The following is a 56,569-nucleotide window of genomic DNA, read 5'->3' as shown; positions in this document are numbered from 1 at the left end:
ACGCGGGCAGCTGCACCCGCTGACCGCAGCGCGTGTCCTCGCACTGGCCAAGGCGTCGGCGATCCTGGGTGCCGTGGCCGTCGGCGTATGGGTGGGGATGCTGGTGTTCCTGTGGAGTCAGCACGGCGTGAATGCTGCCGAGCATGACAGACCCGGTGCGATCGTCGGCGCCTTCGGCGGGCTCGTGCTCGTCGTCGCGGCGCTGTGGCTCGAGTACTGCTGCCGGGCACCCGACGACCCGACCGACCAGCCGACGCAGCCGCGGGCAGACGGTCATCCCGGGCCCGCGTGACCCCCTCTGTGATGGGATTTTATGAGGCCAATCGTGACTCTCCGCACCAGCCTGGCGGTCGCGCGGGCCGTCAGAGGGTAAGTTCACGATCATGACGACCTCGACTGGCCGTGCCGCCGACACACGCCGCTCCGGTCGCGTCGGGCAGTGGTTGGTGGGTCTCCTGATCGTGCTGGCCGTGGTGGCCAGCGTGTTGATGCTCTTCGCCGATCAGATCTCGGTGCTCGGATCGCTGGCGGTGATCGCGGCGCTGTGGGCCGCTGTGATCGCGGCGATCCTTGTCACTCGCTACCGCAGACAGGCCGAAAGCGCCGAGAGCAAGAGCCGCGATCTGCGACTGGTGTACGAGTTGCAACTCGAGCGCGAGATCGCCGCGCGCAGGCAGTACGAGCTCGACGTCGAATCGACGATCCGCAAGGAGATCAGCGACGAGGCCGGTGTCGAGCTGGCAGAACTCAAGGCGCAGGTACTCGCTCTGCGGTCGAGCCTGGAGATGCTGCTGGGCGAGTCGCTACCCGACCAGCGAGCGGCGCTTCCCAGCGAGAAGCTGCGCGAGCTGGCCTCGGGTCTCGGCGGTCTCGGAGCGCAGCCGGGTCACTCCGATCCCCAGGCCGGCGGCTACGGCAGCGGGGCGGGCTACCCGGGCGGCTACGGCCAGACCGACTACACCGCTCACGACGACGGCGCTGTTGCCGCCCGCGATTTCGAGCAGACCGCCCCGGGCGCCGAGCATCGACGACGCGACTCCCGCCCGTTCGACGCTCCGCGACGCTTCGGGTCTGATGTCGATCCCAACGAGATGACGGAAGTGCTTCCGGTCATTCCGGGTGACGCCCCCATCTCCGGCCGCATCGCCACCGAGGTTCCGCTCGACGACATCCGCGCCGACGAAGTCGCCGTCGAAGCCGTCGAGGACGTAGCCGTCGAGGACGTCCGCGCCGAAGAAGTCGAGGCACGGGCCGTCGACGAGACGCTTGTGGCGCAACCCGTTCAAGAGTTCGGGGTTGAAGAGGTGGTCGTCGACGTCGTCGACGAACAGCCGCGCGCGCCCTACACGTCGGGATTCGACGAGACGCCTCCGCCCGCAGAACCGACCTCGGCGTCGCCGTTCTCCGGCGGATTCTATGTCCCCACTGCGGAGACGGCCCCTGCTGCCGAGACCGTCGAGGCGCCGGAGCACGACACCCAGGCGGCCGACGCGGCAACCTCACCCGCACCGGAGTCCGGAGACACCGACACCCCCGATGCCACCGACACCACGGCGGGGCGTCACGAGACCGGCGACGACGGTGCGCGTGCCGGCTACAGCGGTGGCCGACGACGCCGTGAGGAAGACGACGACCACGACGCCGCGCACACAGCGGGGCTGCCGGTCGCGGAGCTGCTCAATCAGCTTCGCCAGACTTCCGGCGGTAGCGGCGGCGGACGTCGCCGTCGCGAAGACTGACTTCTCACAGCCCGGCACCCTTCTGACCGGTCCTCTCGGGTGACCCGTCTCACAGGCATTGGCCCGACGATGCGTCGAGCGCCTAGCATTGCGGTGCACGTCCGGTACCCACGCTGCAGTTGGGACTGGAACGATCTGGGAGGACACCGGTGACCTCACCGAACGGCGATCCCGCCGTGTCGAGTAAGCCACCCCGCGACGCGGGGCGAGCAGGCCATTCCGGATCTTTCTCCGCCGAATTCGCAGGCGTGAGCAATCTGCCGACACCCGCGCGCCTGACCATCGGCATCATTTCGGCGGGACGTGTCGGAACCGCACTCGGCGAGGCACTCGAACGCGCAGGCCACGTGGTCGGAGCGGTTGTGGCGCGGTCGCCGCACTCTCGACGCCGCGCCGCGCAGCGCCTTCCCGAATCGCAGATCCTCGACCTTCCCGACGTCGTCGCACGCTCGGAGCTCCTGATCATCGCGGTACCCGACGACCGCATCTCCGACGTCGTCGCCGAGATCGTGGACAGCGGGCGGCTGCGTCCTCGGACGCTCGTCGTACACACAGCGGGCGCGCACGGCGTCGACATCCTGGCGCCCCTCACCGCGCTCGGGGCGCTTCCGCTCGCCATTCATCCCGCGATGACGTTCGTCGGAACCGACGACGACACCGCCCGGCTGCCGCAGGCGTGCTTTGGCGTCACCGCTGCCGACGAGGTGGGTCTCGCGATAGCGTCGGCCCTTGTGCTCGAGATGGGCGGTGAGCCCGTCCGGATCGCCGAGGCCGACCGCACGCTCTATCACGCCGCACTCGCGCACGGTGCTAATCATCTCGTCGCACTCGTCAGCGATGCGGTCGTGGCGATGAACGCGGCCATCGAGGGCGGCGCGGGGGAGTCCGGTCGGGACGCGGCGACCGTCGACGGATCCTCGGAACGGTTGGCCGAACGCATCCTCGCGCCGCTTCTCACCGCGGCCCTCCACAATGTGCTCGATCTCGGCCCCGCCGCGTTGACAGGGCCCGTCGCCCGAGGCGACGCGCAGGCCGTCGCAGACCACCTCGACGCTCTCCGCGCACTACCCGGCGGCCATCGACCGGATGCGATCGCCGAGGCGTATCGCATCCTTGCGCGTCGGGCAGCCGCGTACACCGACGCACCCGCACCGCTCCTCGACGTATTGGAGCAGTGAGTGAACCCGAACAGATGCCGACAGATGTTGTGATGCACGGCCTTTCGAGCTGTGTAGGAGGAGAACGATGACCGCGCCGCTGAGTCCAGACGCCTACGCCCGAGGTGAACTGACGGTGCATCGCGACCCCGCCACACTGCACCGGGTCAGTCAGGCGCTGCGTCGCGCGGGTAAGCGCGTGGCGTTGGTACCGACGATGGGTGCGCTGCACGCGGGTCACCTGCAGTTGATCGACGCCGCCAAGAGCGTCGGCAACGTGGTGGTCATCGTCTCGATCTTCGTCAACCCACTGCAGTTCGGCGAGAACGAAGATCTCGACGCCTACCCGCGGACGTTCGACGACGACATCGAGCTGTTGCGTTCCGCCGGTGTGGAATTGGTGTTTGCACCGACCGTCGACGACATGTACCCCCTGGGGCCGCGGACCACGATCGTGCCGGGGCCGGCAGGCGACATCCTCGACGGTGCCGTGCGCCCGGGACACTTCGCGGGAATGCTGACCGTGGTGTGCAAACTCCTCAACATCGCGGCTCCGCACGCCGCGTTCTTCGGGGAGAAGGACTACCAGCAGTTGGTCTTGATCGCACAGATGGTGGCCGACCTGAACCTCGACGTCGATATCGTCGGGGTGCCGACGGTGCGCGAGGCCGACGGTTTGGCGTTGTCGTCGCGTAATCGCTACCTGACACCGGAGCAGCGTGAAATCGCCACCACGCTGTCTGCTGCGCTCACCGCCGGCGCGCACGCCGCCCCCGGCGGCAAGGACGCGATTCTCGCTGCCGCACAGGCGGTTCTGGCGACGTCGCCGGACATCGAACTCGACTACCTCGCGCTGCGCGACCGCGCCCTCGGCGAAGCGCCCGACAAGGGCGACGGACGGCTGCTGGTCGCCGCCCGCCTCGGCGCGGCGCGCCTGATCGACAACGTCGGCGTGTCGATCGGCATCGAACCCGAGGACATCGGGAACCCCGATGCGTACTGACCCGCACCGCCCCGCGCTGATCGAGCGCCGCTCCTCGCCGGTCGAGCTTGTCGAGATCACTCCCGCGCCGATCGAGCGCCACCACTCGCTGATCGAGCGCGGCTCCCCGCTGATCGAGCTTGTCGAGATCACCCAACCAGCGGCGGAGGGTGGTCTCGACTCGGGTGCTCGCTTCGCTCGCGCCCGCTCGACCAGCGGGCCAAGGATGCGCCGCCCCTCGCCGATCGTGCGCCGCTCCTCGCTGATCGTGCGCCGCTCTCCGCTGATCGAGCTGGTCGAGATCACTCCCGCGCCGATCGTGCGCCAACCCCCGCTGATCGAGCACCGCCCTCCGCTGATCGAGCTTGTCGAGATCACTCCCGCGCCGATCGTGCGCCAACCCCCGCTGATCGAGCTTGTCGAGATCACGCCCCCACAGACTCTGCAGCCCGCCCGCAATGCACGCCAACACAGAGGAATGACAGCATGTTTCGCACCATGATGACGTCGAAGATCCATCGGGCGACCGTCACTCAGGCCGATCTGCACTACGTCGGGTCGGTGACCATCGACGCCGACCTGCTCGACGCCGCGGACCTACTCGAAGGTGAACAGGTCACCATCGTCGACATCACCAACGGCGCCCGTCTCGAGACCTACGCGATCGCGGGCGACCGCGGTACCGGCGTCATCGGGATCAACGGCGCGGCAGCGCATCTCGTTCATCCCGGCGATCTGGTGATCATCATCGCCTACGGCATCCTCGACGAAGCGGAGGTGCGTGCATACAGCCCGCACGTGGTTTTCGTCGACGAGGCCAACCGCGTCGTCGAGAACGGTACAGATCCCGCGCACGCGTCAGAGGGTTCGGGACTCCTCGACCCGCGCCACCCTGAAACTGGCTCGGCGCGAACCGACTTCGCCGATTCGACGGTGTAGGTCGTCGATGCTGCTCGTTGTCGAGGTCGGGAACACGAACATCCATCTCGGGGTGTTCGCGGGGTCGGGTGAACACGCCACTCTCGTGCGGGACTGGCGGATTCACACCGACCCGCACCTGACCGCCGACGAACTCGCGATGGCGATCCGCGGGCTACTCGGCGACGACATCGAGCAGATCACCGGCGTGGCAGCGTTGTCGACGGTGCCGGCGTTGCTGCGAGAACTGCGCGTCATGGTCTCGCGCTACTGCGACGGCGTCCATCACGTTCTCCTCGAACCGGGTGTCCGCACCGGGGTCCCGCTGCTCGTCGACAATCCCAAAGAGGTCGGCACCGATCGTGTCGCCAATTGTCTTGCCGCGCAGCATATCTACGGCGGACCGTGCATCGTCGTCGCATTCGGCACGGCGACAGTTGTCGACGCGGTGTCGGCGAAGGGCGAGTTCCTCGGCGGCGCCATCGCGCCGGGAGTGAACCTCGGCGTCGAGGCGCTCGCCGAGCACACGGTGACCGTGCGCCGCGTCGAACTCATGCCCCCGCGCAGCGTGTTGGGCAAGAACACTGTCGAAGCGCTGCAGTCAGGCATCCTGTACGGATTCGCCGGGCAGGTCGACGGGCTCGTCGACAGGGTGCGCGACACCGTCGCCGGCTTCGACGGCCGGGATCTGACGGTTGTGGCCACCGGGTCGCTGGCGCCGCTGATCTACCCGGAGAGCCGCACGCTCACCACCCACCACTCGTATCTGACCCTCGAGGGGCTACGCCTGGTGTCCGAGCGGGCCAAACAGCAGGGCCGTGGGCGCGGGACCCGCTGACCTGGCACGCCCAGCGCGGCGTCGAACGTCTTTTTGCGCACCGCGAGCACGAAACTCCCGCAGACCTGGCCCGTAGCCGTGCACTGTGGCAAACTTGTCGCCGTGATCAAGAGCTGTCAGGAGTGTTGTCAGGGCTGAGTCCGCTTCATGCGGCCGCCCTTCGTCGATGCCCCCGCTCGTTTCGATCACCACCGAGGTATCTCTCATGACTGCCCCGTCGCTCATCAATGCATCGCTGGTCAACGCACCGGTCCAGGTCCACGCCTTCGCGCAGGCACCCGTCACACAGGCCGTCCCCGACGTTCCGCTCTCGCTTCAGCCCACGGCCTACCGTGACGCCATCGCCGCCGGAGCAGTGCCGGTCGACATCCGCAGTCACCGCAAGCGCCGACTCAACGGTGCGCTGCTCGGGGCGCTGGCCGTCGACGCCGCTGAGGTGCTCGACCTGCTGACTCCCGGCTCACCGACCTCGCTGCGCACCGCAACCGCCGATCGGCGCTGGGTCCTCGTGAGCGACGACGGCCACGAGGCGGAGTGGCTCGCCTGGCACCTGCAGGCACGCGGCGTCAGTGGCACTGTCTTCGTCGTCGGCGGATTCCGCGGCCTGCGCCGCGACGGCATCAACGGCCAGATCAGCGCGGGCGAACTGGCAGTCTTCTCCGCGCACTGACATCCACCAGCACGGCGATTTTCCCCGATCCCACCCCGGCCGATAGTCTTCGAGGTGTGAGCGAACCCCTGACCTCCGCGAATAAGGCTGCAACGACAACGGCTGGCGACAACGACGACCAGACGCCCGAGCAACTGCGTATCCGTCGGGAGAAGCGCGACCGCATCCTCGACGAGGGACGCGAGGCCTACCCGGTGTCGATCGGCCGCACGCACAGCCTCGCCGAGATCCGCGAGGCACACCCCGACCTCGAGGCGGGCACCGAGACTGGCACGATCGTCGGCGTCGCCGGGCGCGTGATCTTCCTGCGCAACAAGGGCAAGCTGTGCTTTGCCACGCTGCAGGAGGGCGACGGTACCCAGCTCCAGGCCATGATCAGCTTCAACGGGGTCGGCGAGGAGTCGCTCGCGCGATGGAAGTCCGACGTCGACCTCGGCGACATCGTCTACGTCCACGGTGAGGTCATCAGCTCGCGTACCGGCGAACTGTCGGTGATGGCCGATGAGTGGGCGATGGCGTCGAAGTCGTTGCGTCCGTTGCCGGTTGCGCACAAGGAGATGAACGAGGAGACGCGCGTCCGTCAGCGCTACGTCGACCTCATCATGCGTCCGGAAGCGCGTGAGACTGCGCGGACCCGTATCTCGGTGATCGCCGAGCTGCGCAAGGCACTCGTCACCCGAGGATTCCTCGAGGTCGAGACCCCGATGCTGCAGACGCTGCACGGCGGCGCGGCGGCACGGCCGTTCGTGACGCACTCCAACGCCTTCGACATCGACCTTTACCTGCGTATCGCGCCGGAACTGTTCCTCAAGCGCGCGGTGGTCGGCGGAATCGAGCGCGTCTTCGAGATCAACCGCAACTTCCGCAACGAGGGCGCCGACTCCACCCATTCGCCCGAATTCGCGATGCTCGAGACCTACCAGGCCTACGGCACCTACGACGACGCCGCGACGATGACCCGCGAGATCATCCAGGAGGTGGCACTCGGCGCGATCGGCACGCTCATGCCGGAAATGCCGGACGGCACCACCTACGACCTCTCCGGCGAGTGGACCTCGTTGGAGATGTACCCGTCGCTCTCGGAGGCGCTCGGCCAGGAGATCGTTCCCGACGGCGGCCCGGAACATCCCGGGACCAGCGTCGACGAGCTGCTCGCCATCGCCGCCCGCGTCGGCCTCGAGGTGCCCAAGGACAAGGGTTACGGTCACGGGAAGCTCGTCGAGGAACTGTGGGAGCACATGGTCGGTGAGAAGCTCTCGCAGCCCGTCTTCGTGCGCGATTTCCCCGTCGAGACGTCGCCGCTGGTTCGCGCACACCGCAGCGTGCCGGGCGTCGTCGAGAAGTGGGACCTCTACGTCCGCGGCTTCGAGCTGGCCACCGGCTACTCCGAACTCGTCGATCCGGTCATCCAGCGTGAGCGCTTTGTCGACCAGGCACGCCTCGCTGCTGCCGGCGACGACGAAGCCATGCGACTCGACGAAGAGTTCCTCGCCGCCATGGAGTACGGCATGCCCCCGACGGCGGGCACCGGCATGGGCATCGATCGCCTGCTGATGGCGCTCACCGGCCTGGGCATCCGCGAAACGATCCTGTTCCCACTGGTCAAGCCGCTGCGCGACTGAGGCTTGGTCGAGGCGCGGGCCTCAGCCGCGATCAGCGCCCAGCCCGCTCGCTGCGACGACCGATTCGACGCCGCCCGACGCCTCAACGCGCCGCCAGCGCTCATCGGGCAGTTCGAGCGTCGCACTCTGCCTGCGCGCGACCGAGGCGTCGGCGTCGGAGGCGTCGAGTCCGCGGTGCTCGATGCGTGAAATGCGCTCGGCCTCAGGTAGTTCCAGCCAGATGCCGGTGAAGTCGACGCCCGCGCACTCGGTGACGTCGGCTATTGCGGTCGACTGACTGCTTCGACCGAACACGGCGTCGGCGATGACGCTCATTCCGCCGCGCACGTCTGCTTCGGCGAGGCGGAACAGCTCGGTGTACACCGCGGCGCGAGCCGTGTCGGTGTAGGCCGATCGCGGTAGCTTGTCCGCGATGCCCACTCCCGCAAGACGTTTGCGCAACACGTCCGTGCGCAGGATGCGAGCGCCAGGCGCTGGATCGAGGCTGCCTCCGACCGCCCGCGCTATCGTCGACTTCCCGGTACCGGAACCGCCGCCGATCGCGACGAGCCGCGGCCGCGCAGACTCGGTGAAACCCAGTGCAAGCGCGAGGTATTCGTGCGCGCGGTCGACGTCGTGCTCGGCTGCCGCGACGTGTGCACGCACCGTGGCGCGTACCGCGAGCAGTACCGGCAGTAAGCAGAATCCATTCTCGTCGTCGATAGAACCATCGAACGTCGCATGATCGAAGTAGGTGTTGACGACGACGTTGGCTTCGTGACGCAGTCCGCGTGCCCACAGGTCCATCACGAGGAACGCGAGATCGTAGAGGACGTCGGTCGTGGCGAGCTCCGCGTCGAACTCCAAGCAGTCGAACGGAATCGGCTCGCCGTCGACGATCGCGACGTTCCCGAGATGCAGATCGCCGTGACAGTGGCGAACGCGCCCGCCGCGTGCCCGATCGTCGAGAAGGTCGCGATGCTCGGTGATGAGGGTGGTGATCCTGTCGGTCAGTTCTTGTGCCACAACGGGTTCGATGATGTCCGGGAACGCCGCCATGCTCGCGAGGTTTCCGTCGACGACGTCCTGCAATCGTTGCGCCCCACGGGCATCCGCACTGATCTCGGATCCCCGATGCAGTTCGACGACGCGCATCGCGAGGCGCTGCAGCAGGTCGTCGTCGAGGCCGCCCGGATGTGCGTGGGTGACCATCAGCGCATCGTCGTCGAAGCGTGTCATCTCCAAGACGTGGTCGACGACCTCGCCCGCGCCTTCGAACGAGAGCGAACCGTCCGCGGTGCGTCGGATCGCGTGTACCGCGATGTAGAGACCGGGAGCGAAGCGTCGATTGAGCCGGAGTTCGGCGTCGAGAGCTGCTCGACGCCGCTCCGGCGTGCTGAAGTCGAAGTAGCGCAACCGAACCGGCCGTTTGAGCTTCCACGCACGATCACCGTTGAGCACGATCACCGCGCCGTGCGTGACGATGCTTCTGGTCGACGAGTCCGGATCGAGGGCACCGACCTGTGCCAGCATGTCCTCGGCTTGCGTCGCGTCTGTCATGAGTCCGTACCGGATTCGGCGACGGTGCGACGGTATTCGCCCGGCGGTAGGCCGAGGGTCTGGCGGAAGTCGGCCGAGAAGTGCGCCTGATCGGTGTATGCGAGGTCGGCGGCGACGTCGGCGAGGGTGATCGTCGGGTCGTCGCGCAGTCGTTCCGCGGCCTCCTGCAATCGGTATCGACGGATGACCGCCAACGGGGAGAGGCCGATGTGGCGGTCGGCGATGCGCTGCAGTGTGCGTACAGACATCGACATCTCGCGTGCGAGGTCGTCGACGCGGACGATGCTGCGAGCCGCTGCGATGAGGTCCTGCATCTCGTTCGCGAGCAGCGCCGAGTCCTGGGGTGGCGTCAAGTGTTCACGCAGCCACGACGCGAAGCGTGATGCGGCGTCGGAGACATCGGGTTCCTTGACAGTCATTGCCACAGAGATCGATTCGAACAGATCGGGCGCACGGAACGGTTGCGCGGTATCGCGCAGTGGTCGTGGCGAGACGTCGAGCGCGGCAGCGCCCGCCGGTCGCAGCAATGCCCCGACGGCCCAGCCGGAGCCGGTCAGATCGCGGTGCGTGCGCTGAGTCGACGGCCCGACGATCAGCACACCATCAGCTTCGACGACGAGGTTGCATGCGGGAAACGGCAGAATGTTCTGCCGCGACGTCCGGCCGGGCGCGAGGTTCCACTGGGGTATCCAGAACCACGCGACCATCGACGAGAGGTCGTCGGGCGCGACGACGCGATCGAAGGTGGGCAGGCGAGCGGGGTAGAGCACCCCGCGGGTGTCTGGAGCGTCGGTGGCCGGGGCGCCCATGTCTGGTGTATCAGTGTCTGTTACACGGGAGTCTGGGGCGCCGGAGGGGTCGGCTCCGCTGACGGGCATGAGTCAATGATAGTCGTCGCGAATCTACAAGCCGCGCAGCGCGCACGATCCCTACCGTGAAACGTATGACAACACAGCAGAACACCACCACCGAACCGACGACGGGCGTCACCGGCGAACACACCACCGACGGCATCCCGCACGGCCTGACGAGTCTCACGCCGTTCATCGCCGTGTCGAATGCCAAGCAGGCAATCGAGTTCTACACCAGTGTCTTCGGGGCACGATTGGTCGATGCCACGGAGTTCGACGGCGTGGTCGTGCACGCCGACATCGACTTCGGCACCGGCCACCTGCAACTCGGCGAGCCCAACGAGGAGTACGGCCTGATCGCCGCGCCCGATGGGCCTGCGGCATGCTACTCGTTGGGCTTTTACTGCCCCAGCGCCGACGAGGTGGTGGCCAAGGCCGAAGCCGCCGGCGCGACGGTCCGTGAGCCCCTCACGACCTTCGTCTCGGGCGACCGGTTCGCGTCGATCCTCGATCCGTTCGGGGTGCGCTGGTCGGTGATGACTCGCGTCGAGGATCTCTCCGAAGAGCAGAGCGCCCAACGTGTCGCCGAATGGGCTGCGTCGCAGTCCGATTCGTGAGCGAGCTGGAGTTCAGCGCAGTTCGCGTTTGAGTATCTTGCCCGACGCGTTGCGGGGAAACGCGTCGACGAACACCACGGATCGGGGAACCTTGAAGTTCGCGAGATGTGTTCGCGCATAGGAGAGTACATCGTTCTCGGTGAGGTGGGCAGCGTCGTGGATCGTCACGTAGGCGCGGCCGACCTCGCCGAGTCGGTCGTCGGGAACTCCGATCACAGCGGTTTCGGTGACTCCGTCGAGGCGTGCGAGCGTCTGTTCGACCTCGGCGGGGTACACGTTGAACCCTCCGCAGATGAACATGTCCTTGAGCCGGTCGGTGATCCGGAGGTTCCCGCGCTCGTCGATCACGCCGACGTCGCCGGTGTGTAACCACCCGTCGGCGTCGATGGTCGCTTCGGTCGCCGCGGGATCGTCGAGGTAGCCGCGCATGACCATCGCGCCACGGGTGAGCACCTCACCCTGGTCCGACAGCGCGATCTCCATGCCGTCGAAGGCTCTGCCGCACGTTGTCGCGACCGTGACGTCGTCGTCATCGGGGGTGCACGTGGTGATGAAGCCGCTGGATTCGGTTTGGCCGTAGGCGGTGATCACCGTGTCGACGCCGAGGTCGCGTTGGATACGCTCGATCAGCACCACCGGCACGATGGCCGCGCCGGTCACCACCAGGCGAAGCGACGACAGGTCGTGGTCTGCGCGCGCGGGGTCGTCGAGGATGGTCTGGAAGATGGTCGGCGCTCCCGGAAAGACTGTCGCACGCTCTGATTCGACGACTCGCATGGCTTCGGTGGGGGAGTAGACCGCGAGCGGAATCATCGTCGTCCCGTAGAGAATCGACGGCAGAATGCCCGCCTTGTATCCGAACGTGTGGAAGTACGGGTTCACCATCAGGTAGCGGTCTGATGGACTCAGGAGTCCGTTGGCTCCCCACGCCCGCGCGCCCGCGATGGTCTGCTGGTGCTCGGCCAGAACGCCTTTCGACTTCCCGGTGGTCCCCGAGGTGAACAGAATGTCGGAGATGTCCTCTGGCGCAACAGCATCTGCTCGACGATCCGCTTCGGCACGCGTCTCGTCGGTGGCACGCGCGACGAAGTCCGACCAGTCGACGCTGCCGTCAGGCGCAGGTGCCGACCCGTCGAGCGGCACTCGCACCACGAGGTCGGGCAGCGAGCTGCCATGCGCGCCAAGCAGTTCGGCCGCATGGTCGACGCCGAGAAACTCACCCGACACCACGACCGCCGTCACCTGAGCTCTTTCGATCACATCGATGGCCTCGGTCGCCGTGTAGCGGGTGTTGAGCGGGACCAGCACCCCGCCCGCGTACTGCACGCCCAGTGCGGCGATTGGCCAGTGATGGCTGTTCGGCGACCAGATGGCCACCCTGTCGCCGGCCTCGAAGCCCGACGCGACAAGCGCTGCGGCGAACTCGCGGACACGCTCGAGCAGCTCCGCGTATGTCAGCTCGACGCCTGCACCCCCTTTGCTCCACTGACGGTCGACGATCGCCTGCTGCGCCGGCCAGGTCTGCGCCGCGCGGATCAGCGCCGCGGGCGTCGACTGGGCGCTTCCTCCCGTCGACTGGGCGTCGCCGTTGGTCATTATCGACTCCATGGCCTCAACCTAACAAATGCTTGGTAGGTTATGCTAGCGATCATGACGTCGATCAACCTTGCCGATCGTGCCGTCGACCTGGGCGAATGGGCGCGAAGCACGCCCGCCGCGACCGAAGAGTTCACGCGAGCGGTGCGCGAGTGGCTGGCGCACAACCTCGTCGACGACTTCGCCGCGCTGAAGGGTCGGGGTGGTCCCGGAAGCGAGCATGAGTTCTTCTCCGAGCGTCTGGCGTGGGATCGCCATCTCGCGGCGTCCGGCTGGACATGCCTCGGCTGGCCCACGCGGTATGGGGGCCGTGGCGCGACACTCCAGCAGCGAATCATCTTCCATCAGGAGTATGCGCGCGCGAACGCTCCCGCGAGGGTGAATCACCTCGGTGAGGAGCTGCTCGGCCCGACGCTGATCGAGTTCGGCACCGAAGAGCAGAAGCAGCGCTTTCTTCCCGGCATCGTCGACGTCACCGAGCTGTGGGCCCAGGGCTACTCCGAGCCAGGGGCGGGCTCCGATCTCGCGGGCGTCTCCACGACGGCCCGACTTTCCGACGACGGCACCCGCTGGCATGTCAACGGACAGAAGATCTGGACGTCGCTTGCGCACGTCGCGCAGTGGGTGTTCGTGCTGGCCCGTACGGAAGCGGGCTCCTCGCGCCATAAGGGACTCGGCTTCCTGTTGGTCCCGATCGATCAGCCCGGCGTCACGGTACGGCCGATCCAACAGCTGACGGGAACGTCGGAGTTCAACGAGGTCTTCTTCGACGACGCGACCACCGACGCCGACCTCATCGTCGGCGAGTCCGGCGACGGTTGGCGGGTCGCGATGGGGCTACTGCAGTTCGAGCGCGGCGTCTCGACGCTGGGACAGCAGGTGGGCTTCGCGCGTGAACTCGACGCGATCACCGAGATGGCAAGAGCCAACGGATCTCTCGAGAATCCGGAGATCGCCGCACGCCTCGTTCGTGCCCGCATCGGACTGAGCGCGATGCGTGCCAATGCGCAACGGACACTCGACGACGACGCGACACTAACCGGGGGCACGTGGGGTGCGGCCGCCGCTGCAGGGACGGCCTCGGTGGCAAAGCTGTTGTGGGCCAACTGGCATCGGGATCTCGGCGAGCTCGCGATGGCGGTGGCCGGTCCTGCGTCGTTGATCGGCCCCAGCGCGACGGTCGAGGGTCACCTCAATGACATTCACGATCCGGAGAACGTCGAGCTCGACGAATGGCAACGCCTGTTCCTCTTCACCCGCGCCGACACGATCTACGGCGGCTCGAACGAGGTGCAGCGCAACATCATTGCCGAGCGAGTACTCGCCTTGCCCCGCGAGGCACGAGCATGAAGAGAGCACCGCGAGGCACGAGCATGAATTGGGCACAGCGAGGCACGAGCATGAATTGGGCACAGCGAGGCACGAGCATGACTTGGGCACAGCGAGGCATGGCCGCGGAACCGAGGCGAGAGGTGTGGACACGATGACACAGACGACGTCGAGTGAGGTCGATGGTGTGAGGTCACCGTTGGCCACACCTCCGGAGGAGACGCCGGGACACGGATTGTTGTTGGGACGCAAAGTCGTTGTGACCGCAGCGGCGGGCACGGGCATCGGGTTCGCGACGGCGCGTCGGGCGCTGCTCGAGGGCGCCGACGTCGTGCTCAGCGACTGGCATGAGCGACGACTGGGCGAGGCCGCCGACCAACTGGCTGCCGAGTTCGACGGTCAGACCGTCGGGAAGGTGGTGTGCAATGTGCAGTCCACTGCCGATGTGGATTCGCTGATCTCCAGTGCCGCAGACACACTCGGACGTATCGACGTGTTGGTGAACAACGCCGGCCTCGGTGGCGAGACGCCCGTCGCCGATATGTCGGACGAGGAGTGGGACCGCGTCGTCGACATCACGCTCACCGGGACGTTCCGCGCCACGCGGGCCGCGCTGCGCTACTTTCGTGCCGTCGAGCACGGTGGCGTGATCGTCAACAACGCGTCGGTACTCGGGTGGAGAGCTCAGCGCGGACAAGCACATTACGCCGCTGCCAAGGCCGGAGTGATGGCACTGACGCGCTGTTCTGCCGTCGAGGCTGCCGAGCACGGGGTGCGTATCAATGCTGTTGCGCCGTCGATTGCCAAGCATCCCTTCCTGGCAAAGGTGACCAGCGACGAACTGCTCGACGACCTTGCACAGCGCGAGGCCTATGGCCGGGCAGCCGAGGTCTGGGAGGTCGCGGCCACCATCGCGATGCTCGCCAGCGACTACACCACATATCTCACGGGCGAAGTGGTGTCGATCTCCAGTCAGCGCGCCTGAGCGCGAATACCCTTATCGAGCAGGAGTTCTCATGAGCACACCACAGGCGTACATCGTGGACGCTATTCGTACGCCCGTCGGCAAGCGCAACGGCTCGCTGGCCAAGACGCATCCGGCAGACATGGGTGCGCATGTCATCTCCGCACTCGTCACTCGGACGGGGATCGACCCGGCGGTCGTCGACGACGTCGTCTTCGGATGTGTCGACGCGATCGGTCCGCAGGCGGGCAATATCGCCCGAACCGCCTGGCTCGCTGCCGGAATGCCGCTGGAGGTACCCGGAACCACCGTCGACCGTCAGTGTGGTTCGAGCCAGCAGGCCATCCACTTTGCGGCGCAGGGTGTGATGAGTGGGACGCAGGACGTCGTCGTGGTCGGCGGCGTGCAGAACATGAGCGCAATCCCCATCTCGCAGGCCATGATTGCCGGTCAGGAGTTCGGATTCACCACGCCGACAGCCGAATCCGTCGGCTGGCGTGAGCGATTCGGCGACGCCGAGATCTCACAGTTCGTCGGCGCCGATCTGATGGCGCGGAAGTGGGACATCAGCCGCGAGGACATGGAGGAATGGGCGCTGCAGTCGCATCAGCGAGCCAAAGCCGCTATCGCACAGGGACGGTTCGACGGCGAGACTGTCGCACTGGCCGACTGCGTCGTCGACGAATGCCCGCGTGAGACGTCGTTGGAGAAGATGGCCGGGTTGGCCCCGCTGGCCGACGGTTCGCGGCTGACCGCGGCGGTGGCGTCGCAGATCTCCGACGGCGCGTCGGCGGCGCTGGTGGTCAGCGAGAAGGCACTCGCCGAGTACGGCCTGACCCCGCGCGCTCGCGTCCACCACATCTCGGTCCGCGGCGACGACCCCGTGAAGATGCTGTCCGCGCCCATCCCCGCGACGAAGTACGCGCTGGCCAAGTCGGGGCTGAGCATCGACGACATCGACGTCGTCGAGATCAATGAGGCGTTCGCCTCGGTTGTGCTCGCCTGGCTGAAGGAAACCGGCGCCGACCCCGCGCGCGTCAACCCGAACGGCGGGGCCATCGCGCTTGGGCATCCTCTCGGCGCCACCGGGGCGAAGCTCTTCGCGACAATGCTGGCCGAACTGGAGCGCACCGGTGGCCGCTACGGCCTACAGACCATGTGCGAGGGCGGCGGCACGGCCAACGTCACGATCATCGAGCGTCTCGGCTGACCACTCGGCAGTTCTAAGCGCACAGTCGACGGTCTGGAGCGCCCAGTCGACGGTCTCGGGCGCACAGTCGACGGTCTCGAGCGCACAGTCGACGGTTCGCCCGCGTCGACTGGGCGCTTCCTCGCGTCGAGTGTGCGTCGGCCAGGGTGTGTCCGCCACCCCGCGCTCGCGTTCGTGTGATCTACGGCATAGCATGTGATACACAATCGGGGCGGCGTCTCATTCGACTATGCCCCCGAGCACCCGTAGATCCTCAAGGAGCCACCATGACCAAGCCTGCGGACGTGACGACCGGTGCGGGTCGACGCATCGAGAAGGGGGTCTCGTCGGAGGCTCACTCGTTGGCCGAACTGCTCGAGATCCAGCAGGCCGCGTTCCTGCGGGACGGCATTCCGGACGCCAACACGCGTATCGAACGCATCACGCGGCTCGGGTCGCTCCTGCTCGACAACTCCGACGAGATCTGCGCGGCATTGACCGCCGACTTCGGCACGCGCCCAGCCGAATTGAGCATCACGGCCGACGTCGCCGGATGCCTCATCGACATCACCCACCAGCGACGCGGCGTCAAGGAATGGATGAAGGAGACCCCGTCGGCGCGGGTGCAGGGGTTGATCGGGTTCAAGCAGCGGGTGCGGCACGATCCGCTCGGCGTGGTCGGGATCATGGGTCCGTGGAACTTCCCGCTGCAGTTGACGTTCGTGCCCGCAGCCTCGGCGTTCGCGGCAGGGAACCGGGTGCTGATGCGGCCGTCGTCGATCACCGCACGCACCACCGAGGTCATCGCGCGGCACGCGCCTGACTATTTCTCCATCGAAGAACTCGCGGTCATCACGCCCAAGCATGGCTCGGGCTCCGACTTCGCGAAGCTCGCTGTCGACCATCTGTTCTTCACCGGTTCGCCCGAGGTCGGGTCGTCGGTGGCGCAGGAGGCGGCCAAGAACCTCGTGCCCGTGACGCTCGAGTTGGGCGGCAAGAACCCCGCCGTCGTCGACGTCTCGGCCGACATCGGCAAGGCCGCGAAGATGCTGGCCGAGGCCCGTATGGCCAACGGTGGCCAGGTGTGTCTGTGTCCCGACTACGTGTTCGTTCCCGAGGCAAAGCTCGGTGAGTTCACCGACAAGGTCATCGCCCACTGGACCAAGAGCTTCCCGACGATCTACGACAACTCCGACTACACGTCGACGATCAATCAGAAGAACTACGACCGCATCGTCGGACTGATCGACGACGCTGTCGAACTCGGTGCGACCAAGCGGCAGGTGATCCCGGGCGGCGAGCAGCTTCCGTCAGCCGAGCGTCGCAAGATCCCGCCGACGCTGCTCACCGGGGTCAAGGCAGGCATGAAGATCGCCGACGACGAGGTGTTCGGCCCTGTCCTGAGTGTCTACCCGTACCGCGATCTGACCGAGGCGATCACCCACATCGCAGCGAATCCCCATCCGCTGACCATGTACTGGTGCGGCGACGACAACGCCAACTTCAAGAGGCTTGCCGACAACACGCGCAGTGGATCGATCAACGGCAACGACTTCGCACTGCACATGTTCGGTGCGGAACTGCCCTTCGGCGGCATCGGCCGCAGCGGTATGGGCGCCTACCACGGCAAGACCGGCTTCGAGACGTTCAGTCATGCACGCGCAGTGGCATTTTCGACGATGCCGTTCACCGTCGCCGAGATGATCGCGCCGCCGTTCACCAAGCGCGACACGCGAATGGCCAACGGGCAGATCAAGTTCTGGAGCAAGCTCAACAAGCGCGCCGCGAAGAAGGCGCGTAAGCGCTGAGTCACTAAGGCTCAGCGACGTCACACCCCGTCATGGGTGGGTAGATCCTTCGGGGCTTTACCCACCCATGGATCATCTGTGCCCCTCTTGTGACTGGTGTGGTCAGTGGCTCTGCTGTTAAGTGGACGGCGTGGACCGTCGCCATTTCCTCGCAGCACTGGCGGCAGGCACCGTCGTTGCGATATCCGGTTTGTCTGATTCGAAAGCCGCTGCGGCGCCGGGGCTTCCGCCGAACCTCCGGTTGCCGGGCTTGCCTGAGCAGTTACTCACGCCTCCCCTCGTTGCACCCCCACCCGTTGTGCCCAGCAAGGCGCCGCTTCCCAAGGGGCCGATCACCGCGCTACCCGGGCACGGCAACTATCTCGCGCTGACCATCGACGACGGGGTGCGTTCGGACGTCGTCGGCGCGTACATCAAGTTCGCGCAGGACACCGGTGCGCGCTTCACCTTCTTTGTCACCGGTGTGTACAAGAGTTGGACCGACCATCGGAGTTCGCTTGCGCCGCTGGTGGAATCGGGTCAGATCCAGCTGGGGAATCACACCTGGACGCATCCGTCGCTGACCTCATTGTCGGAGAGTGCGATCGCCGACCAGCTCAACCGCAACAAGCGCTTCCTGCAGAACACCTTCGGAGTCGATGGCACGCCGTTCTATCGTCCGCCCTACGGACACCGCAATGCGGCGGTCGACCGCGTCGCCGCCGACCAGGGCTACACGGCGTCGACCATGTGGTACGGGACGTTGGGCGACGAGCGGGTACTGCGCGAGCAGGACATCATCGCCAACGCGCGCACCTACTTCCGCCAGCAGGCCGTGGTGATCGGGCACGCCAATCACCCTGCGGTGACGCACATTTACCCACAACTCACGGAAATCATCAGAGAACGCAAGCTGACCATGGTCACCCTCGACGACTACTTCGTCACCGGATGAGCCCGCGCTCGAACGCAACCCGCACGGCCGCGGCACGGTCGGCGACACCGAGCTTCGGGTAGAGCCGCAGCAGATGCGTCTTCACCGTCGCCTCGCTGATCATCAGTTCGGCGGCGACCTGACGGTTGGTGCCGCCTCCGGCGATGGCGTGCAACACTTCTCGCTCTCGTTCGGTGAGGGTGTCGGCACGATTGCGGCTCATCAGGCTTCCCGCGACGCTAGGGTCGAGAACGCTGTGGCCGGCTGCAGCACGACGCACCGCTGAGATCAGGTCGTCGCGCGGGGTTGCCTTGAGGAGGTAGCCGTCGGCTCCCGCGTCGACGGCCGCGTGAATGTCGGTGTCGGTGTCGTACGTCGTCAACACAAGGATGCGGGGCCAGTCGCGGTCGGCTGCGCGCAGAGCCCGAATGGCCCCGACACCATCGGATCCCGGCATGCGCAGATCCATCAACACGACGTCGGGTGTCAGCGCGGCCACCTGGGCGAGCGCCTCGTCGCCACTGGTCGCCTCGCCGACGACGGTGAGGTCTGCTTCGCGTTCGAGCATCCCGCGAATCCCGTCGCGTACCACCGGATGATCGTCGACGACGAGGATACTTATCTGGTCTGACCGCGAGCTCATTGCGGTACTGCTTTCGACCCATCGCTTCGCTCGGTGGGAATCGACCGCTCGGTGGGAATCGACCGCTCGGTGGGAATCGACCGTTCGGTGGGAATCGACACGGAGACAACGCAACCCGCACCGGGATCGGATTCGACGACGACGGTCCCCCTGAGCAACTGCGCGCGTTCGACCATGCCTGTCAGTCCGAAGCCGCTGTGAGCGGATCGTCGTACCGCGTCGACGTCGAAACCGTCTCCGTCATCACGGATGTCGAGCAACAGTTCGTCGTCGAGGTAGGTCAGCGTCACCACGACCCGTTGCGCGCCCGCGTGTTTGGCGATGTTCGCCAGTGATTCCTGCAGGATGCGCAGTACGGTGTCGTCACTGCCGCCGAGGTCGTGGGCGTCGCCGTCGACCCGCAGTACCGCGGTGATGTGATTGCGCTTGGCGAAGGCGGTGAGCTGATCCTGTACAGCGGTGGGTAGCGGTTGTGCGTCCAGTGTGAGCGGTCGGAGTGCGTTCACCGCGCGTCGCGCTTCGCCGAGTCCTTCGCGCGCAAGCATTTTCGCGTTGTCCACACGGTCGCGGGTGGCGTCGGACAGTTCAGCCTCGTCGACGGATTCCAACTGCGTGACCACCGCGACGAATCCCTGTGCGACGGTGTCGTGTAATTCGCGGGCGAGGCGGGAACGCTCGTCGCGGATGCCTACGAGTCGTGCTTGCTCGAGGAGTTCGGACTGCAGTCGGGCGGTGCGGGAACGTTCTGCGAGGAGGTCTTCGGTGAGCTGGTTGCGTCGAATCACGGATGTCTCGCGTGCCTCGGTCACGACTACGACGGCGACGCCGATCACGAAGTTCAGAATCCACGCGAGTACCGACGCCCACCAGGGATTGGCGAGGTTCTCCCAGCCATAGCGTTGCGTCGCCGTCATCAGCACGCACGACACACTGATGGTCAGCACCATCGGGAGCCCGGTGAACAATGACGCGTAGAGCATGTAACCCGCCCACGACGCGATGCCTGCGATCGGTGTCGCGGCGATCGCGACGGCGATCAGCGTGGTGGTGACAGCGAAGATCCCCACACGCCGCCACATGGGCCCGATGTTGACGCGAGTCCAGATCTCGGTGAAGACCATCAGCGCGATCAACGCCGAGGCACTCACCAGATGCTGCGTCGACGACGCAGGCACGAGTTGGGCGACGACAAGCGCGACAAGATAGAGAACCCGAAGCGTCCACACCTCGGCCGTCGGGGGCACGATGATGTCCGGCCAGGTCAGCTCGTGCCGACAGTCGCGCCAGCGTCCCTGCGGTTCACGCTCGAGGTTGCGTCGGAACAGGCCGTGCGCCAGCGCAGTGGTGGTGAATGGGCTGTTCACTCCCACTTGAAGGTCCGGACCGCGATCGCGGTGGTCACTGCGCCCCACACCAGTAGTGTGCCGAAGTACCCGATCGCTGGCCAGCCCGTCGTCGCGGTATCGACCAGCGCCTGCGTTCCCGCACCGGAGGGAGTGAGGTTCGACGTGACGTGCAACCACCCGGGCATCGTCGCCCGGGGTACCCACAATCCGGCGAAGAACATCAACACGAAGAACACCAGTGAGCCGAATCCCGCAGCGACCTTGGCGTTCCGGAACAGCGACGCGATCACCATGCCCAGGCCGAGAAAAGCCCAACCCGTCAGCACATAACTGACGATGAACCCGACGGGATGCTGCGGCCACTGCCCCGAGATGATCCCCGGTACGACGACGATCAGCGCGAGACACATGATCGAGACGGCGGAGGTCAGCACGAATTGCGCGACCAGCAGGAGACTCGGAGATGCCGGAGTAGTGCGTAACCGCTTGAGAATTCCCATCTCTCGGTATCTCGTGAGTACGTCCGGTAGCGCCTGGACGGCGAGCAACGCCACGACGAACAGCACCAGAATCGGCTGGTACACCTGAAACACGCTCAGGCCGCCGAATTCGTCGAGCGGTTCGCGCGCGGCGGGGATCGACGCGATGATGATCGACGCCGCGACGGGCAGGATCACCGTCCAGATCACGACGCCCGGATTGCGCGCCAATAGCTTTGCCTCGGAACCGATCATCGCGGTGGTGGCGCTCATCGTCGTACTCCTTCGGAATCGTTTTCGGTTGTGGCGGCAACATGAAGGTCTGGTGCGTGCGTCAGCGCGAGGAACGCGTCGTCGAGGCTCGGTTGGTCGACGCGGAGCTTGCCGCACGCGATGCCGTGTTCGTGCAGCGCGATGATGACGGCGGACGCCACGTTGTCGGTGCCGGTGACGAGAACCCGCTCGCCTGTGCGCTCGACGCGGTGCACATCGGGGAGCGCTGCGAGTGCGTGGAGGTCGACGGCGGCAGTGGGGATGAACGACATCCGTTGGTCGGCTTGCACAGACGTCGCGAGGTCTGCGGGGGTGTCGAGGGCGACGACCCGCCCGTCGTCGATGACTGCGACGCGGTCGCAGAGGCGTTCAGCTTCTTCCATGAAGTGGCTGACCAGCAGAAGAGTGACGCCGGTGTCCTTGAGGTCTTCGAGCAGACCCCACACCTCGCGGCGTGCGCTCGGGTCGAGTCCGGTTGTCAGTTCGTCGAGGATGGCCACCTTCGGATTGCCGATGAGTGCCAATGCCACCGAAAGTCGCTGCTTCTGCCCGCCCGAGAGCTTGCCGAAGTAGGTGCCCTCGTGGCCGCTCATGCCGAGTCGGTCGAGTAGTTCGCGCCAGTCGCGGGGTGCCGAGTAGAAGCTGGAGTACAGCGGCATCGCCTCGCCGACGGTCTGCTTGTCGGGTAGGCGCGACTCCTGCAGTTGGATGCCGAGGGCTTCGCGGAGTCCGCGTCCCTCGTCGGCCGGATCGAACCCGGCGACACGCACATGGCCGCCGTCGCGTCGGCGAAGTCCGCCGATGCACTCGACGGTCGTCGTCTTACCTGCCCCGTTGGGGCCGAGGATGCCGAAGATCTCGCCTTCGGCGATCTCGAGGTCGACGCCACGGACCACCTGCTTGTCGCCGTAGCTCTTGGTCAGTCCTGCCACTTCGATCATTGCCATGCGTACAACGATCCGCCGCGCACGCCGCATGCGGATCCACCGCTCGACTACATTCGACTCAGCCGATCGGTGGACCCACGTCGACGCCCAAGCAGTTGCTAGGGTTGGCGAGTGGCGACGCGCAACGGGTCAACGAGGCGAGACGAACTGCTGGCGACGGCAGGTCGGATGTTCGCTGAGCAGGGACTGCGGTCGACGACGGTGCGCGACATCGCCGATTCCGCCGGCATCCTGTCGGGAAGCCTCTACCACCATTTCGATTCCAAGGAGTCGATGGTCGACGAGATCCTGCGGAGCTTCCTCGATTCCCTCTTCGCGAGATACCAGGAGATCGCGGCCGCAGACCTCTCCGCGACGGAGACGCTGCGCGAGCTGGTCGTCGCCTCGTTCGAATCGATAGGCGCACAACGCCATGCGGTCGCCATCTACCAGGACGAGGCCAAACGCCTTGCGGGACAAGAGCGTTTCGCGTACATCAACGAACGCAACGTCGAATTCCGTGAACTGTGGCACTCGGTGCTCGCACGTGGCGTGGCCGACGGGGAGTTCCGTGCCGACCTCGACATCGAGTTGGCGTACCGCTTCCTGCGCGACACGGTCTGGGTCGCGGTCCGCTGGTACCGGCCGGGCGGCTCGCTGTCGGTCGACGACATCGCCAAGCAGTACCTGTCCATCGTGCTCGACGGGATACTGCCGCGCTGAATCCTTCTGGCTGGATCCTTCTGGGCGCCATTCAAGCTGCCGATTCGCGTCCACATACTTGGATGACCTAGTAATTTGGGTGTCGTTCGGTGGGGACGAAGGAGTACGCGGTGGGTACAGGCAACGGTGAGTCGACCTTGAAGAAATCGACCTTCACTGAATCAACGCAGGCGTCGGTCGCGACGGCACGCGGCAACACGATCAGCGACATGCTGCACCGCACGGCTGCACGCACGCCCGACAAGGTGGCGATCATCGACGGCGATGTGCGCCTCACCTACGCCGAGTTCGACGCCGCGGTCAACCGCTGCGCCAACGCGCTCACCGCGCGCGGACTCTCTCGCGGCGACCGGCTGGCGCTGATCAGTCACAACTCGTGGCAGTTCGCCGTGCTGAACTTCGCGTGCGCGCGGATCGGAGCGATCCTCGTACCGATCAACTTCGGACTCGGCGTCTCCGAGATCGCCTTCATCCTCGACCACAGCCAGGCGTCGGGCGTCGTCGTCGAAGATGCGCTCGGGCCGACGGTCATCGAGGCGATCGAGACCGCGGGTACGCCCATCGACATCCGCGGGTGGATTCCCCTGGCGGGGACGCAGGCACCGCGGGGATTCGAGCCGGTCGCCGAATGGATGACCACCGGTGACGCGTCTGCCCCCGGCGTCGTCGTCGACGACGACGAGCCGGTCCGCATGATGTACACCTCCGGCACCGAGTCGCGCCCCAAAGGCGTTCTGCTGTCGAGCAAATCACTGATGACGCAGTACGTCTCGTGCATCGTCGACGGTGGGATGGAGGGCTCCGACGTCGAGATCCACGCGCTCCCGATGTACCACTGTGCCCAGTTGGACTGCTTCTTCTCCGTCGATGTCTATCTCGGAGCGACCAGCATCATCCTGCACGCGCCGGACGCCGCAACGATGTTGGCGACCATCGAGGCCGAGCGTGTCACCAAACTGTTCTGCCCACCCACCGTATGGATTTCGCTGCTGCGCCACCCCGACTTCGATACGCGCGATCTCTCGTCGTTGCGCAAGGGCTACTACGGCGCCGCGGCGATGCCCGTCGAAGTCCTGCGAGAGCTGGCGCGTCGGCTTCCGGAGGTTCGACTCTGGAACTTTTACGGACAGACCGAGATGTCGCCGCTGGCAACCATTCTGCAGCCGCACGAGCAACTCGATCGCGCCGGATCGGCGGGGCGCGCGGCACTCAACGTCGAAACCCGCGTCGTCGACGACGAGGACAACCCGGTGCCTGTCGGCGAGGTCGGGGAGATCGTGCACCGCAGTCCGCATGCGGCACTGGGCTATTACGCCGACGAGGACAAGACCGCCGAGGCTTTCCGTAACGGCTGGTTCCACTCCGGCGACCTGGGCGTGATCGACAAGGACGGGTACCTGTCGGTCGTCGACCGTAAGAAGGACATGATCAAGACCGGTGGCGAGAACGTCGCGTCCCGCGAGGTCGAGGAGGCAATCTACCTCCACGACGGCGTCGCTGAGGTTGCCGTCTTCGGTGTGCCGCATCCCAAGTGGATCGAGGCCGTCACAGCCGTCGTTGTACCAAAGGATGGCGTTGTCCTGTCAGAAGAAGAAGTGACAGCGCATCTTTCGTCGATCCTCGCACCGTACAAGCGGCCCAAGTTCGTCGTGTTCGCCGAGGCGTTGCCGAAGAACCCGTCGGGCAAGATCCTCAAGAAGAACCTGCGCGTCGAGCACGCCGACATCGCGGGGTCGAGCTAGTTCACTTCAGCACGAACGGGTTGCCGAGTCTCACCCCAGCGCGCTCAGTGCTTTCAGCCGCTCGTGTGCCTGGTCCATGATCGATTGGATGAGGGCATCGCAGCTGGGTAGGTCATCGATCATCCCGACCACCTGGCCGGACGCGAGAACCCCTGCGCGCGTATCACCTTCGACAAGACCCGCGCGCAACAGCATCGGGGTGTTGCCCGCCATGATGACCTGCTGCCAGCTACGATCGCCCGACTTACGCATCGCACGCCCGTCGCGCAGCATCGTCGTCCACTTCATGCCGGTCAACTGCTTGAACTCGTTGGCATTTCGTCCAGCAGCGAACAGCGCGCGGATCGGGCTGCCGCTTTCGAGCGCCTCGACGAGTGGGGTGCGCAGTACCCGATGCGGCATACCGTCGACCTTCACCGAGACGACGGTGTCGTTCAATGTGCGTGTCAGATACTCCTGTTTCACCGCGGTGGGAACCGCGGAGTCGGCGGTGAGCAGGAATCTGGTGCCCATCGCGACACCTTCGGCTCCGTATGCCAGCGCCGCGGCGAGCCCTCGACCGTCGAAGAAGCCTCCCGCCGCGACCACTGGCATGTCGGAACCGTTGTCGCGCAACGCATCCAGCACTGAGGGAAGCAGTAGCGTCGTCGCGACCGGTCCGGTGTGGCCGCCGCCCTCGCCGCCCTGCACGATCACCGCATCCGCACCCCACGACGCGACCTTCACGGCGTGTTTGGCCGCTCCGATCGACGGGATCACCACGACGCCGTTGTCCTTGAGCTTCGCGATGAGGTCCTTCTTGGGTGCCAGCGCGAACGACGCGACGCGCACCCCCTCGCGGATCAGTAGGTCGATCCGTTCGGTGGCATCGGTGGCGTCGGCGCGGATGTTGATTCCGAAGGGCTTGTCGGTCAACGACTTCGTCTTCGAAATTGCCGCTTCCAACTCGGCAAAGGTCATCGTCGCCGACGCCAGGATGCCGAGACCGCCTGCATTGGAGGTCGCAGATGTCAGCGATGGGCCCGACACCCATCCCATCCCGGTCTGCACGATCGGGTATTCAACGCCGACCAACTCGGTGAACCGAGTCGGGAGCGCGGCCGCGCGCGCCGTCGACTTCATTTGACCTCCCGACCGCGAACACCCTTGGGGTCCAGGATGTCTCGGATGATGGCCAGCTCGTTCTCCGATGGCAACCGTGTCGGCGTAGCCTGCTCGAGTCCCGCGATCTCGAACGAGGTGTTCTCGACGACCTCGTCCGCCCCGACACCGGGGTGTAGCGACAGCGCCCGCATCGTGTGGCCGGGTCCGCCGAAGTCGAAGACACCGAGATTGGTGACGACGCGATGAATATCGAGGTCGTCGAATGCCGGATTGTCGGGATCGACCTTGTCGTAACCGATTCCGCTGACGACGTCGACCTCATCGCAGAACACGCGCGCGGAATGTCGGGGTACCCAGTAGCTGGTCGGATGGTTGATGGTGTTGCCCGGAGCGCCGCGCACGCCGAACATCTGGCGCGTGGGGTGCTGGAGCGGACCGAACGCCGACAGGTTCTGATTGCCGTGACGGTCGATCTGGTTGGCGCCCATGACCACGTGTCGCCGACCCGACGTCACCACGTCGAAGACCTTGGAGAACGGCATCCATCCTTCGATGGGCCCCGACTTCCCGATCGGCGGTGTGTCGGCGAGGATCAAGGCCTCACCGTCGGTGATGAGCAGGTCGGGCGAGAAGGTCAGGCGTGCAAGCCGTGCACCGAGCAGGGGCACCGGAGCCATGGGCGATGCCATGATCTCGCCGGAGTCACGGAAGATCTCGGCGCATGCGACGACGCACACCTCTGCGCGGGTCACAGCCGTTTCTGTTGCCGCAGTTGTCACTTCGACTCCTCTTGCTCGCCGCGCCAGGCGTCGACCTCGCGCTGGTAGGTCTCCTCGTCGACGTCGAGGAAGCGGCGACGGAACGTCGACCACTTCTCGGGATCCTTCGCGGAGTCGACGTAGAACCGCTGAAACGCCTCGTCGCGGCCGTACTCGCCCGCGAACGTGAAGTGGGCGCCATTGGGCGCGTGGACGACCTTGTCGACGTGCATCCGATTGAGGAGAAGCCGTTGCGTCGGAACGGACTTGGCCAGTACCTCGGTCGAGACCAGTTGATCGGTCTCGAGGTAGCGACGCTGCGCCGCGGCGCAGAACAGGTCGTCCATGTACGGGTCGACGCCGGTGTAGGCGGCGTTGCCGCGGGAGTCGGCGAGGTCGAGGTGGACGAATGCGGCGTCGAGTCGCAGTGCAGGCATGGCGATCAGGGTTTGGGTGCGGCCGTCGGGATCGGGATACGGCGACGTGACGGTCTTCAGTTCGCCCTCCCAGAAGTCCGGCACCGACGACCCGAGTCCGGCGCGTGTCGGCAGGAACGGCAGGCGAGCGGCAGCGGCCTGCAGCCCGCACTTGACCATGCCCTCGTCCATCTCACGGGATTCGATGGCGCCACTCGTGCGCGCCGCCGAGAACCACGGATCGTAGAAGGGTGCCGAGTCGAGCGAGACGAAGCCGTAGTACGCGCGACGGACTTTGCCTGCGGCGCACAGTAATCCGAGGTCGGCGCCGCCGTAGGTGACGACCGTCAGATCCTTGACGTCGGAGCGGGCGAGGGCCCGGACGAGTGCCATCGGCTTGCGACGCGAACCCCACCCACCGATTCCGATGGTCATGCCGTCGCGGAGTTCACCGATGACGTCGTCGAGGGTGCTGGTCTTGTCGGTCGGCGTCGCGGTCTGGGGCGTTGAGGTTTGGGTCATGTCAGCGGCTCCCCTGTGCGGTCTTCGGCTTTCCGGTCGCGACGAAGGCGTCGCGGTGCTCGTCGGCAACGCCTGCAAGATTGAGTTCGAAGGTGTAGCCCTGCTCGAGGCGATAACTGGCCTTCACGTCGACAGGGTCGATGTGGTTGATCGCCGATTTCGCCGCGCGGATGACCCTCGTGTCCTTCGCGGCGATCTGCTCGGCGACGTCGAGCGCCGTCGCGTCGAGCTCGTCGGCAGGCACCACCTTGTAGACAGACCCGAAGTGCAGGAGCTGTTCTGCGGTGACGTTGCTCGCCGTGTAGTACAGCGTGCGCATCATGTGCTGCGGGACGAGACGGGCGAGGTGCGTTGCGGCGCCGAGTGCGCCGCGGTCGACCTCCGGCAGCCCGAAGACGGCGCCCTCCGACGCGACGATCACGTCGGCGTTGCCGACAAGACCGATTCCGCCTCCGACGCAGAATCCGTTGACGGCGACGATGACCGGCACCTTGCAGTCGTAGACCGCGGAGAACGCGGCGGCACAGCCGTGATTGGCGCCGATCAGCGCGTCGAACCCCTCGGTTGCCTGCATCTCCTTGATGTCGACGCCCGCGTTGAATCCCCGACCTTGCGCCCGCAACACCACCGCGTGGGTGTCGAGATCGTCGCCCGCGGCGAGAATCGCGTCGGCCAACTCGAACCACGCGGCCGACGGTAACGCGTTGACCGGCGGATAGTCGACGGTGATGGTGGTGACACCACTCGCCGAGCGCGTACTGGTGATCGGCACGCCATGCCCTCCTCCCGGGACGCATCCCGTGTTGTGAACCCCGTTATCGAGGCAGTGAACCCGGATAACCACTGACTCTGGAAAACATCAACCAAGCAAATGCTTGGTTGTTTGGTAGGGTAGCACCCATGGGTCCGCGGTCACAGGTCACACGTCTCGACCCGCCACGGGAGACGAATCTCGGTGTGGAGAAGAAGGTCGTCCTCGTCACCGGTGGTGCGCGCGGCGTCGGCCTGGGTATCGCCAAGGTGTTGGCCGATCTCGGTGCGGTCCCGGTGATCTGCGCGCGCAACCCGACCGACGACGCGTTGGCGCTCGGTGAGTTCATCGCGTGCGACGTGCGCGACGAGGCTTCGGTGACCACGATGGTCGCGCAGATCGTCGAGACCTACGGGTCGCTCGACGGCGTCGTCAACAATGCGGGTGGATCGCCGTTTGCGCTCGCCGCCGACGCGTCGTCGTCGTTTGCGGGCAAGATCGTCGAACTGAACCTGCTCGCACCACTACTGGTCGCACGCGCCGCGAATGCGGTGATGCAGCAACAGGAATCGGGCGGAGCGATCGTCAACGTGTCGAGTGTCAGTGGCCACCGGCCGTCGCCGGGTACATCCGCGTACGGCGCGGCAAAAGCCGGTCTCGACAACGCGGCGACGTCGCTGGCCGTCGAGTGGGCGCCTCGTGTGCGGATCAACTCCGTGATCGCCGGTCCGGTGGAAACCGAACTGGCACAGATGCATTACGGTGACGCTGACGGCGTCGCAGCGGTGGGGCGCACCATTCCGATGGGGCGGATGGCGACGCCGGAGGATGTCGGCAATGCCGTCGCCTTCCTGCTCTCACCGCTCGCCGGCTACATCACCGGCTCGATGCTCACCGTCCACGGTGGTGGCGAGAAGCCGGCATTTCTCGACGCCGCCAACGCGGGTAACGCCTTGTGAGTCAGTAAGAGTCAGAGTTCGAAAAGGGGACGAATCCACATGAGGGGATTGTGTTGAGCGACAACGGACATGGGTCGAACGCGGGTCGCGTGGCGATCGTGACGGGCGCGGGTCAGGGGATCGGACGTGCCCACGCGCTGGCGTTCGCGGCCGACGGCGCGGCTGTCGTGGTGAACGACTACGCCGAGGATGCCGCCGCAGCGGTCGTCGAGGAGATCACCGCGAGTGGAGGTCAGGCGGTTGCCTCGGTCGGCGACGTCGCCGACTGGGACTCCGGTGCCGCGATGGTGGCGACCGCGCTCGACGAGTTCGGTGGCCTCGACATCCTGGTCAACAACGCGGGTTTCGTGCGCGACAGGATGCTCGTCGCGATGTCGGAGGACGAGTGGGACGCCGTCGTCCGGGTCCACCTCAAGGGACACTTCGTCGGACTGCGCCACGCCGCCGCGTACTGGCGGGCGGAATCCAAAGCGGGCTCGACTCGGCAGGCTCGCGTGATCAACACGTCGTCGGGCGCGGGGTTGTTCGGATCGGTTGGCCAGGGCAACTATTCGGCAGCGAAGGCAGGCATAGCGGAACTCACCGTCCAGGCCGCGGCCGAGCTGGGTGCCTACGGTGTGACGGTCAACGCGATCGCACCGTCGGCGCGCACGCAGATGACGTTGGGGGCCGGCGAGGCGATGGCCGCGCAGATGGCCGCACCCGACGACGGCTCGTTCGACGCGATGGACCCGGCGAACATCTCCGCGCTGGTCGTGTGGCTCGGATCGGTCGAATCGTCGAACGTCACCGGAAGGGTCTTCGAGATCGAGGGCGGCAAGATCACCGTCGTCGACGGCTGGCAGCGCGCGGCGTCGATCGACAAGGGCGCCCGCTGGGAGCCTGCCGAACTCACGACCGTCGTCGACGATCTGCTGGCCAAGACGCCGGCCCCGGTGCCCGTGTACGGGGCACGATGACCGACGGTGCTCCTGTCGACGAGGGCGATTCCGTTGGCGGACAACGGATTGCCGCCGCGCGGGCGTACGTTGACGCGCTGGTGAGCCACGATCCGTCCGGTGTTCGTCTTCACCCGGATTGCACGCGTGTGGAAATGGGGATCAAGACCGGGCGAAGCGGCGACCATATCGCCCGCAGCCTGGCACGCGGCCCGCAATTCCGTCTGATTCATCGGGTCAGCGGGTTCGAGGCGGCGGTCGCGGGCCACACGGTGTCGACGAAGTATCGAGTCCACGTGGCCCCCAAGGCATTAGGGCTGTGGGCGCCGGTGAGCGAATCGTTCCTGATCGACGACGAGCTCCGGATTCGCACCATCGTCGCGCGTTTCGGACTTCCGCGTCGACGCTGAGTACGCCACTCAGCGTCGACGCGGTGGTGCCGGAAGAGGCTTGTCAGACGCCCGGCGCGCGCACCACCATCGGGACTCCGGGGAAGTAGCCCGCCATCTCCGAGCGTGCCTTGCGCATCGCGGCGGTGGCGTATCCCTGCTTGCGGAAGTCGGGGTGGACCCAGACGCGGACGTCGACCTCGCCGTCGGTGAGTTCGCCGAAGACAAACCCCACCTTGTCGTCGCCGTCGGTCACGACCAGCCACGCCGCCTCTTCCTCGTCGACCCGTCCTGCGGCCTGTGCGATCTCCTGGTCGATCTCGCGGGCCGGCTGGCCCGAGCCGTCTCCGGCGACCCCCAGCTCGCGGGTCCGCTCGGCGAACAGTTCGGCGTCGTCGCTGGGGGAGAAGGCACGCAGCACGACGGTGTCTCCGCTGCTCGCGGGACGCTCGGCGAGTGTGAAGGTCAGTTGGTGGTTCAGGTCGTCGAGTTCGCTCTGATTTCGTCGGCGTTCGTCCTTGGTTAACTGGTCGAGCTTCATGTCGAGGATTGCCGATGCGCCGAGCTGTGATTTGCCGAGGAGTTCTGCGATCGCGGAGACGGCTTGGGTGTGATCGTCGGCGTCGACGATGGCGTCGAGCACCTCATGTCGTCGGTCGAGAGCGGTGAGGAGAGCGTCGGCGATGTCGCGACGTTCGGTTGCCAGATCCACATCAGTCATGCTGTCGATCCTAGTGAGCTACTGGCCGGTACGACATGGAACAGGTTCTAGTTCTCCATCGCGGCCGCGAAATCTTGATTGTCGCACCTAGAGGCAGCAATCGGCTGGTTGACCTTTCATGAATCTAGAACACGTCCTACTCTGAGACGCATGGCATCTGAGATCTCTGAGTCCGAAATCGACCACTTGCGCGGATCGACCCATATGGGCGACCTCCTTGTCGCGGCACTGGCCAAGAACGCGTCGGGCAACGTGCTCGAACTCGGCGACACCACGCTCACGGGCGCGCAGATGGCCGACGAGATCAGCCGCTACGTCCAAGCTTTTGAGGGGCTTGGTTCGGGCACGGGATCGTCGGTGGGTCTGCTCGCGCTCAATCGCCCCGAGGTGCTGTTCGTCATCGGTGCTGGCCAGACGCAGGGTTGGCGACGCACCGCACTGCATCCGTTGGGCTCGCTCGACGATCACGCGTACGTGTTGTCCGACGCCGGAGTGACGACGCTCGTCATCGATCCGGTGCCGATGTTCGTCGAGCGCGCAGTCGCACTCATGGAACGAGTCGACGGACTCAAGCAGATCTTCACGCTCGGTCCCGTGCCCGAGGCGTTGTCCGACGTCGGTCGCGACGTCGTCGCGGAGGCTGCGGGTTACGACGCGACGCCGCTGACCGCGGCCGAACTCTCGCCGGATCACATCATGTCGATCACCTATACCGGCGGCACCACCGGCAAACCCAAGGGTGTCATCGGCACCGTTCGCGCGATGACGACTATGACCCAGATCCAGTTGTCGGAGTGGGAATGGCCGACGCGGCCGCGCTTTTTGATGTGTACGCCACTGTCGCACGCGGGCGCGGCGTTCTTCCTCCCCACGCTGATGAAGGGCGGGTCGATGGTGGTGCTGAGCAAGTTCGATCCCGCGGAGGTGTTGCGCACCATCGAGGAGGAGAAGATCAGCGCCACCATGCTCGTGCCGTCGATGCTCTACGCCCTGATGGACCATCCGGACTCGCGCACCCGTGATCTCTCGTCACTGGAAACCGTGTATTACGGTGCCTCGCCGATCAATCCGGTGCGGCTGGCCGAGGCCATCGAGCGATTCGGACCGATCTTCGCGCAGTATTACGGGCAGTCGGAGGCGCCGATGGTCATCAGCTACCTCGCCAAGGACGAGCACCCCAGGCCGGGCGAAGACACGCGCAGGCTATCGAGTTGTGGGCGGCCGTCGTCGTTTCTGCGTACCGCGCTCCTCGGACCCGACGACAAGCCGGTGGCGCAGGGCGAGCCGGGCGAAATCTGTGTTGCCGGACCGCTTCTCGCCGCGGGCTACTGGGGATTGCCGGAGCAGACCGCGGAGACGTTCCGCGACGGATGGCTGCGTACGGGTGACGTCGCGCGTGAGGACGCCGACGGATACTGGTACATCGTCGATCGCACGAAGGACATGATCGTCACCGGTGGCTTCAACGTGTTTCCGCGAGAGGTGGAAGACGTTGTCGCAGAGCATCCGTCGGTCGGTCAGGTCGGTGTGATCGGTGTGCCCCACGAGAAGTGGGGTGAGGCGGTGACCGCCGTCGTCGTGTTGCGTGGCGATGTCGAGGCCGATGACGATGACCGGCAGCGAATCACAGCGGAGATCCAGGACGCGGTGAAGCAGCGCAAGGGGGCGGTGCAGTCGCCGAAGGACGTGATCTTCGTGGAGTCGCTGCCGCTGACCGGACTCGGCAAGCCCGACAAGAAGGCCCTGCGCGCTCAGTTCTGGGCGTCGTCGGATCGCGGTGTCGGGTAGGAGGTTTGGGTGGATCAGGGGGCACGGGCCATCAGGTCGGGCCCGCGGCCGCCTCCAGGATCTCGTCGCATGCGGCGTCGACAGCCTCTCCCGGATCTACGATGTGGCCCGCCAACGCCTTGGCCGCGTGATACGGCTCGTCGGCGGTAAGTAGTTCGAGGTCGGTGTCCGACAGTCGTGACAGCGGAGCGCCGGTCCCGGCTCCGTGGTCGCGAAGTGCGGCGGCCCAGAGTGGTTGGTCGGCGCTGAGCCAACCGACAACCGATGGGATTCCGGCTCGGAGAGCGGCGGCGGTGGTACCGGCTCCGCCGTGATGGACGGCTGCTCGGCACTCAGGAAAGAGGATCTCGTGGTCGACGGACTCGGTGAGGTGCAGAAGGCCATCGCGCTCTGGCAGGGCATGTCGTGTCTGGGCGACCACACGAAGGCGTAGCGACAAGATTGCCTCGACGATCGAAGAGACCCGCTCGGGTGGGATCTGCATACTCCCGAAGCCGACATAGACGGGGGCAGGTCCCGATCGAATCCACTCGAGAATGCGGGTGATCTGACTATTGTCGTTGTGTCCGTTGAGTTTTGCTCGGGTCAGGCTATCCGGCAGGAGGAAGCCCGTGAACGGGCGCTGTTCTCCCCACTCGCGCTCGAGGAGCGGGAACAACTCGGCGTCGTACGCCTGGATCTCCGGTGTTCCCCGCCGCCGGAGCCTCGCGCCGATGGTTCCCGAGGCCGACGGGAGACCCAGACGACGGCGCAGTGCGCGGTCGTTCGGGCGCTGCGTGAGTGAGACGAGGTAGTCGGCCGCGCGCCACGCGGCTGCGCTGATCGCCGCGGGCAGCGGGCGATACAGCGGCGACAGTTGATGGTTGGGACGTATCGGGCAGTAGTGCAGCGGCACGAAAGAGATGTCTCGGCTCTCGGCGACCGTCGCAGCCCGTTCTTGCGCCATTGGTCCGCTGACGAGTATGTCTGCCACATCGGCGAGTTCACCCATGACCCTCTCCGACATGGCCGATCCGTATGATCCGACTTCGCGGAGTGCGGTCAACCGCTTATACGGGTTCCACGACTTGAGGTCTCGCTTCACGAGCGAGCTCGCGAGCAATTCCGACGTTGACGGACACAGGCTTCGCGTCGGCAGTCCAGAACGTGATGCCCCGGCGACCAGGTCGTCGGGAACAGCCAATTCGACGCTGTGTCCGCGTCGGCGGAGTTCGGCTCCGAGCGCGACCGCTGGCTGGACGTCGCCTCGACTGCCGTGCATGACGAACGCTATTCGCATGATCCCCAATCCTTTTCAGAAATGTTCCAGGACGCGAACTCGGCGGCGACCAATGCGCGGAGAGAGCTTCGATCGTTGATCATGGCGGGGTTCAGCGAGCTCACCGCCAGCGTGAGCACCTCATCTCCACTGCACAGCCATCCGCTGATACCGCCGGCGTGTCCGGCCAATCCGGCGGTATCCGTGGTGACGGCGCGCATCGCGGTGACTCCGAGACCTCCGGTACCAAGTGACGCAAACAAAGGATCTACCCGCCCGACGTTAGAGGCGACGCATAAGGGAGTCGACATTCCACCAGCGAGTCGGCGCACGGCTCCATCGCCCAAAGCCTGTGCAACGGTGGACATCGCGGCGATGGGACCGGGCTGGGCGTCGAGCGTACGGTAGGCGGCCTTGCACGCGTCGCGAATCTCGCTGAGGTCGATGTAGCGGTTGACATCGAGACGAATGTGGGCGGTGACGCCCGTCGTGGCATTGGCGCGTCGATCATCATCGCGGTGCCGTGATACTGGAATCGACACCGGGACAATGTCTCCCGACGATGCAATGCCTGCTTTCTCCAGGAGCCCGATCATCACTCCGACGAACAGGGAGTTCGGCGTGCCATTGCGTTCGGCCGCAATCTTCGATGCGTGCTCGCGATCCACCGTCACGATCACCGAGGGAGGTAGACCTGGCTCGGTTCCGGTGGTCGCTCCCGTACTGGTCGGGCCTGCTGTGGTCGTCACAGTGGTCTGAGGAGGTACGCGTGCCGGTTGAGTGTGCGCAGAGCCTCGCGGTAACGCGGTCCGCAGTGACGCGACGACACTCGACGCTGCCGCGTGGGCCGCGCGTGCTGCGGTCTTGACTCCATCGGACAGGTCGGACGCGAGGTCCGGCATCTCGACATCGGTGTCATAGGTGTTGTCGGACAACGCCTCCGTGATCGCTGTGATCAGCGTCGCGCCATCGCCGATCGCGTGAGCCGCCGTGAACGAGACGTACGTACCAATGCCGTCGGAGTGAGCCGCGCTCAGTCGCCAGGAGGGGCCCGACACGCTGTCCAGCGCAAACCGTGCCTGAGTGTCGATCCACGCGGCGACGTCGTCGGCGCTCACCGTGTCTGTGAAGAACTCGACGGAGCCGGCGGTCGGCGTATACCGCCACGCGTCACGAATCGGTGGTGGGCGCCGCGCGACGAGTCTCGATGCGCGACCTGCGCAGAGTCGCTCGCCCAATCGGGCGAACGCTTCTGCGTCGAGGCGGGTGGGAAGCTGCCACACGCACTGATTCACGACGCCGAGCCCCAGGGCGTGTTCCATCCGTACGAAGAGATCGTCGTCGGTGGTCAGGCGCTCAACCGGCAGGGCCGAGTGCATCGACCCGTTCGTGCGTGCCGAAGTGATCGTCATGACCGAGTGAGATAGGCGCGCAACGTCAGTGGGACAAAGACGATCAGGATCGCAGTCGTGCCCACGAGCGTCCACCCGACATCGCTGGTGATCTGTCCCTCATTCGCCAGCCCACGAAACGCGGAGATGAGGTGCGAGACCGGATTGACGTCGGCGATCGCCTGCAGCCATCCGGGCATCGTCGTGGTTGGCACGAACGCATTGGACGTGAACGTCATCGGCATCAGTACCAGCATCGAGATCCCTTGTATTGCTGACACTTTGCGGAGCAGAACGCCCAGCAGCGCGAAGATCCAGCTCAGCGAGAACGCGGCGTAGACGACAAGTGTGACGCCCGCGATGACGCCGATCACGCTTTCGGGCCGGTAGCCCATGCAGATGCCGACGACGAGAGACATCACGCTCGCGATGACATATCGCACGGTGTCTGCTGTCAGCAACCCTGCGAGTGGTGCGATGCGTGCGATGGGCATCGAGATCAGTCGGTCGAACACTCCGCTGTCGATGTCTTCACGCAACTGGGTTCCGGTGACCACCGATGTGGTGACCGCCACGGAAACCAGAACACCGGGTACAAGCAGGACGAGGTAGTTGTCGACGCCACCCGCAACGGCTCCGCCGAAGATGTTCGCGAACATCACTGTGAAGACGATGGGCACGATGATCACGTCGAACAGTTGCTGCGGGGAGTGCTTCATCCGGAGAAGTCCGCGACGAGCCAATGCGAAGGTCTGACGCAGCCCCTGGCTGAAGGGAACTCTGTCGACAGGAGTGATCGGCCAGTCGATTCCGCTGGAGGCGCCAGTGTCCGTCGGCTCAGTGCCCGTCACCTCATTGCCCGTCGCCTCGGCTGCGGGGTCGGCTACGCCGGATCCCGTGTGATCCATGGTGCTGCTCATGCCCGAGTCGACTCCCCCGTTGTCATGGCGAAGAAGACGTCGTCCAGTGTTGGTCGCTGGAACGAGAATTCGGCGACCTCGATGCCGGCGGATTCCAACTGGGACACAGCGTGTGCTGCCCGCCCCGGCGCAGAGGTGATCACCGAGAGTGCGCCCTCGGCAGGAATCTGAACGACATCTGCCGACAGCGTCGCACCCACGATCGCTGCGGCTTCCCGCATTCTGGATCTGTCTTCGAGGTGAAGGTGCAGCGTTCGAGTGCCGATACGTTCCTTGAGTGACTTGGCCGTACCCTCCGCCACTACCCGCCCACCGTCGATCAGGACGATTGAGTCGGAGAGTTTATCGGCCTCGTCGAGGTACTGAGTGGTGAGTAGCACTGTCGTACCGTTGTCCACCAGATCGCGTACGACAGCCCACATCTGAGTGCGGGTGGTGGGATCGAGACCTGTCGTCGGTTCGTCGAGGAAGAGAAGCGGCGGAGCCGAGATCAGTGAGGTGGCGATGTCGAGTCGTCGTCGCATGCCGCCGGAGAAGCCTGACACGGGGCGCGATGCCGCGTAACCCAGTCCGAACTGTTCGATCAACTCGTGTGCACGAGAACGAGCCGCTCGTCGGTCGAATCCGCGCAAGGTCGCGAACAACTCGAGGTTTTGCTCTGCGGTCAGATCCTCGTCGAGTGAGGCGTACTGGCCTGTCAACGCGATCATCGAACGTACGGCGGTTGCCTGTCTCACGACGTCGCGACCGAAGATGCGGGCCGAGCCGGAGTCTGGCCGGATGAGTGTCGCGAGCATACGCACGGTCGTGGTCTTGCCCGCGCCGTTCGCGCCCAACAATCCGCACACCGATCCCGTCGGTATCGATAAGGAAATGTCTGAAACTGCATTCACAGTTCCGAATTTCTTACCGAGCGATTCGGCCTCGATTGCAATCGCCGGTAACATCACCATCGAGTGCCCTCCATCGTCGTCGGATCGTTTGGCAGGTCTTCAACAGGCTATTTGCTTGTCGGTAAAGTGTCGAGGCGAGTTCAATTCTGCGAGATTCCTGACAATCCGCATGGAGTGGCATATGTCTCTATCGTCTTAAACTGTCGACCAGCACACGCTAGTGTCACACCGTCCGCGTGCGAGGCCAATGCGCAGTCGCTACTCTTTGGCGACTCACTCTCGCGATCTGGAGGTAAACGTCATAGCTGGAAACCGCAGACCGCGCTTTGCGTGGCGATGTGCCGTGTCAGTTCTGGTCGCTGTGATTTCAACGGCGCTGTTGGGAGTCGGCGTTTCGCAGGCCGAGCCCGTGCGTCCGACGATACAGCGGACGGTCGACGAGGGGCAGGGCGTGACGGCGGTGTACGTCTACTCGCCCGCCATGCGTAAGACGATCAAGGTGCAGGTGATCACGCCTCGTCACCCCTCGGGAACCAGGCCTTCGCTCTACCTGCTGAGCGGTCTCGGTGAAGAGGATCCGGCCAACAGCATGTGGCTCCGCAAGACCGACGCCCGGAACTTCTATGCGGACAAGAACGTGAACGTTGTCATGCCGCTGGCAGGCAACGGAAGCTTCTACACCGATTGGCAGCGCGACGACCCGAAACTTGGCCGCTACCAGTGGGAAACCTTCCTGGTGAAGGAGCTGCCGCCCCTTATCGACGCCGCGTTCGACGGCAACGGGCGGCGGGGGATCGCGGGGATCTCGATGGGTGCGGGAGCGGGATTGGTGCTCGCCGCGAGGAACCCGGGTTTCTACAAGGCGGTGGGTGCCTACAGCGGTTGCTACAGCACCGCCGGCCTTGCTGGCGAGACGTATCCGCGGGCGATCGTCGCAGCTTTCGGAGGTGACGCAAATAACATGTGGGGACCCCCGGGTAGCCCGGGTTGGGCGGCCCACGACGTACTGTCGCTCGCACACAACCTTCGCGGCACCACGCTCTACATATCCACTGGAACAGGGCGGTCGGGCACATATGATCAGCCCGGATATCCGGACAATTCGGACCCTGTCGATCGGCAGGTCATTGGCGGAGCAATCGAAACGGGGGCCCTCTGGTGCACCCAACAATTGCAGTCCAGATTGACGGCGCAACATATTGGGGCGACAATTCGATACGTTGATCCTGGAACTCACGCATGGCCTTACTGGCGAGACCAACAGCGTGAGAGCTGGCCCACTTTGGAACGTGGAATGAACAGCTGAATTCCATTCTGTAAACAATCTCTGCAAACCTCCTCGATACCCGAGGTATTCACGTGTACCCGTGCGCAGGTGACTGAAAAGGATGCCGATGGAATACACAGAGCTCGCCGACTATGAGGTTCCCACGGGCGCGATCACTGCGTGGGAAGCGACCACCGACCCGGCCCAATGGCGTTCGGATTCTCGTCGACTTTCGTACATGCATCTCGAGCATGCGCGCCGCGCTGCGGAACTCGGTGACGAATGGCACGGGCACTGGATCGGAACGGCCTTCACCATCGAGGAGCCGTTCGACCGCGATGCTTTCGCCGCGACCATCAGGCAGTGGTTCGCCCGCCACGAGGCGCTTCGTTCCGCGGTCCAGCTCGGTGGGACTCCTGAGGACGATCTGGTCCGGACGACCGTCGCGCCGGAGGCTGTCGCAGTCTCCGGGCTCTCGATGGGTGTGGTGACGTCGCCCGACTCGGCCCGCCAGACGATCCAGGACTACTTCGACACCACCGTCAACCCGTTGAGTTGGCCGCACTGCGTCGTCGTGACTCTGGAACCCGATGACCGTGACGACAGCTTCCTCGTCGTCTTCGGCGCCGACCACACCGTGATGGACGCCTACACACAGGTTTTCGCGATCAATGAGCTCAGCGCCCTCTATCGCGCGGAGATCAACGGTGAGCATCATGGGCTCGCCGAGTACGGCAGCTACCTGGACTTCAGTGATGCGGAGCGGCATCTGGGGGGACAGATCGATGCGAACAACTCGGCCGTCGTCGCCTGGCGGCAGTTCTTCAACGACTCACCCACGTCCGTCCAGCCAGATGCGATGCCGCGCTTCCCGCGTTGCGCGACCGGCGGCGTTGGCGCGGTAGCACCTCCCCGCGAGCCGGATTCCGGTATGCAGGTGAGCCTTTCGCAGGACCTTCTCGACAGGGCCGAAGCCGCTCGATTCAACGACATCTGCAAGGCTGCGGGTGGCTCGGTGGCGTCGGGCATCTACACAGCGATGTCGATCACGAGCGCGGCGCTCGCCGGGACCGGTGAAGTGCGATTCATCAGCCCCGTCCACACTCGCACGGGACCCGAGTGGGGCGAGGCCGTCGGGTGGTTCGTCGGTCTCGTTCCGGTGCATGTTGATCCAGCTGGTGCGCAGACCTTCTCTCAGGCGCTTCCGCACGTTGCCGAGTCGGTCTCGCGGTACAAGGACGTGGGTACCGCACCGTTCGCCCCGATCGCTGATCTGATCGGAGGCGACGTGACGCCCCCGGGATTCGTCGTGTCCTACATCGATCTGCGGCGGGCGCAGGGAGCTGCGGAGTGGGAGCGTCGAAACGCGCGAGTGTTGCGCAGTGCCACCCGGGACGTCGACGAGGTGTATCTGTGGATCAACCGAATTCCCGATGGGATCAACATCTCGACGCGTTATCCGTCAGGGGAGCGCAGGCGCGAGGTCGAAGCTTTCATCTCCGTGTTCGCTGAGGTTCTGCGCACGATCGTCGGCACTGGTGACCACGGCTACATGTTTGCGCCTGAGATGGCGTCGCGAGCATCGGCGGACATCACAGCATGACGGTGGTATTCGGCGCACCTGCGACGCCAGAACCACTGCTGCGTAAGCAGTTTCCTGGCGGTACCCCTGTCGAGTGGTCGTTGTGTTCACCTGATGCGGCGTTGCAGGCCGCGCGTGTGACCGGTGGTGCAACGTTTCTGCAGACCGAGCACGTCGTCACTTCGACCGCGGCGCGTGCCCGCGGCGACGAGCAGCGTTCCGTCGTGGGCGCTGTCGCCAGATTCGACACCACACTGGACCCGGTGGCGATGGCCGCAGCGCTGACAGCCTTCGTGCAACGGCACGACGAACTGCGGAGTTTCTACACACTGGGCGAGGTGGGTGTCGAAAGGCACGTCATACCGCAGACCCACGTCGAGATGGCGGCGCAGTGGCCGCTCGGCCGGGATCGGAAAGTCGACGCCGAGGATGCGGGCGACTACCTCGCGAATCGCATCTCCGTTGCGACCGCGTTCGATTCCCCGCAGTCGATGCACTTCGGAGCGTTCGACGGCGACGGCGACGGCGGGTTCACGTTCTACCTCGGCGCCGATCACGTTCACGGCGACGGCTATTCGTTATGGCTGGCGATGGATGAGATCAACGCACTGTATCGGGCGGAGACCTCGGGAACGTCGGCGACGTTGACCGAGGTGGCATCGTTCGGCAACTACGTGGCCGACGAGCATCGTCGTGCTGCGCGTGTGCGCGCCGATGACATCGGCGTCAAGGCGTGGCGAGAAGCTCTGTCCATCAAGGGATCTCTTCCCGCGTCACCGGTTTCACTCGGACTCGACGACGACGCTCCCGTGCCTGCTGTGCGCTGCCGCCGTGATCTGCTCACGGCGGACGAAGCCGATGCGCTCGACGTCGTCAGTGCCTCGTCGAGCTGGGTCACCATCGCTGGATGTCTCTTCTCCGCGTTGGCATCTGCGCAGTACATATGCACAGGGGAGAAGCGATTCTTCACGACGACCGCGCTGGCAACCCGCGGGGTCGAGTTCGAGTTCACCCAGGGCTGGGCGTGCAACTTCGCGCCGGTTTACTTCGACGTTGATCCCGGAGCTGACCCGATTGAACTGGCGCGCACGGCATCCGTCGCGGTGAAGCGAGCTAAGGGCGCTGCCGCGGCTCCGATCGGTGCGGTTCTGCAGGTGCTTGCGCGGTCAGGCGAGCTTCCACAGATGGCCGGTTCTCCTCAGATGGTGACCTACATCGATCACCGTCGGCTTCCGGGAATCGACGACCCCACTGTCGGCACAACTGTGGGCTTTCCCGGGATCGGCAAAACCAAGAACTCCAACCTGTGGCTGAGTCGGATGGTCGACGGGCTGGTCGTCGAATCTCAGATTCCCGACAATGATGTTGCGCGCGCACACATCGAGCGCTATCTCGACACGGTTGCTGCGCAGCTCAGGGCGCTCCTGGAATCTGCGGAGTCCGCGGTCACCGCGATCGCGGGTACCCGGGTGCGGCAATGAAACTAGCTGGTATACAAGACTATTCATTGAGATCAGGCCAACTCGTCGTCTTTCGTGCCGATCTCATCGGAGATGGTCTGCCTTCCGATACCGGGCTGTCGGAGAACGAGCGATTTCACGTCGATTCGCATCGAGCGGGACATCCCGGTTCGCTGACCCTGGTCCTCGACTTTCCCTATGCGGTTGATCGCGGGCTGCTGGAACGGCTCCCCGAGGTGTTGCTGTCCCGCCACGACGTACTGCGGACCTATGTTTCCGCAGATGGCGATGACCTCAGTCGGCGTGAGGTCCCCTTGTCGTCGATCGGCGTCAGCGTCGACTCGCAGGCTCCGAAGGGCCTGTCAGACGCGGGTATGACGGAGCTGGTCCTCGCACGAATCGCTATGGCGTGCAACCCAACCGAGCCGCTGTCACACTTCTTTGCTGCGGTGCTCCGTCCCGATACCACCACGGTGATCTGCGCGTTCGATCACGTCTATGTCGACGCCCGATCGTTGACGGTGCTCGCGGCGGACATCTCCGACGTGATTGCCGGCCGTCCATTGTCGAGTGCCGGCTCGGGGTTGGCCGCCGTGCGCGCGCACCTGTTCGGCGGCGAGGTGGCTCCCGACGATCCGCGACTTGCCGGTTGGTTCCGCTTCCTCGACGAGTCCGACTGGGAGATACCAGCTTTCCCCCTCGACCTGGGTCTGGAACCGGGTCGACGAGCGCCGATGAGAACACGGGTGAGCACGCTCCTCGGTAGGTCTGAGGCGCAGCACTTCAGCTCGGCTGTACACACGCGTGGCGCGAGAACGTTTTCGGCGCTGTTGACGTGCATCGGACGCGCGATTCGTCTGGCGGGTGGTCCGGCCGACACCGCGATGATCGTGCCTGCGGGACTTCAGACATCCGAGTCGATCGTTGCCTGGGTGGTGTCCAACATCCCGCTGCGTGTTCACGGTGAGGGGGATGTCGTCGAACTGTTGCCGCTCAACGCAGATCGACTTTCCGAAGCCATACCGCTCGCGAGCGTCGGACTGACGGCGGTCTATCAGGCATTCGGCAGCAGATTGCGTAGTACGCGCGGTGATGTCTTCATGGTTTCGTACGTCGATTACACCCGTCAACGTCGGCCCTCGAACAATGTTGCAGTGCAACAGTTGTCGGGAGACCACGCGACCGACAACGTGCAGTGGTGGCTGTGGCGCGACGACGACGGTATTCATGCACGAGTTCGTTACCCCGCTACAGCTGCGGCGGAGTCCGTGGTCGACGACGTCCTGGAGTTCACCGGTGCTGCGGTCAGGGAGATCAGCGAGCGCCTCGTTGATCAGCGAACATCAGTGGGCGCGTCGCCGTCGCCTGCGTTCTTGGAGTGATACCAATCGAGATAACCCCGAGTTCCGTAGGCCTGCAGTCGTCGAAGGGATGTGTAGACGACGGCATGTGGTGCGAGCGCTACGGAGTCTGCACCTGCGTACTCGGTGACACGCTGCTGTAACACAGCGTCCTCGTCGACATCGTCGATCTTCGTTCGCGGGAATCCGCCTGCCGCACAGTAGGTGTCAGCGGAGACAGCGAGATTGTTGCCGACGACCAGGAAACTCTTTCGTAGGTGCGCCGGTTGAGATCGTGTGCGCAACCAGGTGATGAAGTGTCCGAGACGCCACGTCGTGCCGATCAGGTTGAACGCAATGGCACGGGCTCCATCGGAGCTGCGGGCCCGCACCCGGCCTCCCACAAGGCTTTTGCCATCAAGCAGTGGGGCGACGATCTGTGTCAGCCAGTCCGGCGCGGGGAGTGTATCGGCGTCGGTGCGAGCGATGAACTGGGCTCCGCCGTCGATGGCATGACGAAAGCCCGAGTCTGCGGCGCTGCCGGTGCCCTTCTCGGTTTCGGTGAGCACATCGATGGGGACATCCGAGTGGGATGCGAGCTCGCGAACGAGATCGCCTGTCCCGTCGGTACTGTTGTTGTCCACCACGATGATGCGGAATGGCGCACCAGCATCGTGGGCGGCGGTATCGCGAAAAGTCTGCTGCTGCAACGCCCGGATCGTGTCGTCGATGTAGCCGACCTCGTTGTAGGCGGGGACCACGACAGCAACTCGCGGGTCTGCCAACTCAGTGCTTTCGTTCGCCATGCTGCCATTCAACCGGGCCGGTGGCTGTCCTGCACGTGAATGTGATGTGAGTAAAGCGACGTCGGGGTAGTGGGCAATCCAGAGACGCAGGGACTGCTCAGTGCGCGACCGGGCAGCCCCCGGCCGCGCCGTAGCGAACGGGCAGGTCTTTGACGCCGTTGAGCCAGCCTGATCGCACACGACGCAGCTCGCCGATCCGCTCGATGTCGGGAAGTACGTCTGCGACAGCGTTGAGGATCAGGGAGAGTTCGAGGCGCGCGAGGTTGGCACCGATGCAGAAGTGGGCGCCGTTGCCGCCGAACGCGAGATGCGGGTTGGGATCTCGGAGGATGTTGAACGTGAACGGGTCGTCGAAGACGTCCTCGTCGTAATTTGCCGAACCGTAGAAGATTCCGACCCGTTGTCCCGCGGCGATGTCGACGCCCTCGATGCTGGTGTCCACCTTGGCCGTCCGCTGGAAGGCGTTGACCGGAGTCGACCAGCGCAGCACCTCGTCGATCGTGGTTTTCGGGCGCTGCGACTTGAACAACTCCCACTGCGCGGGATGGGACATGAAGGCATTCATGCCGTGGCTGGTCGCGTTGCGCGTCGTCTCATTTCCCGCGGTGATCAGCAGGATGACGAAGAACCCGAACTCGATGTCGGACAACGACTCTCCGTCGATGTCTGCTTCTATCAGCGTGGTGACGATGTCGTCGGTGGGGTTGCGCCGACGCTCCTCGGCCATCGAATAGGCGTAGCCGAGCAGTTCAGCGTTGGCCATCGCGGGGTCGATCGTGTTGTCGGGATCGTCGCTGTTGATGATCGCGTCGACGAGCTCGTGAATACGTGGACGGTCGGCTGTCGGGACACCGATGAGATCCAGAATCGCCTGCAGGGGAAGGTGGATGGCCACGTCGTCGACGAAGTTTCCCGACTCCTTGGCTGCGGCGGATTCGACGATCTGGCGTGCCGACGTTGCGAGATTCTCCTCCAGTGACCCAACAGCCTTCGGTGTGAAGAGTCGCGACACGATCTTGCGCAGACGAGTGTGCTCCGGCGGATCGTGGTTGACGAGTAGCGCCTTGGTGAACTCGATCTGGTCGGGGGTGACGTAGTCGGGGAGTCGGATGATGGCGCCGTTGGCGTTCGTCGACCACACCTGGTTGTTCTTCGAGATCTCGCGCACGTCTCTGTGTCGCGAGATCACCCAGTAGCCGCCGTCGGTGAAACCGGAGGTGCCGAGTGGCTGTTCGTTCCACCAGACGGGCGCAGTCCGGCGCAGGTGAGCGAATTCGGTCATCGGTAAGCCGGATTCGAGCACATCGGGATCGGTGAAATCGAAACCCTTGCCGAATGGGCACGCCGCATCGGTGGTGATGGCTGTCATGGCTTCACCATACAGTCGGATTACATGTGTATGGTCGTTTTCCCGTGATACGGTCTGCGCTGGTAGAGGTCGGTACTGGGAAGTGGGTGCCGGGACATAGGTACTGGGAAAGCGGTGCCGGAAGGTGGTCGCGAGACATGCGTACGCACGGCTGGGCCGGAAGCGTCCCGGTCGACGACGCCGAGGCCACGGCGCGCATTCTTGCGGCCGCGCGGTCAGCGATCGACGAACACGGTGTGGCGACGACGATCAGCGACGTCGCGCGCACTCTCGGAGTCACTCGTCAGACCGTGTATCGATACTTCCCCAGTACCGAGGCGCTACTCCGGGCAACCGCGTTCGACGCCGTCGGCGCGTTTCTCGAGCGAATCGCGATACGTGTCAGCGGTATTCGTGAGCCCGACGTCGCTGTCGTCGAGGGAATCGACGTGGTACTCCAGGAACTGCCAGACGACCGCTATGTCGGCCTGCTGTTCAGAGCGGACAATGTGAGTCTGTTCGCTGTGGAGGGAGTGACGTCGGAGGCCGGTCAGGGATTCGCGCGCTCGATGGTCGAGCGTATGGACGTCGACTGGGCTGCTCTCGGGTACGGCCCGGCCGAGATGGACGTCATCGTCGAAATCGTGTTGCGCACACTGCAGTCCATGATGATCGACCACGGCACGGAGCGGTCGGGCGCGCAGCGTCGTGCATTTCTCGACGCATGGGCGGGTGCGGCGATTCGCGCATTGCCCGCGCACGCGGACGTGTCGGGTGATCGCAGGTGACTCAGCGTGGTGTGCAGATCACCACCGGGATGGTGCGATCGGTCCACGCCTTATAGGTATCGAAGTCGGCGTACAGCTCCACCAGGCGGGGCCAGAGTTGGTTGCGCTCCTGTTCGTTCGCCGTCCGTGCCGTGTATTCGCCCGTCTGCGAACCGATCTGGATCGACACGTCGGGGTTGCTGCGCAGGTTGAGGTACCACGCCGGGTTCGACGGCAATCCGCCCTGCGAGGCGACGACGACGATCGTGTCGCCGTCGCGCAGATAGAGCAGCGGCACAGTGCGTGGTTGGCCGGACTTGCGGCCGACCGTGGTCAGCAGACATACGTCGACGGGATTGCGCATCGCCGCGCCGACCCGCCAGGTGCGGCCGAGCCGACCTCCGCTGCGTTTGTACAGTGCGGTGTTGAGACGCGAGCCGAGTTTGATCGCTTTCGCCACGATCGGTGAATCGAGTTGTGCCGGACGGTTTTCAGCCTTATGCGCGCTCCCGTGACTCTCAGATGCGCTCGAGGATGGTGCCGGTTGCCAGTGCGCCGCCCGCGCACATGGTGATCAGAGCGGTCTGCGCGTCGCGGCGTTCGAGTTCGTGGAGAGCGGTGGTGAGCAACCGCGAACCCGTGCTGCCGACCGGGTGCCCGAGGGCGATCGCGCCGCCGTTGACGTTCACCTTGTCCATGTCGGCGCCGTGCACCTGGGCCCAACTGAGGACAACCGAGGCGAAGGCCTCATTGATCTCGACAATGTCGATGTCGGACAACGACATTCCCGCTTTGGCCAACACTCGCTCGGTGGCTTGGACCGGGCCGTCGAGGTGGTAGTACGGCTCGGAACCGACGAGGGCGGCCGCCCGCAGTCGCGCTCGCGGTCGGAGTCCGAGCTCGCGTGCTCTGGTCTCGTCCATCAGCAGGACGGCCGCAGCGCCGTCGGAGATCTGGGACGACGTGCCAGCGGTGTGGATACCGCCGTCGATGACCGGCTTGAGTGCCGCGAGCGATTCGGGCGTGGTGTCGCGAAGTCCTTGGTCGCGTGTGACGTCGATGATGTTGCCGGTCACCACGCCCTCTTTGGTGCGCTCAGGTGCTTTGAGGCTCAACACCTCTCGGTCGAACCGGTGCTCATCCCATGCCTGACGCGCACGTTGCTGGCTTCGCACCCCGAGTTCGTCGACGTCGGTGCGGGTGATCCCGCGGCGTGCCGCGATACGCTCCGCCGCCTCGAACTGGTTGGGCATCTCGACGTTCCAGGATTCCGCGTGGTACGGACCGGCGTCGACTCCGACGTTGGACCCGAGGGGTGTATGCGTCATGAGCTCGACGCCACAGGCGATGCCGACGTCGATCACGTCCGAGGCGATCAGCCCGGCGATCAGGTTGTTTGCCTGTTGCGCCGAGCCGCACTGGCAGTCGATGGTCGTCGCGCCGGTCTGCTCGGGAAGTCCCGCCGACAGCCACGCCTTGCGTGTGATGTTGCCGGCCTGCGCTCCCGCCTGTGTGACACATCCGCCGATGGCCTGCTCGATCAGCGATGCGTCGATACCTGCCTTCTCGATCAACCCGCGCTGCGTGAGGCCGAGTAGTTCTTCGGCGTGTAGACCGGAGAGCCAGCCCGCGCGCTTGCCGATGGGGGTTCGCACTGCTTCGACGATTACCGGCACACCCATGTCCGTCACCTTTCGTTCTCTGTGCAGGCTTCTGTGCACAGACCGACTGCTCTGGCGCGGACCTGCTGTTCTCCTGCGCAGAACACTGCTCTGGCATGAAAGTAGAACATGTTCCTGTTTCTGTCCATTGTGACGAAGAAAAAGTAGAACGAGTTCCTGTTTTGGTGCGATACTGTGTGTACAGTGAGCGCCAGTGAGACGTGAACACGTTCACGTCTCGGTTGCAGAACACTGAGAACAGGGTGGTATTTCACGTGATCCAGACCGACGGCGTGGGGGCCGACCAGACGTCATCCTCACCAGCATCATGCCCGTTCATGCACCAGGAGGGGTGGGACTTCACCAGTCCCGACCTGCTCGAAAAGGGTATTCCGGTCGCCGAGTTCGCGGCCCTGCGCAAGACCGCTCCGGTCTGGTGGAATGCCCAGCTCCCGGGTAAGGGCGGCGGATTCCACGACGGCGGCTACTGGGTCGTCTCGAAGCACGCGCATGTCCGCGAGATCTCGAAGAACAACGAGGACTGGGCGACGTCGACCAACGGCGTCATCATGCGGTTCGACGACGAGATGCCTCAAGACCAGCTCGACGTCACCAAGGCGCTGCTGATCAACCACGACCCGCCGGAGCACACCCGCCTGCGCAAGGTGATCTCGAAGGCGTTCACGCCTCGTGCCGTGCAGGCGCTCGAAGAGAAGCTCGACGACGCCGCGCGCACCATCGTGCGCCAAGCTGCCGGCCGGGGAACCGGGGACTTCGTCCACGACGTCGCCGTCGACCTCCCGCTGCTGGCGATCGCCGATCTGCTCGGCGTCCCGGAGTCGGATCGCAAGAAGCTGTTTGACTGGTCGAACGGCATGATGAACTACGACGACCCCGAGTTCGCAGGCGTCGATCCGCAGATGGCGTCGGCAGAGATCCTCGGCTATGGCTACAACATGGCGGAGGAGCGTCGTAAGTGTCCTGTCGACGACATTGTCAGCACGCTGGTCAACGCCGACATCGACGGTCAGCACCTCGACGAGGCCGAGTTCGGATTCTTCTTCATCCTGCTCACCGTCGCGGGCAACGAGACCACGCGCAACGCGATCAGCCACGGCATGAATGCCTTCCTGGAGCATCCCGACCAGTGGGAGTTGTTCAAGAAGGAACGCCCCGCAACGGCGGTCGACGAGATCGTGCGCTGGGCGACGCCGGTGAACTGCTTCCAGCGCACCGCCAAGCGCGACACGCAGGTCGGCGGCGTCGACATCAAGCAGGGGCAGCGCGTCGGATTGTTCTACGGCTCAGCCAATTACGACGAGGACGTGTTCGACGATCCGTTCTCCTTCAACATCCTGCGCGACCCCAACCCGCACGTCGGATTCGGCGGCAACGGAGCGCACTTCTGCGTCGGCGCGAACCTCGCACGCATGGAGATCAACCTGATGTTCAATGCAATCGCCGACCTCGTGCCCGACATCTCGCGGCTGGACGAGCCGCGTCGACTCCGGCACGGTTGGATCAACGGCGTGAAGGAACTCCAGGTCGACTACGGGACTCGGTGACCGATGACCAGTGCAACCCAACAGGATTCGAGTCAACCCGCATATCTGGGCATCGATAGGGAGAACAATCCCGCAGTGGTGGCGGGTCGGCGATCGCGGGAGGCGGTCGCGGCTCGTGACAAGGAGGCCTGGCTCGACAATTTCGCGGCCGACGCGAAGGTCGAGGACCCGGTTGGGCCGTCGATGTTCGATGAACGAGGGGTCGGATTCCAAGGGCGAGAGCGCATCTCGCAGTTCTGGGATCTGTCGATCGCGACAACCGAGAGTATCGACTTCGTCTTCGACGACGAGATCATCTGCGGCAACGAGGTCGCGTACGTCGGGAAGATCGTGACCCACATCGCGGGCCACGTGTCGGAGGCGCACGGCGTGTTCACCTACCGGGCCGACGACGAGGGCAAGCTGTCGGCGCTGCGCGCGTTCTGGGAGGTCGAGAAGACGATCAACTCGGTCCGGCCGGCCTGACTCTTGCGCTCTTTGTCCTGACGTCGAAATCCGCACCTCGTCTGTGGCGCTTCACCTTCGGCACTGCTGAAGGTGGGGCGTGACAGATGAGGTGCGGATTTTTCATGGAACCGATTCGACGCTGCGCGCGTCACAACGTGCATGGTCTACTTCCACGGCGTCACGGGCGCGGTCAACCGCGCCGAGCTCCTCGCGGCGGGCTTCGTCGATCGTGAGATACGACGGGCGCTCGACGTCGGCACTCTCGTGTCGCTGGCGCCGGGAGTAGTGATTCCCCGGGATCTGCTGGCCGAAGACACTCCAGAAGAGCGGCACCGGCAGCGAGCGCTCGCCGCGATACGACGGGACGCCCGCACGCCGGAGGTGCGGGCCGCCAAACATACTCGGGCGCTTGCGCTTTCGTCGGCCGCCGCGGTGCTCGGCTTACCGGTCTGGGGGTTGGACACCTCGCGGGTGTCGATCGCAGACAGCGGGCGCACGCCGGGCACGCGCACCACGTCGCGCACGCGGTTGATCACCGACACCCGACCGCCAGCCGTCGTCGAGGTCGACGGTGTGCTGGTGGTGTCGCCTGCTCGTACTGTGGTCGACATCGCGCGCACCGGAGCGCGAATACCAGCGATCGCAGTGGGAGACGCCGCGCTCCACGCCGGACTGTGCACCGTCGACGATCTGCAGAATGAGCTGGACCTGCTCACGGGGATGCGTGGCCGTGCCGCGGCGATTCGCGCGATCGGCCGGTGCGACCGCAAGTGTGAGTCGGTGCTCGAGACGCGTAGCCGCGTCGAACTGGTCGACGCAGGCGTCCCTGAGCCCGAGTTATAGGTGAACATCTATGACGCGCACGGGAACTTCCTCGCGCGCGTCGATCTGTACTGGCGCGATGCGCGGCTGTGCGGCGAGGCTGACGGCAACAAGAAGTACGGCGACGATGCCGACGAGACGCGACGTGCACTACTCGGGGAGAAGTCGCGCGGCGACGCGATCGTCGAGACCGGGCACGCCCTGCTGCGGTGGGGCTGGCGCGACGTCGACGAGCCTGCGGTGCTCGCGCGTCGGGTGCTGGGCATGCTCGGGCGGCGCGCGGCGTGAGGGCCGGCTCTGAGCCACCGTCTGTGCAGCTCTCGGCACAGCCACCTGATCTATGTGCAGCTACCTTGGGCGGTGCAGAAGGTAGCTGTGCACAGATGAGGTAGCTGCGGGCCGGGGGTGTGGGCCAGTCGGGCGCTGGCTAGTTGCGCGCCAGCGGGCGTGCGGCCCGACTAGTTCGACGGCTTGTCGGCGCCGACGAGCCACATCGAGTAGTACTGCGCCCCGCCGCCGTAGGCGTGGCCGAGGGCCTTGCGGGCGTCGGCCACCTGGTGGTCGCCCGCCTTGCCCATCACCTGGATCGCGGCCTCGGCGAAGCGGATCATGCCCGACGCCCCGATCGGGTTCGACGACAGCACGCCGCCCGACGGGTTGAACGGGATGCGGCCGCCGATCTCGGTCTCGCCGGCCTCGGTGAGCTTCCAGCCCTCGCCCTCGGGGGCGAAGCCGAGGCTCTCGAGCCACATGGGCTCGAACCACGAGAACGGGACGTAGACTTCGGCGACGTCGACTTCGTCGATCGGATTGTCGATGCCCGCGGACTTCCACAGTGCTGCTGCGGCGTCGCGGCTCGCCTGGGGGTTGACGGTGTTGCGGTGCGCGAAGAACAGCGGTTCGGTGCGCATCGCGGTGGCGTGCACCCACGCGACCGGACGGCCGTCGGCAGCCGCGGCGTCGGCGACCTGCTCGTCGCCGATGACGACCGCGCACGCGCCGTCGGAGGACGGGCATGTCTCGTCGTAGCGGATCGGGTCCCAGAGCATCTGCGAAGCCATCACACTTTCGACGGTGATGTCGGGTTGATGTAGGTGGGCCAACGGGTTTCGCGCGCCGTTGCGTCGATCCTTGGTGGCGACCATCGCGCCGATGTGCTCTGGCGCGCCCGACTGCCGGATGTACGAGCGCACGTGCGGGGCGAAGAAGCCGCCCGCTCCCGCGCCGACCGGCTTGGTGAACGGAACCGGAAGCGACAACGCCCACATGGCATTTGACTCGGACTGCTTCTCCCACGCGATCGCGAGCACACGTTTGTGGACGTCCGCGAACACCAACGACGCCGCGACGTTCGCCGTCGAGCCGCCGACGGAGCCCGCGGTGTGCACGCGGATCAGTCGTTTGCCAACGGCGCCAAGGGCGTCGGCCATGGCCAGCTCGGGCATCATCGATCCCTCGAAAAGATCCGGTGCCTTACCGATGACGATCGCGTCGATCTCGTCGATGCTCACCCCTGCGTCGGCGAGGGCTGCGTCCATCGCCTCGCGGCACATCCCTGCCATCGTGACGTCGTGCCGCTTGGCGACGTACTTGGTCTGTCCGGTGCCCAGGACCGCCGCACGGTTGTTGTGTGCCATCAGTTGTCGTCTCCCACAATCGAGTCGCCGCTCTTCGAATCACCGCTGTTCGAGTCACCTTGCAGCGTGACCACCATGTTCTGTTGCAGCAGAGGGCCGCTCGTCGCGTGCGCCACCGCGGTCTGCGCATCGCCGGTGAGGATGGAGTGCGCCGCGTAGCCGATACGCTGCAGGCCGCCGCTGAACAACGAATTGCCCGTGAGTAGGCCGCCGGACGGATTGATCCGCACCGAGGCGGGCAGTCCGAGCGCGTTGCGGACGATGATCTCCTGGTGTGTGTACGGGGCGGCGATCTCGGCGACGTCGACGGCGCGGGTGCGATCGCCGAATGCGGTGTCGGCGGCCAGTGTCGTCGACGGCGAGACCGTGAGATCTCGTGCACCGAAGTTGGCGCTGTCGATCCGGTGGTCCCAGCCGGTGACGAATGCGGGATTGGCGACGAGCTCGCGGGCGCGGCGCTCACTGGCGATGATGACGGCTGCGGCGGCATCGGTGAACGGCGCTATGTCGTGTGCGCGAAGGGGATTGGCGACGTAGTCGGTCGCGAGCAGGTCGTCGGTCGACGCCCCGGTCGTGCGTGCTGCGACTGCGGCCATGTCGGTTTCGGTCCACGTACCCGCGTCGAGACCCGCGCGGGCCTGCAGTCCGGCGAGAGCGCGGTCGCCCGGCCAGAGTGGGGCAACCGTGTAGGGGTCGGTCTGCATCGACAGCGTGCGATTGCTATCTCCCGCAGAGGATTTGCCGAAGCCGTAGGCAAGGGCGAGGTCGACCTCGCCGCTCGCGATCTTCACCCACGCCTCGTACAGCGCCCACGCGCCGTCCATTTCGACGTGGGACTCGTTGATCGGCGGCATCGCGCCGATCGAGTCGATCGCCGAGATGAACGAGAAGGCACGCCCGGCAAGATAATCCGACGATCCGCTGCACCAGAACTCGATGTCGGTGCGGGAGATGCCGAGCTCGGCGTAGAGCTTGTCAAAGCAGGGGATCAGCATTTCGACGCCGTTGGTGGTGCCGTGTGTGCCGACGATGTTGGGACTGTGGGCGAACCCGACGATCGCGATGCGGGGGAGGGTCACGTGCTTCTCCTAGAGATGGGGATCGCGGGTCAGAGGAACTCGCGGTAGGTGTCGTACTCGGCGTCGGGTTCGCCGGTGGGCCGGAAGTGGCTGATCGATCCCATCGACAGTTCGCGCTCGTCGTCGGGGACCCAGACCGCCTGCACCCGCATGCCCATGCGGACCTCGTCGGCGGCAGCGTCGAGGATGAGGTGCAGGAATGGGATGTCGGAGCCATCGAGCAGCACGTACGCCGCCACGTAGGGTGGCTTGATCCGCTGCCCCTGGAACGGCACGTTGACGATGCAGAACGTCGTGACGGTCCCGGTGTCGGGAAGTTCGACGTGTTCGACTGCAGGCGCACCGTCGGCGGGACTCACCGAGCGTGGCGGGAAGTAGACGCGCCCGGCGTCGACTCCTGAGCCGATACGCGTCCCGATCAGCTTGCCCGCCTTGAGGCCTTCGAGATAGCGCGATTCCTCTTCGGTCGCGGAGTGAATGATGCTGGTCGTGATCGGGGTGGTGATGATGACGTTCTCGTCGTCGGGGTTGTCGGCGGTGTTCGGCTCGGCATGCTCAGCGGAGTCGCCGGGTGCGAAGTAGGCGATGTCGTCGATGCGGCCGCTGCGTGCCGCGCGCCAGACCGCGTGGACCCGCATACCTGTTTCGATGTCTGCCGGCCCGTCGACCTTGACCGCGTGCAGCAACGCGGTGTCGGCGCCGTCGAGTCGGATCAGCGCCCATGCGAACGGTGCGTCGAACGGCTGGCCGTCGATGTGGTCGGGATTCCACGACCACGTGACGACCGTGCCGACGGAGGCGACGTCGACGATGTCGGTGATCGGTGCGCCCGTCGCGGCGTCGTATTCGATCGGCGGTACCGACACGGTTCCGTCGGCCGACCGCGATCCGACGATGTGCCCGTCGCGTAGCCCGAATGCGAACCGGCTCAACACCGGTCCGAGTGAACGCGTGTAGCTGAACGTGTTGCTCAGCTCAGCGGTCAGGATGGTGGTCTCGGGATCGGGCACCACGGCGACGGGACTTGCGGTCGTCACGGCCGGAGATGTGTCGATGCTGCTCACACTTCGAGTAGAACACGTTCTAGTATTGAGACACAAGGCCGCGATGATGGTTGTCGTCGCGGCGGCGACGTGGAGAGGTCGAGACCGTGAAACTTGCGCTGCAACTGGGATATTGGGGAGCGGACCCCATCGTCGACGCCCCGGAGCTCATCGCCGCGGCCGAGGAGTCGGGATTCGACGCCGTGTTCACCGCGGAGTCGTGGGGGTCGGACGCCTACACCCCGCTGGCCTGGTGGGGCGCGGCGACGTCGCGGATACGGCTGGGGACCGCAGTTGCGCAGTTGTCGGCGCGACCGCCCACATCGCTCGCGATGCATGCGCTGACCCTCGACCACCTCTCGGGCGGCAGACACATCATCGGGCTAGGGGTGTCGGGACCTCAGGTCGTCGAAGGGTGGTACGGGCAGCCGTTCGGCAAACCACTCGCTCGCACAAGGGAATACGTGCAGATCGTGCGTGACGTTCTGTCGCGCGCCGACCGAGTCCGCAGCGCGGGACCGCACTACCCGCTGCCGTATCCGGCCGACGCGCCCGGCGCGACCGGGCTGGGCAAATCGCTCAAGCCGATCACCCATCCGCTACGCGCCGACATACCGATCTGGTTGGGCGCGGAGGGGCCGAAGAACGTCGCACAGACCGCGGAGATCGCCGACGGCTGGCTCGCGATCTTCTACAGCCTCTCGCTCGCCGATCAGTACGAGTCGTGGCTCGCGGAGGGATTCGCGCGTCCGGGTGCACGTCGGACACGCGACGACTTCGAGGTCGCGGCGACCGTGCAGGTGGTGATCACCGACGACGTCGCCGCCGCCGTTGACGCGTATCGGCCCGCCACCGCGCTCTACGTGGGCGGGATGGGCGCCAAGGAGAAGAACTTTCACGCCGAGCTGTACCGCAGAATGGGCTACGGCGACGTGGTCGATGAGATCGGCAGGCTGTTCCTCGCGGGTCGTAAGGAGGAGGCGTTGGCCGCGGTGCCCGACGAGATGGTGCGCGAGACGATGATCGTCGGTACCGCCGACGAGGTGCGCGAGCAGATCAAGCAGTGGGAGTCGGCGGGTGTCACGATGCTGATGGTGACCACGCGCGACGCCGCCACGATCCGCGAGCTCGCGACGCTGGTGTGAGCGGCCGTCAGCCGACAGGCTGTTCCGACAACCGGGCGGGCACCCTGCGCGGTGTCAGCGAGACGTAGAAGTCCTTGGGCACCATGGTGAGTCGCTCGTCGACACGAAGGTGATAGTCGGGATCGGGTGCGACGTCGTATCGGTGGAGCAGGCTCGCGAGGACGAGCACCGACTCGTGGAGCGCGAATTGTCTTCCGATGCAGGCGCGTACGCCGTTGCCGAACGGTTTGTAGGTGTGCGCCGGACGCTTCTTGACGTTCTCGGGGAGGAAGCGATCTGGATCGTAGGAGTCCGGATCGTCCCAGACCGCGGGATCGCGGTGGACCTGGGCGAGGATGATGACCGCCCAGTCTTCCGGTGTCATGCGATACCGTCCGCCGAGCATCGTCGTCGATCGTGGGCTGCGTGCGAATGCGGGCACCGTCGGCCACATGCGTAATGCCTCGTCGAGCGCGCGCCGGATGTAGCGCAGGCGTGGCACCTGCTCGAAAGTCGGCATCGCCGTAGGGTCGTCGCCGAGTGCGTCGTCGGCTTCACGTTGCGCCTGTTCCAGGAATTCGGGGTGCTGCGACAGGTAGTACAACGCGAACGACAAAGCACCCGAAGTGGTTTCGTGTCCCGCGACGAGGAAGGTGAGGATCTGGTGCCGGATGTTCAACGGTGACAGGCGTTCTCCGGTCTCGGGATGTGCGACGTTGAGCATGATCCCGAGCAGGTCGTGCTGGTCGGTGGTGTGCTCGCGTTCGGCGATGAGGTCGTCGAGCAGGTCGTCGACGTAGTTCTGCGCCTGCGCGTTGCGGCGGTCGAGCAGGGCGGTGAGGTAGCGACCGCCGGGCGCGGTGCGCAGCCCACCCTTGCGTCGACCGGTCTCGAGCGCGCGGATCATGGCAGTGACGAACGGGTGCTGCTCTGCGGAGGTGAAGGACCC

Annotated in this window: 55 protein-coding genes (1 of these 55 cut by a window edge); 31 read left to right on the top strand and 24 right to left on the bottom strand. The window is 65.4% G+C overall.

Features of this window, described 5'->3' with window-relative positions; translation table 11 throughout:
- The 9 genes from GOSPT_RS16430 to lysS form a co-directional block, all read left to right on the top strand.
- Window positions 1-292 carry the 3' portion of a DUF3180 domain-containing protein gene (locus GOSPT_RS16430; RefSeq protein ID WP_005207545.1) on the top strand. 251 nt of this gene lie to the left of the window's left edge, so 292 of the gene's 543 nt are visible here — the last part of the coding sequence; its start codon lies beyond the left edge, outside the window; the stop codon is at window positions 290-292.
- A gap of 91 nt (window positions 293-383) precedes the next feature.
- On the top strand, window positions 384-1,739 hold the full coding sequence (locus GOSPT_RS16425) for a DUF6779 domain-containing protein (RefSeq protein WP_005207544.1): 1,356 nt from the start codon (window positions 384-386) through the stop codon (window positions 1,737-1,739).
- Window positions 1,740-1,888: 149 nt separating this feature from the next.
- Window positions 1,889-2,917, top strand: a complete 1,029-nt coding sequence (locus GOSPT_RS16420) for a Rossmann-like and DUF2520 domain-containing protein (protein ID WP_005207543.1) — start codon at window positions 1,889-1,891, stop codon at window positions 2,915-2,917.
- Window positions 2,918-2,984: 67 nt separating this feature from the next.
- Window positions 2,985-3,899 (top strand): pantoate--beta-alanine ligase, encoded by a 915-nt coding sequence (gene panC, locus GOSPT_RS16415; RefSeq protein ID WP_005207542.1) that lies wholly within the window; start codon window positions 2,985-2,987, stop codon window positions 3,897-3,899.
- The gene (locus GOSPT_RS16410) at window positions 3,889-4,380 is read left to right on the top strand and encodes a hypothetical protein (RefSeq protein ID WP_005207541.1); all 492 of its coding nucleotides are present in this window, start codon (window positions 3,889-3,891) and stop codon (window positions 4,378-4,380) included. Before panC ends, GOSPT_RS16410 begins: the two co-directional genes overlap by 11 nt.
- A complete protein-coding gene (gene panD, locus GOSPT_RS16405; protein ID WP_005207540.1) occupies window positions 4,365-4,817 on the top strand; it encodes an aspartate 1-decarboxylase in 453 nt (150 codons plus the stop codon). Before GOSPT_RS16410 ends, panD begins: the two co-directional genes overlap by 16 nt.
- A 7-nt stretch (window positions 4,818-4,824) precedes the next feature.
- On the top strand, window positions 4,825-5,634 hold the full coding sequence (locus tag GOSPT_RS16400; protein ID WP_005207539.1) for a type III pantothenate kinase: 810 nt from the start codon (window positions 4,825-4,827) through the stop codon (window positions 5,632-5,634).
- Window positions 5,635-5,839: 205 nt separating this feature from the next.
- Window positions 5,840-6,304 (top strand): hypothetical protein, encoded by a 465-nt coding sequence (locus GOSPT_RS16395; protein WP_039856375.1) that lies wholly within the window; start codon window positions 5,840-5,842, stop codon window positions 6,302-6,304.
- A 56-nt stretch (window positions 6,305-6,360) separates the two neighbouring features.
- Window positions 6,361-7,926, top strand: coding sequence for a lysine--tRNA ligase (gene lysS, locus GOSPT_RS16390; RefSeq protein WP_005207537.1), 1,566 nt, complete (start codon window positions 6,361-6,363; stop codon window positions 7,924-7,926).
- Between the two features lie 21 nt (window positions 7,927-7,947).
- On the opposite strand, the gene GOSPT_RS16385 is transcribed toward lysS, so the two are convergent.
- Together GOSPT_RS16385 and GOSPT_RS16380 are read right to left on the bottom strand one after the other, a co-directional pair.
- A complete protein-coding gene (locus GOSPT_RS16385; RefSeq protein WP_005207536.1) occupies window positions 7,948-9,465 on the bottom strand; it encodes a bifunctional aminoglycoside phosphotransferase/ATP-binding protein in 1,518 nt (505 codons plus the stop codon).
- The gene (locus GOSPT_RS16380; RefSeq protein WP_005207535.1) at window positions 9,462-10,274 is read right to left on the bottom strand and encodes a helix-turn-helix domain-containing protein; all 813 of its coding nucleotides are present in this window, start codon (window positions 10,272-10,274) and stop codon (window positions 9,462-9,464) included. Before GOSPT_RS16380 ends, GOSPT_RS16385 begins: the two co-directional genes overlap by 4 nt.
- Window positions 10,275-10,408: 134 nt before the next feature.
- Here GOSPT_RS16380 and GOSPT_RS16375 point away from each other — a divergent pair, with 134 nt between their 5' ends.
- Window positions 10,409-10,933 carry a VOC family protein gene (locus GOSPT_RS16375; RefSeq protein ID WP_039856322.1) on the top strand — a complete coding sequence of 175 codons (525 nt, stop codon included), beginning with the start codon at window positions 10,409-10,411 and terminating at the stop codon, window positions 10,931-10,933.
- Window positions 10,934-10,945: 12 nt separating this feature from the next.
- On the opposite strand, the gene GOSPT_RS16370 is transcribed toward GOSPT_RS16375, so the two are convergent.
- Window positions 10,946-12,541, bottom strand: a complete 1,596-nt coding sequence (locus GOSPT_RS16370) for a FadD3 family acyl-CoA ligase (protein WP_005207533.1) — start codon at window positions 12,539-12,541, stop codon at window positions 10,946-10,948.
- A gap of 42 nt (window positions 12,542-12,583) precedes the next feature.
- Here GOSPT_RS16370 and GOSPT_RS16365 point away from each other — a divergent pair, with 42 nt between their 5' ends.
- The 5 genes from GOSPT_RS16365 to GOSPT_RS16345 all read left to right on the top strand — a co-directional run bounded on the left by GOSPT_RS16365 (window position 12,584) and on the right by GOSPT_RS16345 (window position 18,753).
- A complete protein-coding gene (locus GOSPT_RS16365) occupies window positions 12,584-13,879 on the top strand; it encodes an acyl-CoA dehydrogenase family protein (RefSeq protein WP_039856372.1) in 1,296 nt (431 codons plus the stop codon).
- A gap of 133 nt (window positions 13,880-14,012) precedes the next feature.
- The gene (locus GOSPT_RS16360) at window positions 14,013-14,843 is read left to right on the top strand and encodes an SDR family oxidoreductase (RefSeq protein ID WP_005207531.1); all 831 of its coding nucleotides are present in this window, start codon (window positions 14,013-14,015) and stop codon (window positions 14,841-14,843) included.
- Between the two features lie 31 nt (window positions 14,844-14,874).
- Window positions 14,875-16,032: an acetyl-CoA C-acetyltransferase gene (locus GOSPT_RS16355; RefSeq protein WP_005207530.1), complete on the top strand. Its 1,158-nt coding sequence runs from the start codon at window positions 14,875-14,877 to the stop codon at window positions 16,030-16,032.
- A gap of 266 nt (window positions 16,033-16,298) precedes the next feature.
- On the top strand, window positions 16,299-17,819 hold the full coding sequence (locus tag GOSPT_RS16350) for an aldehyde dehydrogenase family protein (protein WP_005207529.1): 1,521 nt from the start codon (window positions 16,299-16,301) through the stop codon (window positions 17,817-17,819).
- Window positions 17,820-17,949: 130 nt separating this feature from the next.
- Entirely contained in the window at window positions 17,950-18,753 is an 804-nt protein-coding gene (locus GOSPT_RS16345; RefSeq protein ID WP_005207528.1) for a polysaccharide deacetylase family protein, read from the top strand.
- On the opposite strand, the gene GOSPT_RS16340 is transcribed toward GOSPT_RS16345, so the two are convergent.
- Genes GOSPT_RS16340 through GOSPT_RS16325 form a run of 4 tightly spaced genes read right to left on the bottom strand, consistent with a single transcriptional unit; the run spans window position 18,743 to window position 22,420 of the window.
- Window positions 18,743-19,375, bottom strand: coding sequence for a response regulator (locus GOSPT_RS16340; RefSeq protein WP_005207527.1), 633 nt, complete (start codon window positions 19,373-19,375; stop codon window positions 18,743-18,745). The two genes, GOSPT_RS16345 and GOSPT_RS16340, sit on opposite strands and share 11 nt — an antisense overlap.
- Window positions 19,372-20,739: a sensor histidine kinase gene (locus GOSPT_RS16335; protein WP_231894544.1), complete on the bottom strand. Its 1,368-nt coding sequence runs from the start codon at window positions 20,737-20,739 to the stop codon at window positions 19,372-19,374. Before GOSPT_RS16335 ends, GOSPT_RS16340 begins: the two co-directional genes overlap by 4 nt.
- The gene (locus GOSPT_RS16330) at window positions 20,736-21,473 is read right to left on the bottom strand and encodes an ABC transporter permease (protein WP_005207525.1); all 738 of its coding nucleotides are present in this window, start codon (window positions 21,471-21,473) and stop codon (window positions 20,736-20,738) included. Before GOSPT_RS16330 ends, GOSPT_RS16335 begins: the two co-directional genes overlap by 4 nt.
- Window positions 21,470-22,420, bottom strand: a complete 951-nt coding sequence (locus GOSPT_RS16325) for an ABC transporter ATP-binding protein (RefSeq protein ID WP_039856366.1) — start codon at window positions 22,418-22,420, stop codon at window positions 21,470-21,472. Before GOSPT_RS16325 ends, GOSPT_RS16330 begins: the two co-directional genes overlap by 4 nt.
- Before the next feature lie 111 nt (window positions 22,421-22,531).
- On the opposite strand from GOSPT_RS16325, the gene GOSPT_RS16320 reads away from it, so the two are divergent.
- Both GOSPT_RS16320 and GOSPT_RS16315 read left to right on the top strand, forming a co-directional pair.
- Entirely contained in the window at window positions 22,532-23,122 is a 591-nt protein-coding gene (locus GOSPT_RS16320) for a TetR/AcrR family transcriptional regulator (protein ID WP_039856320.1), read from the top strand.
- 110 nt (window positions 23,123-23,232) lie between these two features.
- Window positions 23,233-24,864, top strand: coding sequence for an acyl-CoA synthetase (locus GOSPT_RS16315; RefSeq protein ID WP_231894545.1), 1,632 nt, complete (start codon window positions 23,233-23,235; stop codon window positions 24,862-24,864).
- Window positions 24,865-24,894: 30 nt separating this feature from the next.
- Here GOSPT_RS16315 and GOSPT_RS16310 read toward each other — a convergent pair whose 3' ends face one another.
- The 4 genes from GOSPT_RS16310 to GOSPT_RS16295 are packed head-to-tail and all read right to left on the bottom strand — an operon-like array spanning window position 24,895 to window position 28,436.
- On the bottom strand, window positions 24,895-25,986 hold the full coding sequence (locus GOSPT_RS16310) for an NAD(P)H-dependent flavin oxidoreductase (protein ID WP_005207521.1): 1,092 nt from the start codon (window positions 25,984-25,986) through the stop codon (window positions 24,895-24,897).
- On the bottom strand, window positions 25,983-26,747 hold the full coding sequence (locus GOSPT_RS16305; RefSeq protein ID WP_005207520.1) for a CoA-transferase subunit beta: 765 nt from the start codon (window positions 26,745-26,747) through the stop codon (window positions 25,983-25,985). Before GOSPT_RS16305 ends, GOSPT_RS16310 begins: the two co-directional genes overlap by 4 nt.
- Complete coding sequence (locus tag GOSPT_RS16300) at window positions 26,744-27,664, bottom strand: CoA transferase subunit A (protein WP_005207519.1); 921 nt, start codon at window positions 27,662-27,664, stop codon at window positions 26,744-26,746. Before GOSPT_RS16300 ends, GOSPT_RS16305 begins: the two co-directional genes overlap by 4 nt.
- A 1-nt stretch (window position 27,665) precedes the next feature.
- Complete coding sequence (locus GOSPT_RS16295; RefSeq protein WP_005207518.1) at window positions 27,666-28,436, bottom strand: enoyl-CoA hydratase family protein; 771 nt, start codon at window positions 28,434-28,436, stop codon at window positions 27,666-27,668.
- Between the two features lie 128 nt (window positions 28,437-28,564).
- Here GOSPT_RS16295 and GOSPT_RS16290 point away from each other — a divergent pair, with 128 nt between their 5' ends.
- From GOSPT_RS16290 to GOSPT_RS16280, 3 genes are read left to right on the top strand one after another with little or no spacing between them, the layout of a single operon-like run.
- Complete coding sequence (locus tag GOSPT_RS16290; RefSeq protein WP_005207517.1) at window positions 28,565-29,374, top strand: SDR family oxidoreductase; 810 nt, start codon at window positions 28,565-28,567, stop codon at window positions 29,372-29,374.
- A gap of 50 nt (window positions 29,375-29,424) precedes the next feature.
- Window positions 29,425-30,333 (top strand): SDR family oxidoreductase, encoded by a 909-nt coding sequence (locus GOSPT_RS16285; protein WP_005207516.1) that lies wholly within the window; start codon window positions 29,425-29,427, stop codon window positions 30,331-30,333.
- Window positions 30,330-30,722 (top strand): DUF8021 domain-containing protein, encoded by a 393-nt coding sequence (locus GOSPT_RS16280; RefSeq protein WP_005207515.1) that lies wholly within the window; start codon window positions 30,330-30,332, stop codon window positions 30,720-30,722. The genes GOSPT_RS16285 and GOSPT_RS16280 overlap by 4 nt, the downstream gene beginning before the upstream one ends.
- Window positions 30,723-30,765: 43 nt before the next feature.
- Here GOSPT_RS16280 and GOSPT_RS16275 read toward each other — a convergent pair whose 3' ends face one another.
- On the bottom strand, window positions 30,766-31,422 hold the full coding sequence (locus GOSPT_RS16275) for a GNAT family N-acetyltransferase (protein ID WP_005207514.1): 657 nt from the start codon (window positions 31,420-31,422) through the stop codon (window positions 30,766-30,768).
- A 150-nt stretch (window positions 31,423-31,572) separates the two neighbouring features.
- Here GOSPT_RS16275 and fadD8 point away from each other — a divergent pair, with 150 nt between their 5' ends.
- Window positions 31,573-33,210, top strand: a complete 1,638-nt coding sequence (fadD8, locus tag GOSPT_RS16270) for a fatty-acid--CoA ligase FadD8 (RefSeq protein WP_005207513.1) — start codon at window positions 31,573-31,575, stop codon at window positions 33,208-33,210.
- Between the two features lie 31 nt (window positions 33,211-33,241).
- Here fadD8 and GOSPT_RS16265 read toward each other — a convergent pair whose 3' ends face one another.
- From GOSPT_RS16265 to GOSPT_RS16250, 4 genes are read right to left on the bottom strand one after another with little or no spacing between them, the layout of a single operon-like run.
- The gene (locus GOSPT_RS16265; RefSeq protein WP_005207512.1) at window positions 33,242-34,489 is read right to left on the bottom strand and encodes a glycosyltransferase; all 1,248 of its coding nucleotides are present in this window, start codon (window positions 34,487-34,489) and stop codon (window positions 33,242-33,244) included.
- Window positions 34,480-35,880 (bottom strand): hypothetical protein, encoded by a 1,401-nt coding sequence (locus GOSPT_RS16260; protein WP_051993977.1) that lies wholly within the window; start codon window positions 35,878-35,880, stop codon window positions 34,480-34,482. The genes GOSPT_RS16265 and GOSPT_RS16260 overlap by 10 nt, the downstream gene beginning before the upstream one ends.
- The gene (locus GOSPT_RS16255; protein ID WP_005207510.1) at window positions 35,877-36,779 is read right to left on the bottom strand and encodes an ABC transporter permease; all 903 of its coding nucleotides are present in this window, start codon (window positions 36,777-36,779) and stop codon (window positions 35,877-35,879) included. Before GOSPT_RS16255 ends, GOSPT_RS16260 begins: the two co-directional genes overlap by 4 nt.
- Window positions 36,776-37,732 (bottom strand): daunorubicin/doxorubicin resistance ABC transporter ATP-binding protein DrrA, encoded by a 957-nt coding sequence (locus GOSPT_RS16250; RefSeq protein ID WP_005207509.1) that lies wholly within the window; start codon window positions 37,730-37,732, stop codon window positions 36,776-36,778. Before GOSPT_RS16250 ends, GOSPT_RS16255 begins: the two co-directional genes overlap by 4 nt.
- Window positions 37,733-38,015: 283 nt before the next feature.
- Between GOSPT_RS16250 and GOSPT_RS16245 the strand changes: the two genes are divergently transcribed.
- The 4 genes from GOSPT_RS16245 (at window position 38,016) to GOSPT_RS16230 (ending at window position 43,363) form a co-directional block, all read left to right on the top strand.
- The gene (locus GOSPT_RS16245; protein ID WP_005207508.1) at window positions 38,016-38,978 is read left to right on the top strand and encodes an alpha/beta hydrolase; all 963 of its coding nucleotides are present in this window, start codon (window positions 38,016-38,018) and stop codon (window positions 38,976-38,978) included.
- Window positions 38,979-39,066: 88 nt separating this feature from the next.
- Window positions 39,067-40,542 (top strand): condensation domain-containing protein, encoded by a 1,476-nt coding sequence (locus tag GOSPT_RS16240; RefSeq protein ID WP_051993974.1) that lies wholly within the window; start codon window positions 39,067-39,069, stop codon window positions 40,540-40,542.
- Complete coding sequence (locus tag GOSPT_RS16235; protein ID WP_005207506.1) at window positions 40,539-42,002, top strand: condensation domain-containing protein; 1,464 nt, start codon at window positions 40,539-40,541, stop codon at window positions 42,000-42,002. The genes GOSPT_RS16240 and GOSPT_RS16235 overlap by 4 nt, the downstream gene beginning before the upstream one ends.
- Before the next feature lie 26 nt (window positions 42,003-42,028).
- Window positions 42,029-43,363 carry a condensation domain-containing protein gene (locus GOSPT_RS16230; RefSeq protein ID WP_231894546.1) on the top strand — a complete coding sequence of 445 codons (1,335 nt, stop codon included), beginning with the start codon at window positions 42,029-42,031 and terminating at the stop codon, window positions 43,361-43,363.
- Here GOSPT_RS16230 and GOSPT_RS16225 read toward each other — a convergent pair.
- Together GOSPT_RS16225 and GOSPT_RS16220 are read right to left on the bottom strand one after the other, a co-directional pair.
- Complete coding sequence (locus tag GOSPT_RS16225; RefSeq protein WP_005207503.1) at window positions 43,315-44,127, bottom strand: glycosyltransferase family 2 protein; 813 nt, start codon at window positions 44,125-44,127, stop codon at window positions 43,315-43,317. The genes GOSPT_RS16230 and GOSPT_RS16225 overlap by 49 nt on opposite strands.
- Window positions 44,128-44,224: 97 nt before the next feature.
- Complete coding sequence (locus tag GOSPT_RS16220; RefSeq protein ID WP_005207502.1) at window positions 44,225-45,496, bottom strand: cytochrome P450; 1,272 nt, start codon at window positions 45,494-45,496, stop codon at window positions 44,225-44,227.
- A 137-nt stretch (window positions 45,497-45,633) separates the two neighbouring features.
- On the opposite strand from GOSPT_RS16220, the gene GOSPT_RS16215 reads away from it, so the two are divergent.
- Complete coding sequence (locus tag GOSPT_RS16215; protein WP_005207501.1) at window positions 45,634-46,263, top strand: TetR/AcrR family transcriptional regulator; 630 nt, start codon at window positions 45,634-45,636, stop codon at window positions 46,261-46,263.
- A 1-nt stretch (window position 46,264) separates the two neighbouring features.
- Here GOSPT_RS16215 and GOSPT_RS16210 read toward each other — a convergent pair whose 3' ends face one another.
- Window positions 46,265-46,702, bottom strand: a complete 438-nt coding sequence (locus tag GOSPT_RS16210; protein WP_005207500.1) for a nitroreductase family deazaflavin-dependent oxidoreductase — start codon at window positions 46,700-46,702, stop codon at window positions 46,265-46,267.
- Window positions 46,703-46,760: 58 nt separating this feature from the next.
- Entirely contained in the window at window positions 46,761-47,924 is a 1,164-nt protein-coding gene (locus GOSPT_RS16205; protein ID WP_005207499.1) for a steroid 3-ketoacyl-CoA thiolase, read from the bottom strand.
- 254 nt (window positions 47,925-48,178) lie between these two features.
- On the opposite strand from GOSPT_RS16205, the gene GOSPT_RS16200 reads away from it, so the two are divergent.
- The 4 genes from GOSPT_RS16200 (at window position 48,179) to GOSPT_RS24375 (ending at window position 51,025) form a co-directional block, all read left to right on the top strand.
- A complete protein-coding gene (locus GOSPT_RS16200; RefSeq protein ID WP_083837491.1) occupies window positions 48,179-49,468 on the top strand; it encodes a cytochrome P450 in 1,290 nt (429 codons plus the stop codon).
- Window positions 49,469-49,471: 3 nt separating this feature from the next.
- On the top strand, window positions 49,472-49,933 hold the full coding sequence (locus tag GOSPT_RS16195; protein WP_005207497.1) for a nuclear transport factor 2 family protein: 462 nt from the start codon (window positions 49,472-49,474) through the stop codon (window positions 49,931-49,933).
- A gap of 141 nt (window positions 49,934-50,074) precedes the next feature.
- Entirely contained in the window at window positions 50,075-50,758 is a 684-nt protein-coding gene (locus GOSPT_RS16190; protein ID WP_005207496.1) for a type IV toxin-antitoxin system AbiEi family antitoxin, read from the top strand.
- Complete coding sequence (locus tag GOSPT_RS24375) at window positions 50,759-51,025, top strand: hypothetical protein (protein WP_005207495.1); 267 nt, start codon at window positions 50,759-50,761, stop codon at window positions 51,023-51,025.
- Window positions 51,026-51,195: 170 nt separating this feature from the next.
- Here the strand turns inward: GOSPT_RS24375 and GOSPT_RS16185 are convergent, their stop codons facing one another.
- From GOSPT_RS16185 to GOSPT_RS16175, 3 genes are read right to left on the bottom strand one after another with little or no spacing between them, the layout of a single operon-like run.
- Window positions 51,196-52,374 (bottom strand): thiolase family protein, encoded by a 1,179-nt coding sequence (locus GOSPT_RS16185; RefSeq protein ID WP_005207494.1) that lies wholly within the window; start codon window positions 52,372-52,374, stop codon window positions 51,196-51,198.
- The gene (locus GOSPT_RS16180; RefSeq protein WP_005207493.1) at window positions 52,374-53,453 is read right to left on the bottom strand and encodes a thiolase family protein; all 1,080 of its coding nucleotides are present in this window, start codon (window positions 53,451-53,453) and stop codon (window positions 52,374-52,376) included. The genes GOSPT_RS16185 and GOSPT_RS16180 overlap by 1 nt, the downstream gene beginning before the upstream one ends.
- A 29-nt stretch (window positions 53,454-53,482) precedes the next feature.
- Entirely contained in the window at window positions 53,483-54,463 is a 981-nt protein-coding gene (locus GOSPT_RS16175; protein ID WP_051993984.1) for a Zn-ribbon domain-containing OB-fold protein, read from the bottom strand.
- Window positions 54,464-54,603: 140 nt separating this feature from the next.
- Here GOSPT_RS16175 and GOSPT_RS16170 point away from each other — a divergent pair, with 140 nt between their 5' ends.
- On the top strand, window positions 54,604-55,641 hold the full coding sequence (locus tag GOSPT_RS16170) for an LLM class F420-dependent oxidoreductase (RefSeq protein WP_005207491.1): 1,038 nt from the start codon (window positions 54,604-54,606) through the stop codon (window positions 55,639-55,641).
- A 7-nt stretch (window positions 55,642-55,648) separates the two neighbouring features.
- On the opposite strand, the gene GOSPT_RS16165 is transcribed toward GOSPT_RS16170, so the two are convergent.
- The coding region (locus tag GOSPT_RS16165) for a cytochrome P450 (protein ID WP_005207490.1) at window positions 55,649-56,569 on the bottom strand (921 nt) is incomplete at its 5' end.

This window comes from Gordonia sputi NBRC 100414, assembly GCF_000248055.1.
GTDB classification, from domain to species: Bacteria; Actinomycetota; Actinomycetes; order Mycobacteriales; family Mycobacteriaceae; genus Gordonia; species Gordonia sputi.
Note: the sequence above shows the minus strand (reverse complement) of the source record. Positions and strands in the feature narration are given on the sequence as shown.

Coding starts and splice junctions, on each gene's coding strand:
- GOSPT_RS16260 (WP_051993977.1), bottom strand. CDS start 35,880: ATGACGATCACTTCGGCACGCACGAACGGGTCGATGCACTCGGCCCTG.
- GOSPT_RS16340 (WP_005207527.1), bottom strand. CDS start 19,375: ATGAGCTCGCGGTCAGACCAGATAAGTATCCTCGTCGTCGACGATCAT.
- GOSPT_RS16290 (WP_005207517.1), top strand. CDS start 28,565: ATGGGTCCGCGGTCACAGGTCACACGTCTCGACCCGCCACGGGAGACG.
- GOSPT_RS16190 (WP_005207496.1), top strand. CDS start 50,075: ATGGTCTACTTCCACGGCGTCACGGGCGCGGTCAACCGCGCCGAGCTC.
- GOSPT_RS16215 (WP_005207501.1), top strand. CDS start 45,634: ATGCGTACGCACGGCTGGGCCGGAAGCGTCCCGGTCGACGACGCCGAG.
- GOSPT_RS16240 (WP_051993974.1), top strand. CDS start 39,067: ATGGAATACACAGAGCTCGCCGACTATGAGGTTCCCACGGGCGCGATC.
- GOSPT_RS16280 (WP_005207515.1), top strand. CDS start 30,330: ATGACCGACGGTGCTCCTGTCGACGAGGGCGATTCCGTTGGCGGACAA.
- GOSPT_RS16325 (WP_039856366.1), bottom strand. CDS start 22,420: ATGGCAATGATCGAAGTGGCAGGACTGACCAAGAGCTACGGCGACAAG.
- GOSPT_RS16395 (WP_039856375.1), top strand. CDS start 5,840: ATGACTGCCCCGTCGCTCATCAATGCATCGCTGGTCAACGCACCGGTC.
- GOSPT_RS16425 (WP_005207544.1), top strand. CDS start 384: ATGACGACCTCGACTGGCCGTGCCGCCGACACACGCCGCTCCGGTCGC.
- GOSPT_RS16375 (WP_039856322.1), top strand. CDS start 10,409: ATGACAACACAGCAGAACACCACCACCGAACCGACGACGGGCGTCACC.
- GOSPT_RS16355 (WP_005207530.1), top strand. CDS start 14,875: ATGAGCACACCACAGGCGTACATCGTGGACGCTATTCGTACGCCCGTC.
- panC (WP_005207542.1), top strand. CDS start 2,985: ATGACCGCGCCGCTGAGTCCAGACGCCTACGCCCGAGGTGAACTGACG.
- GOSPT_RS16350 (WP_005207529.1), top strand. CDS start 16,299: ATGACCAAGCCTGCGGACGTGACGACCGGTGCGGGTCGACGCATCGAG.
- GOSPT_RS16255 (WP_005207510.1), bottom strand. CDS start 36,779: ATGAGCAGCACCATGGATCACACGGGATCCGGCGTAGCCGACCCCGCA.
- GOSPT_RS16195 (WP_005207497.1), top strand. CDS start 49,472: ATGACCAGTGCAACCCAACAGGATTCGAGTCAACCCGCATATCTGGGC.
- GOSPT_RS16385 (WP_005207536.1), bottom strand. CDS start 9,465: ATGACAGACGCGACGCAAGCCGAGGACATGCTGGCACAGGTCGGTGCC.
- GOSPT_RS16380 (WP_005207535.1), bottom strand. CDS start 10,274: ATGGGCGCCCCGGCCACCGACGCTCCAGACACCCGCGGGGTGCTCTAC.
- GOSPT_RS16360 (WP_005207531.1), top strand. CDS start 14,013: ATGACACAGACGACGTCGAGTGAGGTCGATGGTGTGAGGTCACCGTTG.
- GOSPT_RS16300 (WP_005207519.1), bottom strand. CDS start 27,664: ATGACCCAAACCTCAACGCCCCAGACCGCGACGCCGACCGACAAGACC.
- GOSPT_RS16275 (WP_005207514.1), bottom strand. CDS start 31,422: ATGACTGATGTGGATCTGGCAACCGAACGTCGCGACATCGCCGACGCT.
- GOSPT_RS16235 (WP_005207506.1), top strand. CDS start 40,539: ATGACGGTGGTATTCGGCGCACCTGCGACGCCAGAACCACTGCTGCGT.
- fadD8 (WP_005207513.1), top strand. CDS start 31,573: ATGGCATCTGAGATCTCTGAGTCCGAAATCGACCACTTGCGCGGATCG.
- GOSPT_RS16310 (WP_005207521.1), bottom strand. CDS start 25,986: ATGAAGTCGACGGCGCGCGCGGCCGCGCTCCCGACTCGGTTCACCGAG.
- GOSPT_RS16250 (WP_005207509.1), bottom strand. CDS start 37,732: ATGGTGATGTTACCGGCGATTGCAATCGAGGCCGAATCGCTCGGTAAG.
- GOSPT_RS16225 (WP_005207503.1), bottom strand. CDS start 44,127: ATGGCGAACGAAAGCACTGAGTTGGCAGACCCGCGAGTTGCTGTCGTG.
- GOSPT_RS16370 (WP_005207533.1), bottom strand. CDS start 12,541: ATGGAGTCGATAATGACCAACGGCGACGCCCAGTCGACGGGAGGAAGC.
- GOSPT_RS16265 (WP_005207512.1), bottom strand. CDS start 34,489: ATGCGAATAGCGTTCGTCATGCACGGCAGTCGAGGCGACGTCCAGCCA.
- GOSPT_RS16205 (WP_005207499.1), bottom strand. CDS start 47,924: ATGGGTGTGCCGGTAATCGTCGAAGCAGTGCGAACCCCCATCGGCAAG.
- panD (WP_005207540.1), top strand. CDS start 4,365: ATGTTTCGCACCATGATGACGTCGAAGATCCATCGGGCGACCGTCACT.
- GOSPT_RS16330 (WP_005207525.1), bottom strand. CDS start 21,473: ATGAGCGCCACCACCGCGATGATCGGTTCCGAGGCAAAGCTATTGGCG.
- GOSPT_RS16365 (WP_039856372.1), top strand. CDS start 12,584: ATGACGTCGATCAACCTTGCCGATCGTGCCGTCGACCTGGGCGAATGG.
- GOSPT_RS16220 (WP_005207502.1), bottom strand. CDS start 45,496: ATGACAGCCATCACCACCGATGCGGCGTGCCCATTCGGCAAGGGTTTC.
- GOSPT_RS16410 (WP_005207541.1), top strand. CDS start 3,889: ATGCGTACTGACCCGCACCGCCCCGCGCTGATCGAGCGCCGCTCCTCG.
- GOSPT_RS16185 (WP_005207494.1), bottom strand. CDS start 52,374: ATGGCACACAACAACCGTGCGGCGGTCCTGGGCACCGGACAGACCAAG.
- GOSPT_RS16400 (WP_005207539.1), top strand. CDS start 4,825: ATGCTGCTCGTTGTCGAGGTCGGGAACACGAACATCCATCTCGGGGTG.